This window comes from Pseudomonas sp. TE3-3-F2023, from assembly GCF_036784815.1.
In the GTDB taxonomy this organism is placed as follows: domain Bacteria; phylum Pseudomonadota; class Gammaproteobacteria; order Pseudomonadales; family Pseudomonadaceae; genus Aquipseudomonas; species Aquipseudomonas pudica.
Window position 1 is genome coordinate 4429507 of the sequence record NZ_CP145113.1, and the last position, 57671, is coordinate 4487177.

Annotated in this window: 57 protein-coding genes, 2 tRNA genes and 1 pseudogene (1 of these 60 running past the window's edge); 24 read left to right on the forward strand and 36 right to left on the reverse strand. The window is 54.9% G+C overall.

The window, feature by feature from the left end:
- Positions 1-26 precede the first annotated feature (26 nt).
- Positions 27-605 (forward strand): cysteine hydrolase family protein, encoded by a 579-nt coding sequence (locus tag V3314_RS20485; RefSeq protein WP_108481321.1) that lies wholly within the window; start codon positions 27-29, stop codon positions 603-605.
- Here V3314_RS20485 and V3314_RS20490 read toward each other — a convergent pair.
- On the reverse strand, positions 590-943 hold the full coding sequence (locus V3314_RS20490) for an SH3 domain-containing protein (RefSeq protein WP_046614866.1): 354 nt from the start codon (positions 941-943) through the stop codon (positions 590-592). The two genes, V3314_RS20485 and V3314_RS20490, sit on opposite strands and share 16 nt — an antisense overlap.
- Positions 944-1150: 207 nt before the next feature.
- On the opposite strand from V3314_RS20490, the gene V3314_RS20495 reads away from it, so the two are divergent.
- The 5 genes and pseudogenes from V3314_RS20495 to V3314_RS20515 all read left to right on the forward strand — a co-directional run bounded on the left by V3314_RS20495 (position 1151) and on the right by V3314_RS20515 (position 4597).
- Positions 1151-2194, forward strand: a complete 1044-nt coding sequence (locus V3314_RS20495; RefSeq protein WP_085599345.1) for an alpha/beta hydrolase — start codon at positions 1151-1153, stop codon at positions 2192-2194.
- Between the two features lie 294 nt (positions 2195-2488).
- Positions 2489-2674 (forward strand): hypothetical protein, encoded by a 186-nt coding sequence (locus V3314_RS20500; protein WP_046614864.1) that lies wholly within the window; start codon positions 2489-2491, stop codon positions 2672-2674.
- Positions 2675-2827: 153 nt separating this feature from the next.
- Positions 2828-3043 (forward strand): annotated as a pseudogene (locus V3314_RS20505) (XRE family transcriptional regulator); the annotation flags it as partial.
- Between the two features lie 45 nt (positions 3044-3088).
- Positions 3089-3472, forward strand: a complete 384-nt coding sequence (locus tag V3314_RS20510; protein ID WP_108481323.1) for a hypothetical protein — start codon at positions 3089-3091, stop codon at positions 3470-3472.
- 927 nt (positions 3473-4399) lie between these two features.
- A complete protein-coding gene (locus V3314_RS20515) occupies positions 4400-4597 on the forward strand; it encodes a hypothetical protein (RefSeq protein WP_064491911.1) in 198 nt (65 codons plus the stop codon).
- Between the two features lie 208 nt (positions 4598-4805).
- Here V3314_RS20515 and V3314_RS20520 read toward each other — a convergent pair whose 3' ends face one another.
- A complete protein-coding gene (locus V3314_RS20520; protein ID WP_338459573.1) occupies positions 4806-5609 on the reverse strand; it encodes a hypothetical protein in 804 nt (267 codons plus the stop codon).
- A 122-nt stretch (positions 5610-5731) separates the two neighbouring features.
- Here V3314_RS20520 and V3314_RS20525 point away from each other — a divergent pair, with 122 nt between their 5' ends.
- Complete coding sequence (locus V3314_RS20525) at positions 5732-7426, forward strand: P-loop NTPase fold protein (RefSeq protein WP_064491913.1); 1695 nt, start codon at positions 5732-5734, stop codon at positions 7424-7426.
- A 160-nt stretch (positions 7427-7586) separates the two neighbouring features.
- On the opposite strand, the gene V3314_RS20530 is transcribed toward V3314_RS20525, so the two are convergent.
- The 4 genes from V3314_RS20530 to V3314_RS20545 all read right to left on the reverse strand — a co-directional run bounded on the left by V3314_RS20530 (position 7587) and on the right by V3314_RS20545 (position 10627).
- Positions 7587-8147 carry a 3'-5' exonuclease gene (locus tag V3314_RS20530; RefSeq protein ID WP_028692342.1) on the reverse strand — a complete coding sequence of 187 codons (561 nt, stop codon included), beginning with the start codon at positions 8145-8147 and terminating at the stop codon, positions 7587-7589.
- Between the two features lie 154 nt (positions 8148-8301).
- Positions 8302-9198, reverse strand: a complete 897-nt coding sequence (locus V3314_RS20535; RefSeq protein ID WP_028692343.1) for an ATP-binding protein — start codon at positions 9196-9198, stop codon at positions 8302-8304.
- Entirely contained in the window at positions 9195-9686 is a 492-nt protein-coding gene (locus tag V3314_RS20540) for a hypothetical protein (RefSeq protein WP_028692344.1), read from the reverse strand. Before V3314_RS20540 ends, V3314_RS20535 begins: the two co-directional genes overlap by 4 nt.
- Complete coding sequence (locus V3314_RS20545; protein ID WP_028692345.1) at positions 9683-10627, reverse strand: CBASS oligonucleotide cyclase; 945 nt, start codon at positions 10625-10627, stop codon at positions 9683-9685. The genes V3314_RS20540 and V3314_RS20545 overlap by 4 nt, the downstream gene beginning before the upstream one ends.
- A gap of 340 nt (positions 10628-10967) precedes the next feature.
- On the opposite strand from V3314_RS20545, the gene V3314_RS20550 reads away from it, so the two are divergent.
- Positions 10968-11786, forward strand: a complete 819-nt coding sequence (locus tag V3314_RS20550; protein ID WP_081273215.1) for a WYL domain-containing protein — start codon at positions 10968-10970, stop codon at positions 11784-11786.
- Positions 11787-11837: 51 nt separating this feature from the next.
- Positions 11838-13364 carry a 5'-methylthioadenosine/S-adenosylhomocysteine nucleosidase gene (locus V3314_RS20555; protein ID WP_028692347.1) on the forward strand — a complete coding sequence of 509 codons (1527 nt, stop codon included), beginning with the start codon at positions 11838-11840 and terminating at the stop codon, positions 13362-13364.
- A 132-nt stretch (positions 13365-13496) separates the two neighbouring features.
- Here V3314_RS20555 and V3314_RS20560 read toward each other — a convergent pair whose 3' ends face one another.
- The gene (locus V3314_RS20560; protein ID WP_028692348.1) at positions 13497-13796 is read right to left on the reverse strand and encodes a hypothetical protein; all 300 of its coding nucleotides are present in this window, start codon (positions 13794-13796) and stop codon (positions 13497-13499) included.
- Positions 13797-13826: 30 nt separating this feature from the next.
- Positions 13827-14882 carry a DUF2971 domain-containing protein gene (locus V3314_RS20565; protein WP_338459574.1) on the reverse strand — a complete coding sequence of 352 codons (1056 nt, stop codon included), beginning with the start codon at positions 14880-14882 and terminating at the stop codon, positions 13827-13829.
- Between the two features lie 129 nt (positions 14883-15011).
- Here V3314_RS20565 and V3314_RS20570 point away from each other — a divergent pair, with 129 nt between their 5' ends.
- Positions 15012-15257, forward strand: coding sequence for a hypothetical protein (locus V3314_RS20570; protein ID WP_036986654.1), 246 nt, complete (start codon positions 15012-15014; stop codon positions 15255-15257).
- Between the two features lie 257 nt (positions 15258-15514).
- On the opposite strand, the gene V3314_RS20575 is transcribed toward V3314_RS20570, so the two are convergent.
- Together V3314_RS20575 and V3314_RS20580 are read right to left on the reverse strand one after the other, a co-directional pair.
- Positions 15515-15730, reverse strand: a complete 216-nt coding sequence (locus V3314_RS20575; protein ID WP_028692350.1) for a hypothetical protein — start codon at positions 15728-15730, stop codon at positions 15515-15517.
- Positions 15731-15800: 70 nt separating this feature from the next.
- Positions 15801-16175 carry a hypothetical protein gene (locus tag V3314_RS20580; protein WP_028692351.1) on the reverse strand — a complete coding sequence of 125 codons (375 nt, stop codon included), beginning with the start codon at positions 16173-16175 and terminating at the stop codon, positions 15801-15803.
- 319 nt (positions 16176-16494) lie between these two features.
- Here V3314_RS20580 and V3314_RS20585 point away from each other — a divergent pair, with 319 nt between their 5' ends.
- The 4 genes from V3314_RS20585 (at position 16495) to mauJ (ending at position 20964) form a co-directional block, all read left to right on the forward strand.
- The gene (locus V3314_RS20585) at positions 16495-17241 is read left to right on the forward strand and encodes a metallophosphoesterase (protein WP_338459575.1); all 747 of its coding nucleotides are present in this window, start codon (positions 16495-16497) and stop codon (positions 17239-17241) included.
- A gap of 12 nt (positions 17242-17253) precedes the next feature.
- Positions 17254-17496, forward strand: a complete 243-nt coding sequence (locus V3314_RS20590; protein ID WP_338459576.1) for a hypothetical protein — start codon at positions 17254-17256, stop codon at positions 17494-17496.
- Between the two features lie 302 nt (positions 17497-17798).
- Positions 17799-19523 carry a hypothetical protein gene (locus tag V3314_RS20595; RefSeq protein ID WP_338459577.1) on the forward strand — a complete coding sequence of 575 codons (1725 nt, stop codon included), beginning with the start codon at positions 17799-17801 and terminating at the stop codon, positions 19521-19523.
- 100 nt (positions 19524-19623) lie between these two features.
- On the forward strand, positions 19624-20964 hold the full coding sequence (mauJ, locus tag V3314_RS20600; RefSeq protein WP_028692354.1) for a methylamine utilization protein MauJ: 1341 nt from the start codon (positions 19624-19626) through the stop codon (positions 20962-20964).
- Positions 20965-21057: 93 nt separating this feature from the next.
- On the opposite strand, the gene V3314_RS20605 is transcribed toward mauJ, so the two are convergent.
- The 9 genes from V3314_RS20605 to V3314_RS20645 form a co-directional block, all read right to left on the reverse strand.
- On the reverse strand, positions 21058-21369 hold the full coding sequence (locus tag V3314_RS20605) for an AraC family transcriptional regulator (protein ID WP_028692355.1): 312 nt from the start codon (positions 21367-21369) through the stop codon (positions 21058-21060).
- Between the two features lie 111 nt (positions 21370-21480).
- A complete protein-coding gene (locus V3314_RS20610; RefSeq protein WP_211258422.1) occupies positions 21481-22155 on the reverse strand; it encodes a GMC oxidoreductase in 675 nt (224 codons plus the stop codon).
- Positions 22156-22285: 130 nt separating this feature from the next.
- Positions 22286-23482, reverse strand: coding sequence for a hypothetical protein (locus V3314_RS20615; RefSeq protein ID WP_338459578.1), 1197 nt, complete (start codon positions 23480-23482; stop codon positions 22286-22288).
- 516 nt (positions 23483-23998) lie between these two features.
- Positions 23999-24673: a hypothetical protein gene (locus V3314_RS20620; RefSeq protein ID WP_028692356.1), complete on the reverse strand. Its 675-nt coding sequence runs from the start codon at positions 24671-24673 to the stop codon at positions 23999-24001.
- On the reverse strand, positions 24666-25625 hold the full coding sequence (locus tag V3314_RS20625) for an MvdC/MvdD family ATP grasp protein (RefSeq protein ID WP_028692357.1): 960 nt from the start codon (positions 25623-25625) through the stop codon (positions 24666-24668). The genes V3314_RS20620 and V3314_RS20625 overlap by 8 nt, the downstream gene beginning before the upstream one ends.
- Positions 25626-25639: 14 nt before the next feature.
- Positions 25640-25963: a hypothetical protein gene (locus V3314_RS20630; protein WP_081273221.1), complete on the reverse strand. Its 324-nt coding sequence runs from the start codon at positions 25961-25963 to the stop codon at positions 25640-25642.
- 517 nt (positions 25964-26480) lie between these two features.
- Positions 26481-27674: a restriction endonuclease gene (locus V3314_RS20635; RefSeq protein WP_064491918.1), complete on the reverse strand. Its 1194-nt coding sequence runs from the start codon at positions 27672-27674 to the stop codon at positions 26481-26483.
- A gap of 17 nt (positions 27675-27691) precedes the next feature.
- A complete protein-coding gene (locus tag V3314_RS20640; RefSeq protein WP_028692360.1) occupies positions 27692-29950 on the reverse strand; it encodes a hypothetical protein in 2259 nt (752 codons plus the stop codon).
- Between the two features lie 337 nt (positions 29951-30287).
- Positions 30288-30650, reverse strand: coding sequence for a histone-like nucleoid-structuring protein, MvaT/MvaU family (locus V3314_RS20645; RefSeq protein ID WP_028692361.1), 363 nt, complete (start codon positions 30648-30650; stop codon positions 30288-30290).
- A 310-nt stretch (positions 30651-30960) separates the two neighbouring features.
- On the opposite strand from V3314_RS20645, the gene V3314_RS20650 reads away from it, so the two are divergent.
- Entirely contained in the window at positions 30961-31716 is a 756-nt protein-coding gene (locus V3314_RS20650; protein WP_155741796.1) for a hypothetical protein, read from the forward strand.
- A 308-nt stretch (positions 31717-32024) separates the two neighbouring features.
- Here V3314_RS20650 and V3314_RS20655 read toward each other — a convergent pair whose 3' ends face one another.
- The 4 genes from V3314_RS20655 to V3314_RS20670 all read right to left on the reverse strand — a co-directional run bounded on the left by V3314_RS20655 (position 32025) and on the right by V3314_RS20670 (position 33987).
- Complete coding sequence (locus V3314_RS20655; RefSeq protein ID WP_028692363.1) at positions 32025-32576, reverse strand: hypothetical protein; 552 nt, start codon at positions 32574-32576, stop codon at positions 32025-32027.
- Positions 32577-32678: 102 nt separating this feature from the next.
- Positions 32679-33071 carry a hypothetical protein gene (locus V3314_RS20660; RefSeq protein ID WP_081273217.1) on the reverse strand — a complete coding sequence of 131 codons (393 nt, stop codon included), beginning with the start codon at positions 33069-33071 and terminating at the stop codon, positions 32679-32681.
- A gap of 49 nt (positions 33072-33120) precedes the next feature.
- Entirely contained in the window at positions 33121-33555 is a 435-nt protein-coding gene (locus V3314_RS20665; protein WP_028692364.1) for a hypothetical protein, read from the reverse strand.
- 39 nt (positions 33556-33594) lie between these two features.
- Positions 33595-33987: a hypothetical protein gene (locus V3314_RS20670; protein ID WP_036986723.1), complete on the reverse strand. Its 393-nt coding sequence runs from the start codon at positions 33985-33987 to the stop codon at positions 33595-33597.
- A gap of 166 nt (positions 33988-34153) precedes the next feature.
- Here V3314_RS20670 and V3314_RS20675 point away from each other — a divergent pair, with 166 nt between their 5' ends.
- Positions 34154-34627 carry a helix-turn-helix transcriptional regulator gene (locus V3314_RS20675; protein ID WP_028692366.1) on the forward strand — a complete coding sequence of 158 codons (474 nt, stop codon included), beginning with the start codon at positions 34154-34156 and terminating at the stop codon, positions 34625-34627.
- Between the two features lie 136 nt (positions 34628-34763).
- On the opposite strand, the gene V3314_RS20680 is transcribed toward V3314_RS20675, so the two are convergent.
- The 7 genes from V3314_RS20680 to V3314_RS20710 form a co-directional block, all read right to left on the reverse strand.
- A complete protein-coding gene (locus tag V3314_RS20680; protein ID WP_028692367.1) occupies positions 34764-35330 on the reverse strand; it encodes a hypothetical protein in 567 nt (188 codons plus the stop codon).
- Between the two features lie 23 nt (positions 35331-35353).
- Positions 35354-36475 carry a hypothetical protein gene (locus tag V3314_RS20685; RefSeq protein ID WP_338459579.1) on the reverse strand — a complete coding sequence of 374 codons (1122 nt, stop codon included), beginning with the start codon at positions 36473-36475 and terminating at the stop codon, positions 35354-35356.
- A 923-nt stretch (positions 36476-37398) separates the two neighbouring features.
- Positions 37399-38064: a hypothetical protein gene (locus tag V3314_RS20690; RefSeq protein ID WP_288375410.1), complete on the reverse strand. Its 666-nt coding sequence runs from the start codon at positions 38062-38064 to the stop codon at positions 37399-37401.
- A 150-nt stretch (positions 38065-38214) separates the two neighbouring features.
- Positions 38215-41622, reverse strand: coding sequence for a hypothetical protein (locus tag V3314_RS20695; protein WP_338459580.1), 3408 nt, complete (start codon positions 41620-41622; stop codon positions 38215-38217).
- A complete protein-coding gene (locus V3314_RS20700; RefSeq protein WP_064491921.1) occupies positions 41622-43037 on the reverse strand; it encodes a site-specific integrase in 1416 nt (471 codons plus the stop codon). The genes V3314_RS20695 and V3314_RS20700 overlap by 1 nt, the downstream gene beginning before the upstream one ends.
- 1071 nt (positions 43038-44108) lie before the next feature.
- Positions 44109-44196 (reverse strand) — tRNA-Ser (locus tag V3314_RS20705).
- A gap of 35 nt (positions 44197-44231) precedes the next feature.
- Positions 44232-44318: transfer RNA gene (locus V3314_RS20710), tRNA-Ser, on the reverse strand.
- Positions 44319-44451: 133 nt separating this feature from the next.
- Here V3314_RS20710 and V3314_RS20715 point away from each other — a divergent pair.
- From V3314_RS20715 to V3314_RS20750, 8 genes are all read left to right on the forward strand, one after another.
- Positions 44452-45123, forward strand: a complete 672-nt coding sequence (locus V3314_RS20715; RefSeq protein WP_046614862.1) for a Bax inhibitor-1/YccA family protein — start codon at positions 44452-44454, stop codon at positions 45121-45123.
- Positions 45124-45408: 285 nt separating this feature from the next.
- Entirely contained in the window at positions 45409-46788 is a 1380-nt protein-coding gene (locus tag V3314_RS20720; protein WP_013973275.1) for a uracil-xanthine permease family protein, read from the forward strand.
- Positions 46789-46971: 183 nt separating this feature from the next.
- Positions 46972-47364, forward strand: a complete 393-nt coding sequence (gene tusD, locus V3314_RS20725; RefSeq protein ID WP_338459581.1) for a sulfurtransferase complex subunit TusD — start codon at positions 46972-46974, stop codon at positions 47362-47364.
- Between the two features lies 1 nt (position 47365).
- Positions 47366-47725, forward strand: coding sequence for a sulfurtransferase complex subunit TusC (gene tusC, locus V3314_RS20730; protein WP_085599353.1), 360 nt, complete (start codon positions 47366-47368; stop codon positions 47723-47725).
- Positions 47725-48021 carry a sulfurtransferase complex subunit TusB gene (gene tusB, locus V3314_RS20735; RefSeq protein ID WP_108481325.1) on the forward strand — a complete coding sequence of 99 codons (297 nt, stop codon included), beginning with the start codon at positions 47725-47727 and terminating at the stop codon, positions 48019-48021. Before tusC ends, tusB begins: the two co-directional genes overlap by 1 nt.
- Positions 48018-48353 carry a TusE/DsrC/DsvC family sulfur relay protein gene (locus V3314_RS20740; RefSeq protein ID WP_025339766.1) on the forward strand — a complete coding sequence of 112 codons (336 nt, stop codon included), beginning with the start codon at positions 48018-48020 and terminating at the stop codon, positions 48351-48353. The genes tusB and V3314_RS20740 overlap by 4 nt, the downstream gene beginning before the upstream one ends.
- Positions 48350-49354, forward strand: coding sequence for a glycosyl transferase family protein (locus V3314_RS20745; protein ID WP_046614858.1), 1005 nt, complete (start codon positions 48350-48352; stop codon positions 49352-49354). Before V3314_RS20740 ends, V3314_RS20745 begins: the two co-directional genes overlap by 4 nt.
- Before the next feature lie 92 nt (positions 49355-49446).
- Entirely contained in the window at positions 49447-50406 is a 960-nt protein-coding gene (locus tag V3314_RS20750) for a glutathione S-transferase family protein (protein ID WP_338459582.1), read from the forward strand.
- 117 nt (positions 50407-50523) lie between these two features.
- Here the strand turns inward: V3314_RS20750 and cysG are convergent, their stop codons facing one another.
- The 6 genes from cysG to V3314_RS20780 form a co-directional block, all read right to left on the reverse strand.
- Positions 50524-51915, reverse strand: a complete 1392-nt coding sequence (cysG, locus tag V3314_RS20755) for a siroheme synthase CysG (protein WP_085599361.1) — start codon at positions 51913-51915, stop codon at positions 50524-50526.
- Positions 51916-53196 (reverse strand): serine--tRNA ligase, encoded by a 1281-nt coding sequence (gene serS / locus V3314_RS20760; RefSeq protein WP_196182740.1) that lies wholly within the window; start codon positions 53194-53196, stop codon positions 51916-51918.
- Positions 53197-53226: 30 nt separating this feature from the next.
- A complete protein-coding gene (crcB, locus tag V3314_RS20765) occupies positions 53227-53601 on the reverse strand; it encodes a fluoride efflux transporter CrcB (protein ID WP_046614855.1) in 375 nt (124 codons plus the stop codon).
- Positions 53598-54923, reverse strand: a complete 1326-nt coding sequence (locus V3314_RS20770; protein ID WP_013973284.1) for a replication-associated recombination protein A — start codon at positions 54921-54923, stop codon at positions 53598-53600. The genes crcB and V3314_RS20770 overlap by 4 nt, the downstream gene beginning before the upstream one ends.
- Positions 54924-54935: 12 nt before the next feature.
- On the reverse strand, positions 54936-55571 hold the full coding sequence (gene lolA / locus V3314_RS20775; RefSeq protein ID WP_003258873.1) for an outer membrane lipoprotein chaperone LolA: 636 nt from the start codon (positions 55569-55571) through the stop codon (positions 54936-54938).
- Positions 55572-55633: 62 nt separating this feature from the next.
- Positions 55634-57671, reverse strand: partial view of a DNA translocase FtsK gene (locus V3314_RS20780; protein ID WP_178081761.1) — the 3' portion only. Its footprint extends 455 nt past the window's final position; 2038 of the gene's 2493 nt are visible here — the last part of the coding sequence; its start codon lies beyond the right edge, outside the window; the stop codon is at positions 55634-55636.

A 57671-nucleotide genomic window follows, 5' to 3' on the forward strand; every position in this document is an offset into this window, starting at 1 on the left:
AACCTGCCAAGGAGTGCTATCTCGTCGTGACCGCTTTAACCACCAACGCAGCGCTGTTGCTGATCGACCTTCAGGTTGGCATCCATCACCCGCGCCTGGGCCGGCGCAACAACCCCGAGGCAGAACTGCGCATGGGCGAACTGCTGGCGGCATGGCGTCAGTCAGGACGCCCGGTGGTCCATGTGCGCCACCTCTCCCGGTCGGTGGACTCAGTGTTCTGGCCGGGCCAGTCCGGCTGCGAATTCCAGCCCGCATTTACCCCGCTGGCCAACGAGACAGTGTTCGACAAACATGTACCCGATGCCTTCGCCAACTCCGGCCTGGAGCGATGGCTGCACGCGCGCAGCATCAAAGCACTGGTCATCGCCGGGGTGATTACCAACAACTCCGTGGAAGCCAGCGCACGCTCGGCGGGCAATCTCGGTTTCGATGTGGTGGTGGTTGAAGATGCCTGCTTTACCTTTGACCAGCACGACCTGCAAGGACGGCTTTGGCCCGCGGAGGATGTACATGCGTTGTCGTTGAGCAACCTGGCTATGGATTACGCGCGCATCCTGTGCACGGAGCAGGTGCTGACCGATGGGGCACTTCAGGTCAGCCGCTGAAGCTTTTGCTCTGGCAACCAGCCAAGCTCGTCATCGCCATGGCGCCGACACCAGACCCAGCCATTGAGCTGGCGCACCATCTGCACCAACTGCCCCGGGTCGACATCCAGCTCATGCGCCGAATAGTGGTCCAGCGCCCTGCCCTGGCAGACGCTGAGCCGCTCGATCAATTGGGCTGGAACCCAGCCGGGTTCCTGGCCGGTGCAGGTACAGAGGTACCAGTCCTGCCACCCTGCCTCGCCCTCGTAACGCGGGCCAATGTCCAGCAAGGTACCCTTGGCGAAGCGGATGGGCCGCGGGTATTCACTGCGGTGAGATTCAATCACGACGTAATGCATGGGCCTCTCCATGGCCGGGAAAGCTGGCGATCGTAGCAGAAGCAGCAAAACTCTCTGCCGTACGGCATTTGTATCTTCATGTATGTAAAGTGAGATGTGATACACAAGAACGTTTCATGCAGGTGCAACGGACACATCTGCGATACAGCCGTCACCTTTACTGGTACCCATCGATCTGCCCCGATGGTTTCGCCAAGGAGATGCCCGATGCCTGTCCGCCACTCGACCACCGCCCTGCCACACCGCTTCAGCCGTACGCTGCTCGCCTGTGCCCTGCTGCCGCTTGGCCTGATGGCGGCAAACATGGCCACGGCTGCACCACAGCAGCCCCAGCCAGCCGCCACAACGGCGGATGCTTTTGGCCCGCTGAAACACGTCAACGCTGGCGTGCTCGATGTGGCCTACGTAGAGCAAGGCCCGGCCGACGGCCCGGTGGTGATCCTGCTGCATGGCTGGCCGTATGACATTCACAGCTTCGAACAAGTTGCACCCGCCCTGGCGGCAAAAGGCTACCGGGTGCTGGTGCCTTATGTACGTGGTTACGGGCAGACCCGCTTCCTGTCTGCGGCAACCCCACGCAATGCCCAGCCCTCGGCGTTGGCCAGCGACGTGATCGCCTTCATGGACGCGCTGCATGTCCAGCGTGCCGTGCTTGCCGGCTTCGACTGGGGCGCACGCACCGCCGACATTGTCTCGGCGCTATGGCCAGAGCGGGTAAAGGCGCTGGTATCCGTCAGCGGCTACCTGATCAGCAGCCAGGAAGCCGCCAAGGCCCCCCTGCCCCCTGGTGCCGAGTTGCAGTGGTGGTACCAGTACTACTTCGCCACCGCGCGCGGCCAGGCCGGTTATGAAAAGAACCGCCATGCCTTCGCCAAACTGATCTGGCAAACCGCCTCGCCCAAGTGGTCCTTCGACGACGCCACCTTCGAGCGCAGCGCCAAGGCCCTGGACAATCCCGACCAGGTGGCGATCACCGTGCACAACTACCGTTGGCGGCTGGGGCTGGCCCAGGGCGAAACGCGCTACGACCCGCTCGAAGCCAAACTGGCCAACTTCCCCAGTATCGGAGTACCGACCATCACCCTGGAAGGCGACGCCAACGGCGCCCCGCATCCGCCGGCCGAAGCCTATGCGCAGCGCTTTACCGGCAAGTACGAGTACCGGCTGATCAGCGGCGGTATCGGCCACAACCTGCCGCAGGAAGCGCCGCAGGCGTTCACCCAGGCGGTGGTGGATGCGGACCACCTGTAGCTTGCTGGCGGCAATTGCTACATAAGGTTTCGAAAAGAACGGCAGGCCCTGGGTTGAGCCGCGTCGAGGGCCTGCATAGGCGAAAACCGATTGCGGCCAGGTACCACGTGGTGTTGAGGCGGATTTGAAATACACGATTTGAAATGCGACCTGTAGGATCTTTTTACCTCGCAATGTAGGAAGAATCGAAGCAGTGAGCTTTGCCTGTATGAAACATCAGTTTCTCCAGCAAATTCGAGCTGCTACGGTCCAGTTTTCCTACAACGGCACGGAAGCCTACAGCATGAGAAAAGCATGGATCCGTTCAATACCTCGGCTCTGAAGCTGCAGAAGAATTTGCTTAACCTGCGCATTGAGCGCGATCGCCTGAGAAGGGAGGGCAAGGACACGGAAGCGGACAAACTCGCAGCACCGATCGAGCGGATAGAGGCAGCTATTCGTCAATTACCGGATGACATGAAGCCAGTGACCCTGCAATAAAACCTGCGGGAGCGGGCATGCCCGCGAAGAATGCAAAGCGGTGTATGGCTCCGGCCGCGCTGGTGTTCGCGGCTGGATGCCGCTCCCACAGATACAGTGCAGAGTTCAAGCTTTACGCAATCTCTGCAGAATATTACCCACCTGCGCGCTGCGCCACGGATCGTGAACATCAACGTCCGCGCTTTTGTAGGTGACGGGATCTACCTCTTCTACTAGGATGACCACTCCTGCATCAAACGCCTGCAGGCCACTGATGTGGAGCATTTCGAAATCTCGTAGAACACCGGGCACAAGGATCGGCTCATCCGCCTGGACGTAACCTGTATCCAGTTCTGGATGCTGCTGGCGTGGAACGCCTGTCTAGTCTGATTTGCCCCGCATTTCGTAGCCACATTACATCTATCGGGATCACCCGTGTCACGTATCAAAAAGCTTGGTGTTTTTATCATTCTGCTCGTGGGTTCCGGCTATGCAGCTGTGGAATGGAAGAGGCACGCAGACTTTGAAAAGACTGGGGAGGACCTGGTCCGCCAGCTGGGCTCACAAATCGTCACCAATCTTGGGCAGATGAATGCCACTTGCAGGTCCGTGGCCAGAATCGACTCGGTCGCCCTTGATACTGACGGACTGCTTGGCATGAAGGGATCCGCCGTTCTTTACATTACCGGGAGGAACGACAGCGTTATTTCCATTAACTACCGTATGGAAACGGTGGGAGACAAGGTTTGGGTCCAGCCTACGGATCAGATTTCCGCGCAGTTGTCAGTAATGCAATTTGGCTTGAGAGGCTGCGGCTAGCGCTCAGTAGCAAGCGAGGAGCCCGCCTTGGCGGGCTTTTTCGTGCCTGTAAGAATGGGATGAAGCCAGGTAAGTTGGAGCCTTGGCGAAACCGACCAAGCAGGAAGTATCGGAAGCGCCGAAACAAACCATTCCCACGGATGTTCCCATGGATGGTTTTCCTATGCCCCAAAAACGCAAAAAGCCCTGAATAATCAGGGCTTTGAATGTGGCGGAAGCGTAGAGATTCGAACGGTTATATCTGGTTCAACCTATTACCCTTTCCTTGGCCGACATGATGACCTCACCCACCTCAGCTGTCAACACCAAATAATTCGCGGCCTCCAACGAAACCCCATTTCTGAAGCCTTGCCGTCTCACAAGATGCAATTCGTTGCACCTTAGCAGTTGCGCCTTATTTCAAGGCCCGCAGCGCTTGAAGCCCTGTCATGACGCTTGCCTATTGACCCTTGTGGACGTCCCTACCACAGGCTCAATTTCCATTGTCGCCCAATCATTTTCACCACTGTAGAAATGACTCAGCCGGCTCCGCCGGCCGCGCCATGCCCAACGATGACTCTCGAAGGGAGCACCAACGTGTAGTGCCAACCTTTTGGAAAGCCAGGTGTCAATTTTCACCAATTTCCAGCTGCCTATCCACGTGGCACCTTTCTTCTTCGCCCCTATACCAAGCACCTAACGTGAAGCTAGATCAAGCCGGGAATAGGAAGTCCCGCTATTTCTTGAAGAATTGACGGCAGCGCAAATGTCACCAATGCGCCGAGCATCCCAAGGGAAATGTCAAACCAAAAACTCAACATCACGATTATTAAGAGTACATTTATAGCGTACTCTTAATATATATGACCGATCACGAAAAATTCCTAAACCTCTTGACGCGCCCACCATGAAGCCATTTTAATGGAGCCCTCACCTTGGAGGCATTTAATGAAATACGACAATACAGAAACCTCATATTTTCACCACCTCCATCAGCTGACCGACCACAAATCGAGACAGGCCGTGGCAAAAGCATATGCACTCGAACTCTCTAGCCTTTCGGCAGAAGAGATTAAAAAAATCATGAGACACCAAAGCTATGAAATCCCCAAAATTTATCTAAAGGGTTTTGCCACCAAAAAATAAGAAAAACCACCTCTACCGTACTCCCCTAACGGTAGTTCTGAGCGAATTTTTATCGCCAAAATACGGTTAGTAACTTTCCAGACAGACACGACCCCAGTGTTGAAGCACGAAAAGCTTTGAGTGTCTCGGTCTCAGAAGAATTGCCATCACGAGAAACCTGTGTGGCGCAAACTTATATGCCGGATAGTTTTTCTCATACCACTCACTCCTACAGACTCCACCGCTCGCATCGACGATTTCTACCATTACCCCTGTCCTCGTAAATCTGAAAGCAATCAAAGTCTGCAGATAGCGTTACCACTGCTTCGATTGCACTGCGCAAATCAGACCCTACCAGTTGATCTTCATGTCTAAATACGATGGTAGGAGGCAAGTTCCCACCCGACCTTGCAACCACGTAACCCCAGTCTGTCCAGCGATGCTGAAACCAGGCAGGATTGGAACTGTCCGAGTCAATCTTCCGAGCGAAATCGCGTATCTGCTCGACCAGCCCTACTAGGCTCTCAAAGTTTGGCTGTCGATTGTTGAATCGGGTGACTTGGTTGGTCTGTTCGAAAAAGTCTGTACCCAGTGAAGGTGTGATTGGGTATCGCGCGTCGTTAACGACACTTCTAGACAGATCTTTCAATTGCTTTAACTGATCAGGCTCAAGGTTTATATCCAGCCGCTCGGCCATGCACTCGTAGTCATGTCCGAGTTTGCGAACTACACGCTCAACCAGGTCTTCTGGACAGTGTGAATAAAGTTTGACCACCCCGCCCTTCAAGAACATTTCAACCGCATAGCCAAGCAGCAACATTGATGACCGAGCCAGAGCGGAGTCCTTGATAAATACCTCAGAAGACCTAGGGCTCTGATCAGCAATAATCTTAATAACTTCTTCTTTATTCAATAACCACTGTTGCCTCAGTGCCTTTGCCGCCACCAAAAGACCGTCACCTTCTTTTTTCCAGTTTGCAGCCTTAAAAATCCCCTTGCTTTTCGAGCTCACAACCGCTTCTCGGTTACTCATAAAATCCTCCTGACATTCAACGCTCCACATCATTGCAAAAAATTTCGCCTTGAGACACTTGAAATTCTTGAGCCCGCCACCACCTCACTACACAAGGACGCATTATATTATTCGGAGTTTAGATGACCATCGAACGCTGCAAGCACAATTTGTTGCTGACCCTTGCTTCTCAGGATAATCGAGTCATTGCTCTGACAGGCAAATGGGGCACAGGCAAGACGCACCTTTGGCAGCAGGTTCGTGACACCTCGGTAGACGAGACGATAAAAAAAGCAGCTGCCATCTCACTTTTTGGGGTGAGTTCAGTTAATGACCTGAAGACGAAGGTTGCTTACGCCCTAATGCCGAGACTTGTTGACAAGGGTGTCGCTACTCAAATTACTGAAGCTTTCGAAGGGCTCACTAAGCTAGCTAAGGGACTACATCGTAGCTTTAACGCGATGGACAACCTCCCCCTTGTCATTCTACCCACTCTCCTTAAGAACAAATTCCTTGTTATCGATGACATTGAGCGCAAGCACGACAAGCTGCACATTGACGAAATTCTCGGTTTCATTGATGAGTGCGTCCAAGTTCACAAATGTCGGGTACTGCTCGTGCTCAACGATGATAAGCTGACGGATAAGAAAATCTGGGAGCAGTTCCGAGAAAAGGTAATCGATCAGGAGCTACGGCTCGACACATCTCCGGCAGAAGCGTTCGGCATAGCCAAAGGCATCATCAAAACCGAATGGGAGGAAGCACTGGAGAAGGCCACAGTCACCTGCGGCGTCACCAACATTCGAATCCTTTGCAAAATCATCCGCGTCGCCAATCGACTGCTCGAGGGGCACGGCCCCCTTCCAGCCGAGGTTATCGAGAAAGTTATCCCCTCAGTAGTCCTACTGAGCACTATTCATTTTAAATCGCTTCCGGATGGCCCTACATTCGAGTACCTACTTGATTATAACGGTACGGTATCGGCAACCCTCAGAGCCATCCGAGCGCGGCAAGGCGATCAAGATGAAAGCGAAGATGATGCTCAGCATGCACAGTGGGACTCACTGCTGAGCGACTTGGGTATCTACAGCTGTGGTGAGTTCGAAAAACTGGTCGTTGAGGTTCTTCGTACTGGGCTATTGGATACACAGGCAGTCCAAGATCTGGTCGAGCGCTACCGACACGACAGCAGGCTGCTGATTTCAGGCAAGGGCGTCGCGCAGTTCATTCAGCATTACAACTGGTATCCCGAGCTCACTACAGAGCAACTGGTAGCTGAGCTACGCAGCTTGGTTCCAGGCGCAGAATTTATCGAGCCACCGACTCTCAGCTACCTCATGGATCTGTCAGAGGAGCTTACAGGCGGCCCGGAATTGAGCGAAGAATTTTTATCTTCCTGGTCGACAGCTCTAGACGCCGCCCATCCCGACGGGCTAGTACCTCCACAGTGGCCATCCACTCGGCCGATTCGCCCTGAGGTGGAAGCTGTGTTGAACGCCGCATATGCGCGCCTGTCCTCCACAACAACCCTTGCCGAGGCATGCTCTCACATCCGCAAGACCCAAGGGTGGGGCGACGCTGAGGAGCATCTGCTCAAGCACATCAAGGCAACTGAGTACCAAGCTGAGATTTCTAAGGCCAACGGTCGTAACCTTGAAATGATCTTCAATCAAAGCATGCAGTTCGTGCTTCACAAGGCTGCATACCAGGACTTTGGCGATGTGGGTGATCGCTTTGTTAAGGCATGCCGAAGCATTTTGAGAGCCGAACCCAGCTCCCGGCTTTCTGGAATCATTCGAAAATTTTTCGAGTATCACAACCAGGCCGGGCTTCTTTAAAAGCCACTGAAAGCCCTCGCACCCGAGGCTACCTAATCCGTGGTAACACTCGGGTGCGCCCGGTCACCACACTTGCTTTTTGGCTCTGCAAGCCTGGAAAGTGGTTGAGCTTTGCCAGTAAACGTAACCATAGGGTACCGAGCAGCGCTTCCAGAAAAGCCTATGACCGCTTACTAGCTACCAGCTTCTCTCGAATCAAATTGAACAGCTCCGCCTGGTACACGGCATCGTCCAACGCATCGTGATTGCCAGAGCTTTCAGGACTCACAATTTTTTCGATCTCACTCGACCGAGTCGATTTCCAGGTGCACTGAGCGGTACCGAAGAACATCGACTTGATGTCCAACGCGGCGATGCCAAATGGGTTCTCACCGAGGTACAGGTGGAAGTAGTAATTCACGAAGCTCCAGTCGAAGGATGCATTGAACCCCACGAACACTACGGACTGGTCTGCGCCCTCAAGAGACTCAACCCAAGCCTTGAACTGTGACATCGCCTCAGCGGGTTCCATCCCCTCCTCGCGCAGCTTATCCAAGGACAAACCCGTAACCTCCAGAGCCGCAGGAACGAACTCCTCAGAAATCGGCTTCAGGTAGCAAGAAAACTGCTCCTCAGGGTTGGAGGTGAGGCACGCGCCGATCGACAGCATGCTGTACTTGCCCGGGATGGGGCCTGATGCCTCGATATCTACGGAGACGAAAATTTCTTTGTCGGCTTTCATAACTACTCCGTTTGAGCAGCTGCCTGGCTGGCAACCACAGCGTCCATTAGCAGACACCAAAACGCCTGGAATGATCGGAAACGAGGCTCGATGAGGGCAAGAGCAGTTCGCCCCTCCCCCACCGAATCATTGAACCGTGCACACGCCTGGTCGATTACTTATCTTCCATCACTGGAGAAGGACGCATCGAAAGAATGGACTCGGTCAGATCCTTGAAGTCCAGTGGGCGATTCGGAAACGCTTTCGCCATTGCCATTGGATACAGGCGAGTCCGGATATCAGAGTAAGTCCAAGCAGGCTGACCGTTGCGCTCACCGGTGACAGTTGCCAGGTCGGTCAGTTGTTTGTCCGAAAGCCCCATGCCAGCCAAATCCATGCTGAACAGCTCCTTCCGCTCCGCAGCATCCGGGCGAGTGAACTCTTCAACGATGGCAGCACGACGGCGAAGGGCCGCATCCAGCACGGAAAGCCGGTTGGTGCACAGGATCACCACAATGCGACCGCCATACTTACGCAACTCATCGACACCCTGAATCAAGGTGTTCACTGCCACCTTGTCTTCGTGGTGACTCTGGCTCTGCGATCGGGAGGCCGCAATCGAGTCACCTTCGTCGATGATCAGAATTGCCCGGCGCTTCTTACCTGCAGCCTCAGCAACCTCTGCGAAGGCCTGGGTCAACAACGTGCCCATCTCGCCGACCTTACCGGAACCACGAACGCGGTTGCTCAGCTTGAACAGCACCGAGTCCTCAGCACGCGAATCCCGGACGATACGGTTAGCAATGCACTCCGCTGTTGCGGTTTTGCCGGTACCGACGTCGCCATGGAAGATCACTAGGGGGTACTGATCGGCTACGAGGTTGCAGATCGGCAGCACACTTTTATGATGCTGCTTGCTCCACTCGGACAGCTGACCTTGGTTCAGCAGCAGTTGGAGTTGGTTCTGCACACGCTCATAGCGGCCGGCAAACCCGAGCAACACTTTCTCGCGATCAGTCAGCTGGATATCCGGCAGCTCAATGGCCGAGTCAAAAACGGAGGTAGTGCTCATCGGGTGTAGTCCTTACGTTCCATGCCGTAGCCATTGCTGGAGTATTCACGCCCACCACTCTGGGTCAGCTGAGAGTGAGAAATGTCCGCGTAACTGGTCGACCAACTGCACTTCATTTTGCTGGCCATCTTTTCCTGAGCATTCGCATCGTAGGCGTCAACGGTGCCGAGAACGATCCGCAGTTCCGGGCTCGAGAGTCTTGGCCAGAGGGCATTTCCTGGCCGCTGGTTCGCAAGCGAGCCAGACTCATTGACGTAGAATCGCGCAGCCTTGTACTCGACTCCGTAACTCAACAAGGTGATATCGACGTACTCGAGGTAGCCGTACTTGGCCAGAACCTCAATGTCGTGCCCCCACTGACGAGCCTCGGCTTCGGTGATCGCGCCGCTGCTGGAAGCGATCATCACGAGGTCAGCCGTGATACGCCGCATGACCGCTTCAATATCAGTCGTGGTGAAGGTGCTGGTTTGGGTAGAGGTAGAACTCATGCTGCGTCCTCCACCTTGAAGCCTTTACCGAACAGCTCTTTCCACACCTCGAAATCATCCTCCATCGAGGCGAAGTGCGCGGTTTCCCACGATTCCTCGGCCAGTTGAACGATTTCCTTGCGCTCATCCTCGGTGATGCGGCTCGCGACGTTGTTGGTGTCGGATACCGGGTCGATGATCACTACTGCGTCCTGGAATTGAGACACCCAGCCGTTCTCAGGAAACTTGATGACCTCCTTGAGCCCGGATTGAACGATGTACAGCAGGAAGTCCCGGAAGCGCTTCTCCAGCGAGCCAGCCTTGCCGTTCACTTCAAGCACGTGGGCCATGATCAGCTCGATGTGGAAGGATTTGAGCGGCACCTCCTTCCAAGTACGCCAGCGCTTAGCCAGGCGAACCAAGGTGCGGAAGTCCGGATCCTCATCCTTCCGAACCTTCACGAAATTCACCTGACACGGTGCGCAGGTTTCAGTCTTCGAGCCGTCAATCCGGTCGAACTGCCAGCCATAGTTTTCCTTGTTCGGGTTCTCGATAACCGGAACGATATCCACCTCGAGCCCGGTACCCACGAAGGTCACTTTCGCAGCCTTACGCTGGATTTCGAAGTCTTCAACAGACTTGTTGGGGTACAGGTTGACCAGCGCGTCGTAGATTTTTTGGCTCAGGGTCGCGAAGGTCTCTTCATCCACCTTCTGCCCACTGATGTAGAAAACCACGTCCACGTCGGCGGGATTCTGAGCGTTAGGCCGCAGGATGGTGTGCTTGGCAAAGGAGCCTGCCTTCACCACCTTCTTGATGGTGATTTTGTCCTGCTTCTTCAGGCTGTCCTTCAGCGCTGCGATCAGGCGATCGACCTGGGCGTTGTAGGTCTCCCGCTTCTCTTTTGGCAGGCGCAGCACGTTACTGTCGTAATACTTGATCTGAGTGTTGGTGAGTGGCATGTGCCATCCCCTCCTAAGAATGTTGTGTTAGTCGCAAAGCATCCCTACCAGCAGCTACACCACATGCCGACGGATGAGATGGCGCGGCCACTCGAGCACCAGGCCCGAATCGCCCTTACGGCTCACTGCAGTTCAACCATCCCGCACCATCCGAAGAATCCGGCCAGGAAAATTGCGAACCTCAGCTCGCTAGCGTATGATTACTATACGCATAGTTTTTAGATGTAGTCTAGTTTTTATACGCTATCGAGGTTCGAGCATGACAAACGAGTCCAAACCCACGGACAACCAACCCATCAGCAAGGGACGGCAAGGAGCACGTTGGGGCCAGGAACGTCGGTTGGAATTCATCGACTATCGACTGCGGTGGGATGGCCAAATCAACCGCAGCAGTCTTACTGACTTCTTCGGAATCTCGGTACCCCAGGCGTCACTGGACATCACTGAGTACGCGAAACTCGCTGAGAGCAACCTCGAGTACGACACCCGAGCCAGGGTCTACAGGGCTACTGATTCATTCAAAGCAGTCTTCCCGTCCAGCGCAGTTGAGCGCTACCTGGATGATCTGCTGCGCGTCGCCGTTCAGCCAGAGATCCCCTACGGCAGCTTTCTGGGCTGGCAATCCCCTGTCGCTGCCGTGCCCAAGCTGGGTCGGCGCCTGAACGCAGACATCGTTGGGGTAATTCTCCGCGCGATTCGCGAGAAAGAACTTGTCGAGGTCTTCTACCAATCCCTGACAGACCCTGAAGGCGGTGAGCGGATGCTGTCTCCTCATGCCTTGGTGCATGACGGTAACCGCTGGCACGTCCGGGCGTACTGCCACAAGCGTAAGGCTTTCCGGGATTTCTCTCTGACGCGCATCAAACACTGCAAATATGTGGGGCAAGATCGGGATCGGGATGACGAAGACTACGCCTGGAACACCATCGTGAATGTGATTCTCATCCCGCACCCCGGTCTCACCCCAGCCCAGCGCAAATTGATCGAGTCCGACTTCCTGATGGAGAACGGCGAGATGCACGTGAAGTGTCGCCGAGCCCTTCTCTTGTACCTCCTGTTCCAGCTCAACCTGAATGAAGACCAAGCCGATCAGAGGCCCGAGGTCATCCAGCTGGCCCTGAAGAATAGGGATGAGATCAAAGACCTCATCCAGTATTAACACCTAGAAAATCAGCCAACACTTAACACCTTAGCTACCGGAATTGTCACGATGGCAAACCTTGAAAATGATTTCATTTTGATTGCGGGCAGCATCTCTCCCAAAACGGAGAAGCGATTCGTCGATCGGGCCCACGCCTTCACCCGGGCGCTCACCAAAAGCATCTTGGACGCTAACGGCGGACTTGTTGTGTACCTTGCCGGTGAACCCAAAAATGATGATGGTGACCTGCTGACCTTCGATTGGACGGTAGCTAACGAGGCAAGCGCACTTGCCTCGAATTACACGCCGGCACGCCAGCTGAAGATCGTCACATCTCTCAAAGCGATGTCGGACAAGATGTCCGAAGAACAGCGGATGTTCATTCGGCGACTGCAGGCTAAGAAGTTCGCTGAGATCATCTATATCGATGATGACCTTGTGACCGGCGGCAACATCGGGGATGAGCAAGTCGATGTGGCCACTGCCATGATTGCCATGGGTGGAGGCCGTGGAGTATCCGACCGAGCGCACAAAATGCGCAAGAAGCGCCTACCCGTTCTGCCCTTCGATCTGCAGCTCGGAGGCTTCAGCGATGATGGTGTCGGGGCGATCGGCTTGCATAAGGCATTCTTCAGTGACCCACTCTCGATGTTCCCGATCACTGGAGAGCAGGTGAAAGGGGAACTGGGGACACTGTCTTTGCAGGAACCTATTTTCCCGCTGGAAGAGCTGGCAGATATGACCGTGGAGCTGTTCCAGGCAGAAAGGGAAGCTGAACAAGCCTCTCGGACTCCAGATGTTCTGATTCTGACTGCTCTGTCAGTGGAGCTGGCCGCAGCCAAGCTTGCCTGTGGGATTCAGGATGAGACGCCGCATCGGCGCTCTGCGAACCATATCCACTATTGGACGACGATCCTGGACAGACACGATGGCCCGGTTTCGTGTGCGATCGCGTCGCTTGGCTCGGCAGGTAATGTGAACGCCGGCAACATCACTACCCAGCTTTTGTCCGAGCTGAAACCGAAAAAAGTGCTGATGATGGGCATCGCTGGCGGCCTGCGTGGAAAGATGACCTTGGGTGAAGCCATCGTATCGGAGCGTGTTGTGTACTACGAAAGCGCTGCCGCGTTGGCAGATGGAGTCCTGGCCGCGCGCCCTGAAATGCAACGGCCTGGCATGGCAACATTGCAGGATCTCAGCACTTACTTCTCCTCTCCATCACTCTCTGATCGCTTGCAGGAGCGCGCAAAAGCGCTCGGTGTAAGCTTGCCGAAAGAGTCCACAGCCGGCGAGGTTGCACCGAAATTCAAAGCTTCAACTGCAACGATCGTGTCCGGGGAAAAGCTCATCAGAGACTCCGAATTCTTCGCACGGCTGCGACAGATCCACGACAAAGCCTGCGTCGCAGAGATGGAGGCATATGGTGTAGTGGATGCCTGCGAGAAACAAAACGTGCCAGTCTTGGTCGTCCGGGGTATCAGCGATTTCGGCGACGATAGAAAGGATGATCTTTTCCATCGAGTCGCCTCCGATGCTGCTGCCATCGTGGTCGTTGACTACATCATTCACGGCTGGAGCCGGGCCCAAGCTCACTGAATAGCTAAGCCCAGAATGTCGAGCGCCCCTGTATGGGGCGTCCGTTGCGAAAGAACGTCGATGACGTACCTCCCGTCACCATCAATAGTTAAGTGTTGATGGTGGCTCGGAGCGGGTAGTATCTGACTTTGGTCAGGCGCCCTTACTCCTAAGCGTGAAAATGAAGGACGGAGGGGTAAATGCATCTGCGTTTTTGTTGTCCCGGCCTTCATACAGCCACTCCCCCGCAAACCCCTGCGGGCCAGCAACGATAAGGGCATTATCGGGATTTTTCAGATGCTCACCCACTGGGCGCTCCCCGCCTGGCATGAATCCTACGAGCTTGGCCTCCGAGGTGTTCTCTACAAGCAGCTTCCCTTCTTCTGTCAGGTAGCCTCGAAGCACGCCCAGCCCAGTGTTGTGAACCACCAGTGGCTCCCATTTCACATCCATGGATCTCTCCTTAATTTTCGTGGGTTTTGACTACCAAGGCATGTTGCCCTGCTGCCGTCCATCCATGGAACACCAATCGTCCAGGCTGGTAGGCAACGAGACCATCTTGTACTCATTGCGTTCAAGCGTTACCTTGAAGACTGGTATATCGATGTCTCTGCAGATCTTCAAGATCTTGAGCGCATCAGCCTCCGAGATCTTGGCCCCGAGATGAACTGCCTTGAGGGGTGCAGCGACATTGATACCTTTGACCTCTCTGTCGTCTTCAGGAACCACCCAGCGCCACTCCCGCTCATACCGCCAATCGACAGCCTTACACAATGATGCCGCAATGCCAAAAAGGGCGTTGTAGTCCTTGCCCAAGCGTTGAGCTCTTTGGATGTGGGTGGCGTCGAACAGTTTATTTGTGTAGGCCACCGGCCAAAGAGTGAGAGTCGAAAGGTGATTTCGATGAAGGCCTGTGAAGTCGTACTCCATGGCAAAGCCGGTATGGTTGTGGCCATAGTGACTCCACATCAGCACTGAATCCACGCGCTCACTCAGGCTGCAGATTTTGTAGCTGCTTTTGACCTGATCAATAAGGGTCGAGAGCTGCCCAGCCTGGTGATTCGACGTCAACACCTCTACTTCGTGTCGCCATTGCTCAACGTCTAGGAGACACGGCTCTTGTGCCGAAGCAAGCGCCACCGCCGATGAAATGGGATCTTCGCACGCCAGTGCGGTGACGACCTGATCATCGCTGAAACCAAGCTCAACGAGTTTCTCCCACGCAGCGAGCTTCTTGTAGTCAATCCAGAACGCCGTGTCGTAAGGGTCATTGAACTCACTGGCTAAGCTCAACCAGAGAGTTTTCTTAGCTAGGTTCTCCAGCGCCAGGTCACTGCAGGCTCTGATCTTGAACAGTTGATTGGGCGTGTGAAGGTATTTCTCGCTGATGAGCGACGGGATGTCCATATCACCGATAGTGGCTGACGAAAAATTCTCAATGAAATCTCTTATCCAATCCCTATCCACACGAATTCCTTTGTCTACCTGACTCGCTTGAACCAGAGAAATTACCACATCTGGAGCCACGCTCTCCCTCACTGCTGGCCTCCCTAACGGCCTGTCCTCCTAGACTGGGTGTGACCCAACGCCCTGGCAGAAACCGAGCTTGGCCATCCTAGCTTGGCCGCTATACCATCAGCTCCTTCCCGGTAAGTGGTTGATACAAACATGCTGAAATTTCTCGAGCAAATCTGGGACTGGGCCTTCCCGGACAAGAGGTCAGAAGCTGAGAAAGAGAAGGAGCGGGAGTTCATTCAGGCTGTCAATCAGCTCAAGACGCTCAGGGTCACTTCCCACGGACGCATGTCGATCGACCCAGAAGAAATTCGCGACCAGGTACTGCAGAGTCGCGAGTCCTATAAGGATCTCATCTCACCGCTGCATCGCAAACAAAATCCAGATTTCGACGTCTAGACCAGCCATATTTGACCGGCTGGCTTTGGGAGTCGACGGCGGTAAGGTGTTCCGCAGGCACGTACTCGACGTACCGGCCCGATGAACCGGGAATCGTACCCTGTCAAGCCGTAGGTGCGATTGGTGTGAAATCACGTCGTTCCTCTGGCGTGAAATGCCCGGCCAACTGCCTTTGTAACGTACTTTCAGGAATGTAACGTTCGCGATGTTACATTCCAAAATTTGAGTTACAGGTTCATGAGCAAGCCGCATGGCACTCAATGTCGGTGTTGGTCAACACTGCCGCCAGTCAGCATCTCCTCAACAAACTCGATCGACATTTCGAGCTCGCCTTGTATCTCCTCAAACACAGATTCGAGGTCTGGATGCGTCCCCGAAGCTCGTAGCTCTGTTACAAGTCGCACGAGATCTCGCCCTTTAGCCAAAGGCATCTGGATGTTGCAGTACACGGTGTCTCTGCCGTCTCGGCCCATAACTCCTCCAACTCACTTTGATACGACGAATTGAGAATGCCATCTACGGGAATAGCTGCCGTAAGCCCATTTAGACAGATCTCATGGCGTGCCGGTGCGCACGAATATGAATGACTTCCCGCTCCCACTCCTCCACGAATTTTTCTAGGTCACTCCGGTAGGGCCCAGCAGCGAGCCGTGTAGAGCCGATGCTCGCTTGTGCAAATCGCTCGCGCCATGGCGTGGGAATACTCTGCACGTCGACAATCTCGCGTCCTGAGATACGAGTCGACGTCTTCACGCGGGAGAGGATATGCCTACATGACTCAGCGACCGCTCCCAGATCTCGCTCAACCAAATCCAACTCTTGGAGCAAGGGGATCGCCTTTGGATCGCCAGGTTGAATTGCGAAGAGCGCCCAAAGCAGCCGCCGTAATAGACGCTCGCCATCCATTAAATCATCCATGGATTAGTCCTCCTCACTCTGGGGAGCCTTGGATTCGGAGGCATTTTCAACTGTCCTCCCCTCCCGGTTGAGCACAGCGTTGGGGGTAGCGCCGAGATCATTGAACACGGAGAGTGAGCAAATGCAGCCAGTACAACGCTTCCCATAATGATCCCGTTTGGGATCATTAATCCCTATAAACGCCGTTAATGTGCCATTTTGGGATCATTACGGAGGACGTTAATCACGGCGCATTTTTTGTAGACCCCAACCTTGCTTAGGCGGAAAATAGCCTTATCAAGAATTTACCGCAAGCGAAGACTGGAGCCGGCCCTCCCTTATGAGTTCGAAGATCCTACGCCTTCCAATCAACCCCTCTGGCCGGGATTTTGTGGTCGGCGACATTCACTTTAAAACGATGGATCTGCACCGTGGCTTGCATGCGTTAGGCTTCGATAAAACGAAGGATCGGGTGATCGCAGTAGGTGACCTTATTGATCGCGGGCCCGGCGTGCTGGACGGCCTGAAGCTTCTGGGTGAGCCCTGGTTCTACACTGTCCAAGGCAATCACGAACGGATGCTGATCGACGCTTACCGTGAAAACCCGTTAGCCCGCTATGCAGCTCATGGCGCCGGCTGGTGGCCAACAATCGCTGATGAATCAAAAGGCATGATCATCGATAAGCTGAGTAGCCTTCCTCTCGCGATCGAAATTGAAAGCAGTAACGGGATCGTTGGGATCGTACACGCGGACGTGCCAGCAGGAGTCACATGGCCCAAATTCTTGGCAGAACTGGATAACCAAGCCTTTGAGGATGTGGCGCTTTGGGGGCGAGAGCGGGTGAAAAAGCACTTTCGGGATGGCGTCTCGGAAGTCTGGAGAGTGTGCACAGGCCATACGTGGGTGCCACGTCCGTTGAGGCTCGGTAACGTCCTCGCCCTGGACATCACAGGGGGCGGGGATGGTTCGCTGGCGATCTACTGCGTTCAGGACGACATGACTTACATTGACGGGTTGCCTGCATCACTCGATCAAGCAGAGCGTCTGACTGAAAAGCTACAGATGCTTGAGAAGAAAGCTCAGTAGCTGAAGACAGCTTTGAACGGAAACAAGCTAATTGAATCCCAGATCCATGCCGTAACGGTCGACGTGACCTTGAAGCAGGTGACTTCAATGTGGCTGCAGGTTCAAGAGGGCGTGGTTGAGCAGCAGAAGCTGGTAAATGCTCTTCACGGCCTAAGCCTAGTGAATGGTGAGCGGCGCAGCGCCATGCTCGATGAGCTTTGCAGCAAGCATGCCGGAAGCCAGACTGAAAGCCTGCTACGCCGGCTCCTTGGGTAAGGTGGTTACATGGAACAGATGATTAGCCTTAGCCAGGCCCGGCGCCGATGGCGTCGTATCCTACGGCTGGTTGAGCTGGGCTGGACGGTGGTGATCACCAAACAAGGCAAACCGGTGTGCAAAATAGAGCCGCCACTGTGAGCTCAATACCTCAAGTGCCTTCCAACCCGGCTTCTACGGTACCAGCCAGGCTGATCAAACACTTCGCTAGGCTTAGAACGGCCTAAATGGCGGCTTAACCTCGTCTGACACCCTCCAGTTTGATAGGCTCGATGCTTGGGTCATACACTAATGGAGTAGTTATGCTTCAGGTTGCAAGCGGCAAGCTTTTCACCCACCCCGCGCGCTCAAATTTGCTTAGGGGCGTGCTCTACACAAATGTTCATTTACCCCATGATACGAGCGTGGAAACTGCTATAGGCACGTTCACCCCTCTGGCTCACTCTCGCCATGGCAACGCCATTAGCTGGAATTTTACAGAACAGGTGGAGGGGACTGAAAATGGCCCGGGAATTTTAATCTCAAACGGCATAGATACATATATCGACGATTGCGCCGACATAATCTCTTTCTCTTTGGACTGCATTTGCACGCCGAGCTCAACAGTCGCGGAAAGGCTGTTAAACAAAGGCGGCCGCCGCAGCCGCGACTCAGCAAAGAAACTTTTACCAAAATTCTTTGAAGAAGATATCTATGTACACCAGGGGCTAATCCCACAATTTCAAGCATTGACCAAAGATCTAATAGGTCTGCCCCGCGCAAAATTTACAGGCGTAATGAAATCCATCCGGACATATGTAGCAGCACTCCACCGCCTGGAAGAAGATGTAAACCTGGCTTACACGCTTCTGGTAATGTCACTTGAAACACTGGTTCAAGACTTTGATGGGTATGAAAGCAACTGGTCTGACATCGAAGAGCGTAAACGCCGCCCACTGGAAAAGGCACTCGAAGGGGTTGACACCGTTCAAGCCGACATCATCAAAAATACTCTAGTAAAAGTAGAGCATGTCGCAGCAAGCAAAAGATTCAAAGCATTCATAAAAAAGCACATTACTGATGATCACTTCTCCCCTCAGGCATCTGGCGAAACCGCACCTGTGGGCAAGCGCGACTTTGAAACTGCATTGAGCAATGTGTATGACATTCGCTCTAAATATGTACACACTCTAAGACCTCTGCCTAACGAATTTTTGGCATTCTCGGATTCTAGAGAGGCCGTCCACATAGGTGACGATCTTATATTTACAATCAGGGGCTTGCGAAGAATAGCGAAAACAGTAATCCAATCCTTCATACTTAATCAAGAGAAAATCATCAAAGAACCGTACAACTATTCCCTAGAAAGCCCAAACATTATCAGGGCAAGAATGTGCCCAAGCACGTGGATATCCAGGACTGACGGTCTGTCAGCAAATAGCTACAGATTCTATTTTGATGGATACATTTCCCTCCTAGATCAGTTTTTTGAAGATTTCCCAAACAAAAAACCTTATGATGTGAAGCGCCTACTTGAAACGGGTTTAAAGCAACGCGCCCAGCTGAAGCCGGAGCAACACAGATCGCTCATCGGCCTATACTTAATATTCACAATGATCACCCACGCTTCCAACCACCCAAAAACCAAATTAAAGAAGACAGATTTCGACAAAATAAATACACCATCGATCGAATCCCTCATAACGCACATAGCTACCGGAGAAGCCATCGACTGGCCTATCACTGAGCAAATAAAGTACCATGAGGGCTATTTCAAAAAACGATACAAAGCATATGAAATAAAAATACCACGCAAATTAGAAGCCTGCCTAGAACTAGCTCTTGCCGAGCGCTACAGGGAATCCGGCGAACTTCCCAAAGCTGTCGAGAAACTAAAATCTGCCACGCTCGACTACCCGGAAATCCTGGAAATTCAAGAATTCGCTAGATCATTCCCTCCAGACAAACCGATCGACTGGCTTCTAATCGTATACCCTGCCCTCGCAGAAGAACGGCCAATGAGCACTCTTGATTTGAGTGGGCTTTAGCTTCAAATTTTGAAAATGGCCTAAGTTTAAGTGTTTGTTACCCAATTCGATACTGTAGTCCACCCACGGGTTATTCCCCTTACCAACAAGGAGTTCCTCAATGCTGGCAACCGACGATCCTTTCGAACTGGCCGAGCGGTACCAGAACCAGCGAGGGCAATGGGTGGTAGGTGGACTAGAGACCCAAGTCTTCTGGCCAAATCGTCCTCAAATCGTCAGGTTCGAGGGCCTTGATTTCCTTCTGCAGCCGGCAGTGGTCGATGACCAGCACCGCAGTCTTCCTGCGATCGCGATTCGAGCAAATGGCTTTGGGCTAACGGTTAACGAGGGCCGTGCAGCTGTCATGCGCTTGGCGACGGCTATCGCTTGGCGTGAAAGCAAGAAAGTAGACATCGTGATGTGGGGTGGAGGGAGTCACCCCCACCGTGTGGGTAGGATGCTCAATAACGCTTATACCGAGTATTTCTCGGGCGAAAACCTTCATGTCCCACAGAGCGAGGAGGCTCGGAAAGCGCTGGCCTACTACCGTGAAGGGCTATCACTGGGTAATCCGTTTTACTCCTTCCTAGGCTTCTACAAGGCCTTTGCACGCTCTCTTCCCAATGGCCGGGAGCGAGGGCCATGGATTCAGCAGGCCCTGCTTCGCATGACGGACAGAGAGGCAATCTCGCGACGTGAAGAGCTGCAAGCGCAGGGTGACAACATCTCTGAGTACCTGGCCACACAAGGACGTCATGCGATCGCCCACGCCGAGCGTGAGGATATCGTCGATCCAGACGATCCGGACGACCACCAGCGAATTCATCTCGACAAGCCACTGATGCGCCATCTCGCGGAGCTGGCAATGGAAGAGCGGCTCGGTGTAACACCTCCGTCGGCATACGAACGAGATCACCTCTACGAGCTAGAGGGGTTCCGCGCTTTGTTTGATGACGAGCAGCTAGCAGGGCTTCGTGGAGGGGCCTTCACCGAAGGCCGAGACTACGAGTTCCCTGACGAACTCTATGTGGTAGCGCGTAAGGGGCAGACTGCTGTTCACCTCGGTCTCATGCGCATGACAGCCAGTCGCATGGACGAGGGAAAGTTAGGCATACAGCTTGATTCCGCCAATGGTCGAGTGTTCTTTGTGTTCTGGATGGATTTCGCAAATGAGCGGCTTATCTTTGACCCTATTCGGGGCTGTGGCTTACTCAATGCGAGAAGGGAGAGCCGAAGCGACATTCAGTCCGAGATCTTACTCCAGGAGTTCAGATTCCTCATGTACTGCAACGGTTCGGTTGAGATTTGGTCTTCCGACCGAGAACGCAGGATGGGCAAATCAGAGGCCTACATACTGCCCGTCAATTGGAGTCCGAACTTCGCAGACCATCAGCAGACCCTCATTGAGCTGAACGAACGATTGCAGGCCATGCCAGAGATTGAAGTCGAGGCGGGAGGTTGACGAGGTGGTCTGATGAGTGCTGAAGACACCGGCCGCGTCCCGATAACAGGACTCATCCTGCCAGTGAGGTTTAGAGATTGGTACGCCCTGCGGTCACTTGAAATGGTGACCATGGAGCTTGCGAAACTCTGTGGGAGTCATGCCTTTCAGTGCCTTGAATTGCCGGTTGAAGAAGGCCACCGAGGTGTAGCCGACCTCTTCAGAAACCTGGGCAATCACTGAACCGCCCTCCATCAACAAAGCGCACGCGCGTCCAACCCTGAGCCTGGCGATGTAATCGAGAGCACTGCTTCGGGTATGCCGCTTGAACATCCGGTGGAATGCCGAAACGCTAACGCACGCCATGTCGGCGAGCGCCGGGATAGAAAGCTGTTGAGCGAAGTTCGCATGGATGTGATCCAGCACCCGGTGAAGCCTGGAACTGGTCAATCACCAACTGCAATGCAGAATCAAAAAAGCCCGAAACCAACAACTTGGCTTCGGGCGTTTTTACGACCAGACGCTAGAAAACACTGCTTACACGTGCTTCAGATCTCGCAGAATGGCATCCCCTGCCCGGAGAGACAGAGCAGCCATTGTGAGAGTCGAGTTCACAGTGCCCGCCGCCGCCATCGCAGCACCAGTTGCGAGGAACAGGTTGGGATGGTCGTGAGTCCGCAACCAGCCATCTACCACGGAGTCCTTGGGATCAAGCCCCATGATCGTGCCGCCAGTAATGTGGTTGTTCGGGGTGAAGAATGATGTCATCTCGATCTCGGTACCGCCGAGCGCCTCGGCAATTCGTTTCAAATGCTCGCGAGACAGCGTCGCGGATTTGCGAACGTACTCACCCACGTCGTAGGTCACTTCAGGGTGCGGGATGCCAAGCGCATCACGGTGAGTCTTCGACAGCACCAGACGGTTATCAGGATGAGCGAGCCTCTCATGGTTGACGTACATGTCGACACCATGAGCAGTCCTACGGCGAATCTCTTCGTCCAGTTTCCGACCGACCAGGCCCATCGACAGAGCCTTCATGCCCGCGCGCGAGTTCTGAGCCGTGTTGTTGTACCCGATTTGGATGGCGGAGTAATCCGCTCGGAACGGGCCATCGCCGAAGTTCGTGATAGAGTTCATCTGCACCGAACCACCGCCCGACCAAATCGGCTCAGCCGACTGGAAGCTCATCCCGATGCCAGGGTGATCCATCATGTTGCGGCTATGAATAGCCTTACCTAGAAGAACTGATGATGATTTCTCATCATCAGCTGTGCCCCGCCCCTTGCCACTGGTGGCTAACCGCTTCCGACACGCACTGCTCGCTCGTTGAGCAGTGACAAGGCTAATCGGATGCCAAGGCTCGGCGTCTCCTCGTCTCCTCCCAGATAACTGCATCAAGCACGCCGAGATTTTCGACTGGGTAACCTCCTCTACCGTTCTGCGCGTCGAGTAGAGCTGCACGCAGTAGAAGCGCAGTTTGAAGATATTTGTATCCAGCTGAGGCACCATAAGGACTTTCACATCCGGTTAACGTCATCCAGGCCCGAATCGGCTCATTATCAAGGTAATAAGCATTAGGAAAAAACTGGCACAGCATTTCAGTGAAGACCGACCTCCGCGTTTCAACCCCCAACACTGTCAAACGATCAATTTCAGTCATGACTACATCGTCCCGATGGCGCGGATCGGCTCCGATGACGCGCATAAGCGAAACAGATAGCTCGCGGAAATTACTGCTTTTACCTTGACGCTCCCATCCATTGGCCTGGAATCGGCTTCCGTCGCCAAAATCCCAGAGCCTACGTAATTCGTGATAGAACGCTTCATTTTTCTTAGGTGTCCAGTACCGCGCCTGTACCTCAGCCGCACTATTAAAATGCGCTCGCAACTCTTTCTTCAGATTTCTAAACGTAAGCATCTGCGTTCTGCGAAAATCCAAAATTGAACCCATAGCAGTTATAGATTTCTTTGTCGGCAGACGAAGGTTAAACACGCGTCCCGCTGGGTCAGAAGTGTTTCGAGCCGAACCAGGCTTTCTAGTCTGAACTGCCTCCACATAACCATCCAGCCAACTCTTATTAAGGATCACGCAAGATTTTTTTGCTTCGAAAACCCATGTCTTAGCAGCTTCAAACACAGAGCTCGATATCTCAGAATATCCATTAATTTCATGATTAGTGGCAAATGCTGCTTTCGAGAGGTTCGAAGAACCTACGAGCGCATGACAACTTCCACCAGGTTCGCGCCAGAACATAGCCTTGGGGTGAAAACCATCAATCAATTCTGCAACCAGAAAGTGCGCCTGTCGCGATCGAGGCAGCCAGCCTATAACCTTCTCACAGGCCGCTCTCCTAGTAATGCCAAAATCTTTCCCTACGATAAACGCGAAGGATTTACACTGAGCCCCCAGCTTAACACTGGTGTCCCACTCAGTAAGATACGCACTAAGGATGTAGAGCTCTTCTGATTCCTGCAGCGCTCGGTGATAGAGACTCTGGAGATCGGAGCCACTGTTATAAGGCAAAAGCACAAGATCCATGACGTCAAAAATTCCTTAATTGTAGACCTAAGCAACAAACCCCTGAGAGCAAACAAGGCGTCATACCTACGCCGACAAGCCCAAGTCTCGCCACTCCTCTGCTCAGCGTTGACTATGCCCCCGAAACACCCACTTAAATAACCAACTCGACTCTATCCAAGGATAGGTTCACCTCTCCACCCGCTGGTCGAGCCTTCCCGTGCCAACATGCCCTGCTATAACATCCGGAAGCTATGAAACCTTGATACGCAAACTCTTCCCTGAAGCACCTTGTGATGCATGACAGCAGATCCCATTGCGCGGTCGCCTGTCGAGCATCACTCCGAGTCCAGGCCGAGGTGGGCCAGTTCTACCTTGGCAGATGGTCGGCTCAAAATTGCGGCTGCTAGCCGCACTTCCCTGCTGACCGGGCTGGCACTGTTCTGACGGAGTTCAGTGCCATGTGGCCATCACCCCCACGCGGGTGGTGGCCATTTTTTTGCTTTGCTCAGACTCGGAATCAGCCGCTTCGCAGTATCACGAGAAGCACATGATCAGGGGGGCTATCACTTCCGGATTGACCAGCTTCGTAGCCTCTCCGACAACCCATGTTCCTACCGGCCACGCCACCTGCAAAACCATCAGAATCGTGAAAGTCAGAAACGCCCGGAGCAGAAACTCATGGGTCATTTTGATGCCTGTTACCTTCCGATTCACCTTGGGGTAGTTGTTAAGCACAGCGTGAGACAGCTCCTTGGCTAACGCTGCCTTCGGTGATCCTTTTTTCCAGCTACGAGCTAGATCCGATGGACTCACCACATCAAAGCCATCGACTTTAAGCGTTTTGAACGCCCAGCCCCCTGCCCTCAACAGATATGCAACAGCCCAGGCGAATACAAACAGACCAAGACAGCTCAGCCACTTGCTTGATTTGTCGTTCCACAAGCTGGGTATCAGTGACACCAAAACCGGTATCAGTGCCGTGATCGCAGCGAGGTAGATACCTGCTTTAGCATCAGCACCTTTACGTCGATCAACCTCCGCATCAAACAGTCGTCGGGCCTCTTCTAAAACCACATCACTGTCTCGAGACCAATCACCATCGCGCACGGACAACGCCATGCTACGACGCCACTCATCGTCTCCCTGCTGCTCATCGGATGACAGAGGAATGATGGTTGGCCAGAGCCACTGGAGTCGCTGCTTAAGCATGAACAACTGCTTTCCCCGTCAGCTCATCACAGATTGCAGAAGCGATTGGATACCCCGTGAGGTTCTCAATCCAGGCCCACTGGCCGTTAGGGTTTATCTCCAGGAACCAGAGCTTGCCGGAGCGATCACAGATCAAGTCAATGGCCCCATAGCGCAGACCAAGGCGAGCCACTAACTCGATGCACTGCCGTTGCACCTGTACAGGGAGAACAATTTTTTCGTGCCGTAGATCAGGACGACTGCCTTGGCGCCAATCAGTTTCAGTTTCGGGGTTTTCTTGAGACCAGATCGCCGTTGCAAAAACTCGCTCACCAACCACCGTAACCCGCACATCGTATTGCTTCAGGACTTCGGTCTGGACAATGAAGGGGGTCAACGCAATGGCTTCGGCCTGGTCGTCGTCAATCTGCCCGAGTCGAGAGGTGAAGATGACACGCTCAGTTTCCCCCGTGAGCACAGCTTGGCGAAGCGGCTTGCCAATGGCCTGGCCGCCCTCAGTAATAACCCGAGCCGATGAGATGTCGTTTGTAATCAAAGCTTGGGGGACATGGAAGCCAATTTCATGAGCCAACAGCAACTGCATCGGCTTGTCTTCAGCCATGAAGATCTTGGCGGGAGAATTCAGCCAGCGCCCCTCCAAACGCGAATACAAGCTTTTGAGAAAGCTGCTCCACTCTGCCTCGATATAGGCGCGCTCCCCTGCATCCTCTACCTGGTCAGATACTGATGGTGCGCCTGGCCGACGGAAATAGGCGGCTGAAATCTGAGAACCCCGGACAGCCTCCCCGCCCAGTGAAATTGACCAAGCATCACGCGGATGCCCCGCCATCGTACACAGCGCCTGCGGGAGCATCTCGGTGTTCAGTCGCATGTGAGGTTCACCGCGCCGACGGAGCTCTGCCACGACATAGTCCATCGTGATGTCACGACGATTAGTAACCAGCAGCAACATGGTGCGCGTCCAGATCAGTCTGAGTAGTAGCGAGTGTCGAGCCCGAATGTTGGATCGCCATTGTCGTCACGCTCCAACTCGACATTGGTCTTGGTGATCAGCTCGAGAATATGATTGGCCTCGCACCGATCATCGCGCTCGGTGTTTGCATCTGTCTTGGTCACCAACTGCAGCAGCTGATTGCTGGAATCAAAGTCACGCAGCTCAACGGAGGACTGACCACGATAGGGAGAAGGGTCGTCATCGTCGCTCTCGACCTTTTGGTAGGTCTTGGTCAGGAGTTCAACCTGCCAGCACGCCTCGTCATCTTGTTCTGCGTTGACCTTGGTCTTGGTCATGAGCTCATTCAGAGCCCCATCTGCAATGATCGGCACTACTCCTGCCGGCGAGTCGACCGCCCACATGTTGAGCTCAGAGGAGTAGTAGCCGGGAATCTTATCTTCCCCTGTCCTTGGTGTGGCGAACCTCGAAAGGAATGGCGATGTTCCGGGCACATTTGCTGATGCTCCCAAGCTGGCTTCTCCTATGCCGGCGAGTCGCGAAAGGCGACAACAGACTGACAGTACCATTTGGCCACCATGGCGGTAAATGAAGATCAAGCCTCAATAGAAATCCACCGGAACAGCGCGGACTCAACTCGCATACGAAGAGGTGCTCAAGCTAAAGTCTTTCACAGACCAAAAGATCAACCGCTTCAAAAAGGCTGCTAGCGCCACCAACGCCATGGAGACCTTCTTGAACTACTTCTACGATTTCATCATCGGCGTCTTTGGTTCACTCCTGGCCACAATCATCACTGACCAATGGAAAGCCAGGCGGGCTTTGAACTGCTCCTAGGAAGCCGATCATTCGTAGTCAATCCAAGTGACTGAAGCGGCAAGGCTGTTGATCCCAAGCGGAATACAGATTCTTGCCGTCCCAATAGCTCACCCTCCCCTGATCATCCACAGAGCGTTTGGCACGGAATACAGTTTCTATCCGCCTCATCGCCAGTATCTGATGATCAAGCACAGGTATCTCATGCCCTTCCAAGCCATGAGCGTCTTGGAACAGGTTCCGCCTAGGTAAGCACATGAGCAATGCGGCCTGCTTGGTTTCCTTGAGAACCAGTGCGAACGAATTGGTGATGGTGCTGTAGCCAGTATGGGCATGGGTTACCAATGCCTTCTCTCCGGCCTGGACGCGTCGCAACAAAGACAGCACATGCGAGTCGGAAACCAACGTCGACTTATCCTGGACGATTCCTTGCTGGGCCTGATTACACCACTCGGCAACGTCACCTGAATCCTTGAGTTCAAGCACGCCATTTGAAGCCCGCGCGAACTTATGAGCACTAGGGAGGTACCTGGATGTCGTCACGAAAATGCCGTGACTGACTCCGTCGTTCGCGACCACGCCACGCAATGCCTGAACAGCATCGAGCCGGATAGGATGCCTGGGTGAATACCGCTTCGCCTGCACGTATGTCAGCGTGTCGCCGAGAGGGCCCCGCTGAAGCAACCGAACGTCGACACCGCCGTCTCCTACTCCAGGCCCTACCTGTGATTCATAGCCCTGGGCTTGGAACACACGGTAGAGCAGAATCTCGAACTCCCGGGGGGTGAGGTTGTACAAGCGCTCGGGACGAGCTTGGAAATACTGGTAGAGCTCAGCATAGATATCGCTGAAATCTTCGACGATCAGGCTACAGACCCATTTCCAATGGAAGTATTGATCGTATGCGGCCTGCATTTCTTCCGTCGTTGCGAAGAAGTAGTAGGAGCAACCGTCATTGTTATCGAACCAGAAACCATGCGATTCGCATATCTGGTCAAGCTCTGCCCGCAACCGGGGATCGAGATCCTCATCCAGCAACCGGGCGAGATCTCCGCTGCTGTATAGGATGAAGACCACAGCCTCTTCTCCGGGCTCACCATCTACGCGTTCGGCATAGGATGTGAATCCACTGTCGTACCAGAGGTCATTTCTCTCCGCCCATGACTTGATGTCGATCTGTGCATTCTCTACTCGCTTCTCCAGCTCGCGATCAGACAATTCTGGCAACGCCATAGCCCCGTTCCCTTCGCCTATAAATCTACATCGTCAAAGATATTCCTTCCGCCATTCTGTGCAGATGGGCGCATGAAATCGCTTCGGCCGACCGCAGGCTCGTCTCCCCTTTCCTGGGATACCTCACTCACCCAATCGTCAACTCGACGCCTTTGGGTATCGACCACATCTTCCACACCAGGCCACTCAGGGAAAGCCGCTTGGATCCCCTCTAGCTCCTCGATGAATTCAGAGAGGTGGTAGTCAGGATCGTTCTCATAACTGTATGACTCCTGCTGAGACTTGCGAATCCTGTCTAAATCAGTCAACACATACTTCTGTACATCGTTGTAGAAATTCTCCCGCTCCTCGTCATTAAGGAACTCGTGCATCTCTTGGTCGTGGATGTACCCTAGCTCATCATCATCAAATACAAAATCGTGGATCTTGATCGAGATTGCATCCCTGGCTGACTTCGGCAAAAGACCTTGCCGAAGCAGACGAAGAGCCAGGTCAGACGAATTCGTGAACAGGTTTCTCGCGAAGTCACGAACCAAACCGGAGTGAAGCTTTCCGTCAAGCTTCGAATAGGTGCGTAGAAAAACGTCGTCAGCCCTACGCAGCAGGAACGAGTACAGCCTTCCCCGCCTCGCACGCTCCACATCAGCCTCACATGTGACGTATTCACAGCATCGTTTCGCGATCACTGCAAACATGCTTGAGGGCAAAATCGTAGCGTTCTGAACGCCTGTGTCGCCGCACGTCACCAGTTCCATCAATCGCTCAATGGGTGTGCCATTCACAAAAATTTGCAGATGATCTGGACTCTGGGCAAGTATCAACGCAAACGCATCTCCAATCGTAGGATGCTTGTACTTCCAGAAGCGTCCCTCGGCTGTATCTGCTAGCTGTACAAAGCTTCCCCGGAGGCTTTCTAGAGCCCGTATGCAACCGGCTTGGCTACTACCTAGCCTCCCAACTGCATGGTTCTCATCCACAGAGAGATTGACCGGGCTTTCAAGAGCGCCGTGCTTCATGTAAAGCACAGCTAATGCAGCTTGGCTTTCGTCATCCATACCCTGCATCGTTTCGACGAGCCATCGTTCCTGCTTAGCGACAAACTCGTCGATACCTTTCTGGCCGATCTTGAGGCTCTTGGTGAACTCAACACTGCCCAAGCGCCGAGCTGTCTCGGGAGCGAACCGGCTGTGCGCCGCCACCGCAGGAAGGAACTCCTTCAAGGCTGTCCGAACTCGCTGAGATTGGTTCCCTAGCTTTATGTGGTTGTAGAGGATCTCTGACTTTTCCCGGGAGGTCAGCTCCTTGACGTCAATGACCACCTGGCTCTCCTCTATCAAAGGAAACGCCGTTCTCTTGAGGTCGCGTCGTGCGTTTTTGTAGATGTAATCACGGCTAGTCAGGACTACTCGATGGCCAGCTCGAATCATCGTCGAGAGCGCCGGGAGTATTCGGTTCCACTCCATCACCAGGTCAGCTTCGTACTGCATCGCCCCGAAGGCGTCATCAACCCATATGAGCTGGGATGTTTCCTCGGTATTCCAGTGATCTCGTATTTGCTCAGGCCTCTCCAGCTTCAAAACAAGACTTTCCCACTTGTCCATCGCACACATGGCCATAAGCGAGGCGATCGTCGTTTTGCCAGCAGCGGGCTCCCCAACCAAGAGCACAAAGCCATGCTGCTGCAGAGCCTGAAGGGCTTTTCGATAGGTACCGGTCACTACCAGCTTTGCCAGATCGGGCAGCTCAGTCAGCAGCGCCTTTGTCTGCTTGTATCGTCTCTCATCCAGGATCTGACTGAGGTCGCCCAGACCATAGAGCCGAGGCACATTCATGCGGAGGCTACTGTTCAGTTGGATTTTTTCGCATATCCACGTCGAGCCCAGCAAGAGAACGTGCTTTGCACCCTCGCTTTCAAATGCCTGCTTGATTTTGAGATGACTTTCCCCAGTCCAATCAGCATTGGTCATGAGGACATAGACGTCACACACTCCCTGAGCGACAAGGCGGCGCACCTTGGTGAGCTCTGCTGCCACATCGGACAGCGAAAGATTGTGCTCACGGCGTGATGTGAACTTGCACTGGATGACGTATTCACCTTCATAGAACTCATTTGGCTGAGGCGACCACCTACCTTTGAATCCTCCGTCGCGCCCCCCGTCGTTCCCCTCAAGAAACGTCTCCACCGTCTGCCCCAACACGGTGGAAGCCACTGCCATGCACAACTGCTGAAAGCTGTGCCAACCCAAGAGGTGGAGGTCGTATTTTGGAGTAGTCATACGGCATTCGATCCTTGCAGCCAAACCACAGGCCAGATAATTGCCATCATAGCGAAGTCAACTTGATCCCGAGCTGGATCACAGTCAGAGCGTTGTCAAAAAGCTTGGTGACATCAAGCTTTGGTGGGAAGTGGTGAGCCATGGCGATGATGCCAAGAGGCTGACGGCTAGAGAACAGCTAGCAGCCATGCCCAGGACAACCGCAAGCCACCACCGAGAGGAGCCGTCATCATCAGTAGTCGATGCAGGCTAGCAGCCCGTATCACGCTTAGAGCCTGCCTCAGCGAAGGATTCGCCGACAAATGAAAAGGCCTCCCGAAGGAGGCCTCTGAGGAGCTTATTGACGCCAGGTCTCTACAGTTTCTGCGCCGTACTCATTCTTCCACGACTTGAGAACGGTGTGGTTACCGCCCTTAGTCTGAATCACTTCACCCGTATGTGGGTTCTTGTACGTCTTAACTTCGCGAGGCTTGCGAGTGCTAACAGGCTCCACTACCGCGCCCAGACGGCTGCTGGCTTGCGGGTCGAGAATGTTGATGACATCTCGCAGACTGAAACCGTATTCGCCCAGGAGAGTACGCAGCTTGCTTTCAAACTCCATCTCCTCTTTGAGGCCGTTGTCTTCCTTTAAGGCTTCCAGCTCTGCGAGCTGAGCTGCGAGCTGCTGTTCCAGGCGACGGTACTCGGCAAGGCGCGACATTTTGTGAATCCTGTTGGTTGTTGGCTGGCTGCAAGAGTACAGCGATACCGTACCGCTTATCCAGAAAAACGCTGGATTCACTAGCAAGACGGAGCTGCGCGTGAACTTGACTCCTGTTTGCGAAGGGCTATGTCAGGGCAGGCGCTACGGAATGTGGCGACTTGGCTAGAGCTTCCAGTGGCGCCTCATGATGATGGCGATTTGGGTCTATCGTTCTCTCGAATGCAGCGTTTCTATACAGCTGGTTTCAAGCCAGTTGCTCAAGGCCCGCCGCATTCCGAAATGCCAACTCTAACGACAGGTGCATACCATGGAACTTCCTGAGCCACTTCTTTCTGCAGTCAAAAAACTATTTGACGGGCACCATCCATACTGGCACCTCGCACGGGTGCGAGAAAGTGAAATGCCAAACGCTTCCGCCAGAGCTGCCTGGAAAGCTGCTAGGCAAATGTTTCCGACATTAAAATTTCGCGATGAACCAGGAGCAGGTGCAGAATTCCTCACTTTCCACCGGGATATGATGCGTGAATATAAGTGGCTCCTCGAACAGTTTCCTGACGTGAAAATCAGTTACCAGCCATGGACTTCAATACCCGATGATGTAGCGAATTTCATAGAGAAAAACTTTAATGTATCTGCAGGACACGTCAACGCGGGAAGTAAAGAAATTGATAAATTGATAAAATCAGGCTCCCTTGACGAACTCGGGGCTTTCATGGAGCCGTGCCCAGATGACAATCAAGAATTTGGGGCTGGATTGCATGATTTGGCACATGGTGCGGTTAGCTATATAGAGGAAGGGAATGGTTTGGCTAGGGACTTCAGCATGGGTAGCCCGTCTACAGCCCATCGAAATAAGGTCTTCTACCAGCTGCATGGTTGGATTGATGAATGTTATGCGGCTTGGCAGACCGCCCACAACCAGAGTCCAGATACAACTCCAAAAGCGCCTGGCGAGCATGGAGGTCATGTAATGGGACATGCACCGACCGATGAGAAAATGCTAAAAGATGCCATAGAGACCGTTGATACAATACTAAGATTTGAGCGAGCCTGGAAACGTTAATTTATTCTTCTAACACCAAATTTAAGCCCGCAAAATTGCGGGCTTTTTTATTTTCCCGGCTAGTTGAGGCAAGCTTAGAAAATGGCTACACCAACAACTCGGAAAAAGGCCACCTACAAAACTGAGGTTCATACCTCCTACCCAGGCCTGCAACCAGCTCACTTACGCAAGCGGAGCGCGCAGGCCAGGAAGGCCGAAGACGTGAAAGGATGGAAGCCCGACAGGGTCGAGACCGTAATGCGGGCTCGATTCACGACAGCCTGGCCGCGCAGCGGCACGCCCAAGCTGTAGCTCTCAGGCAAGATCGCTTACTTGTGGAGCTTACTGAAACGCTCGATCACGACGCTTGGTGCGACGCTAGGCCATGCCTCAAGATTCCCAGACTTGCGCCAGAAATTGATAATGCTCCAGACAAAGTACAATGCGGGCACTGCACCACCAAGCATTGAATAGCTGTGCAATACAGGCATAGCTCCCGTCCTAGGGTGATCTGCGAGAACTGGTAGAAGAGCAAGAATAAACACTGCTACGTATGCCGCCGCGAACCAGATAGCTCCGTAAAACAGCATATAAATCGGTGTCGCCAAGCGGAGCTTCGTCAAAGTGCGAATCCGTCCACCCTCCTCCCTGAAGCCATACATCGCACCCGTGTTCTTGAGTTTGTTCCTTGACTTTTTGTAGACACAATAAAAATCATAGTGCTTACCAGCTTCGATTTCTTCGTACAGCTGAATTGGAATGACGGTATTCGGCACCAGAACACCATCAATCTTCATTATTACTTGAACACTACCCTCCCTGTGCTCAAAGACTCGAATATCTTCAAGCTTTCCAGAGACCTTGATGTAATCAGCAATCACTATGACTAACTCCTGTCATAAAATCTTCCATCACCCGTTTTCAGGCAAAGGGAGAGCGTCAGCAGCTTCACCAGGAAGCCGCTTATTTCAAAAAACTATTTTTTAGTGCAAGCGGCCAGGGCTAATAAAGAACCCCTTCGACCCCAACTTCAAAAAATCGCGCAATCCAGCACGGCCGCCATCCCTGCGAAACGACGCTAGGACATACCGTGAATTCAGCGTAGTAACGACCCAAAAGCGGCCTTCTTTCTGAACGCTCTGGATGTCGGATGTGCGTAGGTAGTGCCCATCAGCAAATCGTCCGATCGGATTTGCTGCACGGACATGCCCGAAGACCACACCCACAGCGCTGCAGGCGATGATCTGGACATTTACCAGAAACGCGGTCACAGGTTGTGCATAGCCCTGGCCAGCGGCACGACCTATGCGCAAGAGATCGAAATCTGTGTACCGCCGGCTGTGAAGGTCAACGGCGTAGACATTTGAGACTGCCAAAGAAAAACTCCTCGCTCAGGCTATGTATTTGGTAGGAGTCAGAGACAAACTAAGCCGACGCTCGGTACAGCTCCCTGACTTTACTCAGGTTGGCTGGATCGAAGTCGGTATCACATGAGTCGTTGTAAACGCTCCCGCTCTCTACTTCGAGCAAGCACACAGGGCAGTCATTCTTGTCATACCCGAGTGCGAGAGAGGCTAACCGTTCCATCCGCCAATGCTCACCGCCGTTAAGCCGCGCCGGTGTAACGACCTGGACATCTTCAACGATGAACTGATCATCCTGGGCCTGGAGCATCTCGTGCAGCCGTGGCTCGTCGTTGAGCATCTCTTCGCCTCGCACGAACCTACCCTCAATCCAACGCTTCACGCTTACGTGATACCAATGCGTCGAAAGCGCTCTCGACACGCCATGCCAATGAGCAAGTCCGTCACCGAACATACCTGGAACACCTGCAAGGTCAGTGGTGCTGGTTCTAAACATCAGTAGGATAACTCAACCGCGAGCCTAGGCTCGTCAACGTCAATAAAATGAAAAAATCGTCTTGAGCGAGGCCTTCTGCTCAGCCCCTTTCCCGACGAGCACATACACGGTGTTTCGAGTCTCAAAAAAATACCCGTCCACGAGCGCAACCCCGATGCTCGACCGCACCCAACTGCCAGGCTGAAAGCGGCCAGCGCTATCCGCCCGCACATTGTGAGCAAGGAGAAACAAGGGGATGTTGCCAGCAGCCGCCACCTTCGCTAGCTCAGCTTCAGTGAGCTCCGCACGGAACAACGTCCAATCCCGGACGAGACAGTACGCTTTCCCTGGATAGCGATGGGCGACCAGCTCGATCAACTGTCCCTCCTCAGCATGGGCGCCCTCGCGGGGCTCTGAAGGCTCGCTGAAGAGCTCGATATCTGCGTTGTCCAATTCCTCACCTCGCAGGGGGAGCTTGAGAGAACTCTTGTGGCATCCGACCACTTGCCTCTCTCCACGATGTGCCGTCCAAGGCCATCCACACAAAACGGATAATACAGTGATTTACCGTTTATCCGCAAAGCGAAGCTGTGGCTATATCCTGATTTTTGGATGGACTATGCAGCTCAGGATCGCATTCGCGGGGGTACTACGTGCTTTTCGTCTCGTCCGGGGCGCTCGGTACGCCGACCTTTCAGAGGCTACAGATCGCACGAAAATCAGCGCACTCGAGAACGCCAAGACAAGCATCACCATTGAGCAGCTCGAGCAGATTGCGGACAGCCTGGGCGTCGACCCGATCGCCATGCTCGCGATGTCGATAGCCCAAAAACAGGGTGAGCCAGCTCTCACAGTAGTGGGCCGGGCACTGACTCACGTCGCTGCGTTTGAAGCAGAGGGAGGGATGAAGGCCCTCGCCGAACAATTCGACGATGGCGGGAATCTCATCAAGCGGAAGCGCGGCAAGCCACTCAACGCTGACAACGAAGCAGCTGTCTTGGCCCTCAAAGCCGCTGGCATGAAGCAGCAGCAGGTGGCTGAACAGCTTGGCCTGGCGTTGACGAGTGTCAGGGATTACTGGAAGAAGTCTTGACGATTTGGGGTGCAAGGAAAGCTGGAGCAAAGCACTTGTCATGGCCGTCGCTACCGAGGCATGTTATCCGATTGCTGCTAGGTGGGTGATTGAATGGCCGGAACACTCCGGCCATATGTGATGATCTTTAATGGTGTCAGATATAGATAAACAAAGCGCCGATCACAATCGCAAAAAATGCTCCTAGGAGCATACATGCACTGCGATTACCTACAATTGTGATGTTCGTTTCCCACCCCATCTTCTTGTCCACCCAATTTGCCAGGCGCACAGTAGAGCCCGACCCACCATGCACCAGCAACAACACATGATTAAACAGAACAAATATAAGCAGGTAGGCGGGAAACCAAAACGCCAGAGATATCCAGTAACCCGGATCCCCGAACTCGACCACCATGATAAAGCCAACTGCAAAAAACCCTAGCTCGAAGCTAAACTTAATGTACTCAACGAGGACTTTGCGCGCCCCCTGCAGGAGGGCACTATCATCATAAGGATGCACGGAAGTAAAAAAGTATATAACCAGCAGTACAGAGGTCATCATTATGGCCATTGCAACATTAGGCCATGACGCATTACTCGCCAGAAACTCACTCCCCACCCCAATGACTCTAAAAAATAGAGCTGCAGCAAACGCCAACCCTAGCGTCTTCAATGGCAGATAGCCGAAATTCGTATCACCTTGATCCACAAGCGTAGTCATACGCAACTCCTTTTGAAATAGCCTTAATTTAAGTCAAAATTATTTTTTATCCGATGAAGACGCGATGAAATCTCACCTATAAGCTTGAAATGCTCGCCACCACTCATCTTGTCAAACTTCGACCTGACATCAGTAATACATTCCTCAACGAGTCTCTTGAGAACAGACTTATCCCTCAACCGCTCCACGCTTTGAATCGTAGAAAAGACCTTATCTAGCCGCCGCTTAGCACTGACAAACGCTTCATCAACCTCTAGAACCTCCGAAAGAGAGCGCCTTATCCATACTAAATCGGGAAGGAGAGAATTACTACTGAAGACAGTTAACTCAGCTTGCCTCCGTGGAGTGTAAAATTCACTCACAATCCAGGCCTTCAGATCCAAGGAACAGCCGAGGAATCCCGCCTCATCGACCATAGGGCTTTTGGTGAATGTGAAAATTATATTGGCCAGCTTTACCGCATCTCGAACAAAGCTATCGAGCATGAAGACATTGATACCCTGAGCCCTACCGTGGAATATAATATCCCCTTCACGCGAGTCGCGACACTGTTCGATCATGAGCAAATCCTGCCGCAGGCTAATAAGATCAAGAACAAACGCTAGATGCTCCGATTCGCTGGCAGTTGAATTAGCCAAGGCTTTCTTTACTCGCTCTAGCTTAGCTGAAACCTTTCCTAGGTGATTAGTACCGTCGCCATTTTCATCAAACTCTGGATTAATAATAAGATCACAGTTATGTAGCGAATTACTTGGGAACACAGCATTGTACAGGAGCGTAGGGTCGCGGAATCTAAAGCTCCTCTGCAGGCTCTCCTCTTGCTCATTAAGCAACTCAATGAAGAGCTTTCGATGACTGATATATCGGTCGAACGTCATCGCCTCGAGCTGGGCCTGAGTAACCTTCTGCATCCCCTTGTTCTGACGGGCCAGGAACAAGAGAGTGGCGACAGTGGCAAGGGTACTCGTGAGTGTGAAAAAGCCAGCGAGCAAGGAACCAAAACTCGCCCACGCAGAATGGTTGTTTGATACGTAAGGCAGCTTTTCAGCGTAGGTAGAAAACAGGACGTAGCCCAACACCACAATGAGCAAGATCATAGCGATCCATACCCAGCGCTCTTTCCACCAGCCTAAATCAAGCTTCACGCGAGAAATCCCTTCCAACCCAAGATTGGTGGCATTTTAACACCACGTCGTGGGCAGTGACCAAATCCGACGGTGATCCAGGTGAGCAATTCCAGCTTGCAGGCGGTATCCATGCCCTCAATGCCCGCTCCAAAATTCGAGCTGTGCTGCCAGGGAGGAGCTGGAGTGGGCAGGAGAGGCTGAGGAAAAAATTAGGGCCCTGCTCGTGTGCTGTGGGCCGACGGCTACCGCGTTACTGGCCAAGGACAGAAAAATGTGACCCACTTCACATAATGGCATTTTGAAGCCATAACTCAAATACACAACTCTCTAAATTTATCCATATAAATCAGTAGGATACTTTACTGTACATTTAAACAGCCTGCTAAGCTTTTGACTCTATAAGGTTTTTTGTGATCATTTTGTCAGTGTACATCTCACAATGCGTTTCCTATGCTCAGACACATTAGAGAAACCGAACAGGAGACGTTTCCATGGCTATCGCGAAAAAAGATCAGGTCTACTGGGCTGAATGCCTGGATCCCAAAAAGCCCGTCTGTGGCAACAAATGGAAGAGCCGCGCAGGCTTCGGCACACCTAACTACTGCCCTAAGTGCCGTTCCACTCGAATCGCTGTGCGTCCTCTGTAGGGAAGCATTATGAGCACAAAGTCGAAGGGTATCTGTCCTTTCTGCGCTGAGATGGTCACCCCTTCCGTCACGGAGGAGAACCTGGTCAGACGTGACAAATGTGCCTGTACGGCTTGCGGTGAAGGCGTCTACGTCTGCCGCAGCCCAGGGTGCAACAATTACGCTAAGGGTGGGGAATACTACGACGATGAGCTGTGCCCGCAGTGCACCAGCGGCATTGCGGACGCTGGCAAGATGACGGTTGCAATGGCGGTGTTTGGCGCCATCGTTGGAAAGTTTATTAAACCCTAATTTTTATACATCGAACTTCCGCCGCAGCACTTCAAGACGTATAAGATCATCGTAAGTTGCGACCATATTCATAACCCCATGATACCCAGCCTCACTATACTCAAAATTTTCCTCACCCGGCTTAATAATTACAAATACATCCATAGCTTCGCTCTGCATACCATCGATAAATGCCATCAAAAATCTTATGTCGTCGTTAAGTTTGACAATCTCTTCCTTAAACTGCTCCGAATCACCAGACACCATTAATCCACCAGAGTCTAGATTTATTATAGTATGCTTCAGCTGAGCGATCTGCCCTTCAAGCCCTGCATTCCGTATCTTCAACGCCTCATAATCAGAAGAGCTAATCGATGTCGGTAGAGCTGAAACCTCCTCCGACTCAAGAGTCTTCTCCAGTATTTTTCGATAGTCAGAGTTCCTAAGCAGCGTAACGTGACTTACTGGCCTTAACTCACTATCTCTATCATGCTCCGGCAAGCTAAGATTTTGGCTAAGCTCATATTCCGTAACAATCTCAGCCACCCCCCTAGCAAGGCTGGTAATGTTCTTGTAATTAGCTCTAGATAGTACCTTTAGAGCACTATTAATATGGGCAATACGTGCTGCCCTATGCGAATTCCTGTGTTCCTGAAAAGTGTCTTTACGCTGCATAAAATCGAGCCCCATGCGATAGCTCTGTGACAATTACAGCCCCATCAACATTTGTTGCGGGCAACCAAAATAATGCTGATATAGCGAGCCCCGTTACAGAAATATATAGTAGTGGGGCGAGCGTGTTACCAGGTCAGTCCAGTCTTGCGTTCAAAGCCACAGCCATCAGTCTTCAACTTCAGCAACACCCAGAGTTGAAGCGATCAAACGAACAGGCTTAGCTTCCACTGACGGCTTAGCAACTGTATGGCCGATCTTAATCACATCCCGCACATCAAGCACCCCGGCAGTCATCATACTGGAGATTTGAGAGGTTAGTTGATGGCACGGCGGCCTTGGATCAACGCGGAGAAGCTCATCAAACTTACCCTGCTGCACCAGCATAGCCATACGCATATAGGCAAATTTTTTGTTCAGGCTCTCACTTGTCGCATCTGGGAAGTTTTGGACATCAACTAAACGCTTCAGAATGTGTTCAGCCCCCGAAACATTAACCCTCTCAAGGTGCGCAACGACCCCCTCCTTCTCAGGAATAAAATAACTTTTGTATTCACCGCGTTTGGCCATGAGATAAAGCTGCTGTTCAATCGCCTCGAGAGCATACGCCTCTCTAGCATGATGATCATATTCCATGTTCAGGTTTTCAAGAGCCTGAGGATTGCGTGCGGAAGCTTTCAGCGCCCGGTACTCGCGTAATTTATCCAGGATTTCCTTCATAATCTCCTTAGATTTATCTTTCTCTGCGCAGATAGCTGGCAGATGGTCTACCCCACGGATGGCGTATGGACAAAGCGCGCAAGGTCGACCTACTCCGAGTTGTTTTACCACTTCTTCAGGGCAATGGTTATCGAACGGGCAGATATGGCACAAGTTATAGGCTAGCTTGGTGTACCGCTTGGCACGCAATACCTCTAAGCCGCTCTGACCTTCCCTGACCCCCGTCAAGCTAATCAGGCCATGCATATCAATAGCTTTCACAGGGTCTTTATGAATGCTTGCTCCCAGCCTTGCATTCAGCCGCAATGCAGCCTCTGCTAGCTCTGGAGCCTCGCCGCCGCTCAGCTTATCCATATTCTTCAACATGTAATCAGCCAGCAGCTTTTGATGATCTGGCATGTTCTCGCCGTCAAACAAGGTGTAGTACCAAACCAGCTCTTCAGTCTGGCCTGTCATGAACTGCCCGATCAACGATGGCGGCAGAAAACGCATAGCTTCGGACACAAACCCAGCCCTCAATCCGTGCGGGGTATGAGGACTGGTGAAGCTATCGGCAGAAAGTGTGCTCAGATAGGCATGATCATAGCCCTTAACCGGGTCACGCTTACCGTCTTCCCCCTTCAGAAACACGATGTCATCACCAGTATCGTCTTGCATGACCTCTCTGATGAAATGTTGGAGCATCAGTAGGTAAACAGGATAATGTCGATAATTAGCCCACTGGCTATCACCAACTCCCATTTCTCTGAAGAGCGGCTTGAACTGACCAAATTTTGAGCCTTTGGTGAGTCCATACCAGAGATCCTCGTTGTAAGACTCAGAGCTGCAGGAGTCATACCAGGCCCTTTGTCGATCCAAAACATCGATCACATGGCGCGAAACAATCGCCGTCCACTCCCCATGCGATTTATCCGAGCTAACAAAAAGAGGCGCCAGCGGACTTTTCCAGTACCTATCCAACACGCAGTCATACTTTTCTTTATTAAGCCAGATCAGGTGTTGTTGGCGAAGCCCTGTTTCACACATTAGGATGGTCAAGCGAACTGAGTTTGGCGAAATGCGTTGAACCACATTACCCATAAACTCAAAATCAACAATTTTATAAAATCTAGGAAGCACCTCAAACCGATGAATTTTCCCCTCATGGTAGAAAATTGGCGTGTAGTTAAGCAGTGATTGGTTCACCTCCCCAAACCCCCGCACTTCCTTTGAAAAAAGCCCAGCCCAGGCGTGGCTGTTCAACAAGTCTGTCAGACTGGGCTGGCAAAGCTGACCATTCAGGACACCGTAGTTTACATCTTCTTCAAGCTGACCTTCATAGAATGGCATTTTATTGATGTGATCCATCAGGTACTCTAGACTGTATAACATACTCAAGAATGTTGCAAAATAAGGCCTTGGGATCGGCCTTTTTTTCGTACCCGACTTCTTTTCAATAGCTGGATAGCAAGCATTAGTAAAATTGCATTTGAACTTATCCGCATCCGGCAGCACAAGCTTATTACTTTCAATGTACTGACAAAAATGATCAACCACCAACACTCGCGCATAATGCGTTTCGTTAACCCAACCGTGCGCACTGGCGAACTCTTCCATGTACCCCAAAAAAGTCCTCGGTGGCTCCCTTTCAAACTTGATCACACCATCCAAAAAAACCGACTCATGAGTAAAGTACAAGCTACAGTTAAACTCATTGAGAGTTCCCGGATAGTTCTCAAGCGAGCCATCCCGTCGCATGTAAAAGTTCGGCAAATAAGCCGTGAGATAGCTCATAAATAGGTTTCTCAAGAACCCATAACCACTTGAGCGCTGCAGGCGCTTTGACTTCATAAATGAGCCAAACACCTGATTTATATAAATGGCAAAATTCTTCACTTTAGGATGCGACTCCTCGATGAAAGGCAGTCGATCATTTTCCTCACCCAAGCTGAATAGCCCCTTGATACGGTGCGTAGGAAAATGTGTCTTGAACATCACTTCGAAATTGAATTCAAGCTCACCATTGGCCAGAGAGCGAGCCATTCCAAGCGCCGCCTCATGAGCCTGTTGCGCAGGGCTTTTAATGTGCTTTTTCTTCGTCCCGATTCTGCGCCCTTTGTACACCCTCTCAGACCGACTCTCTCGCTTAACGACCTGATACCCGCTAATGATATCTTCTACCATTTTTTTACTAGATGGGCGGGGGTGGGTGATAGTCAACAAAAAATCATTTACATAATATCTTCGAAGCGGCAACGTACCCGAACCATTAGCGCCATCAAAGAGCACCTTACAACCTTCCTCAGTAATGTCATCAACGGTATAGAAGTCGGTACTCAGCAAAAGTCTCAACCAAAAGCTTACTCGACTGCTTCCGTCGTTAAACTCACCACGTTTGAAAATGCTCTCGATTTCCGAATCAGGATGAACACCACGAATGATAGTAAGGCACTCGACATCAAGATTACGGCATAGGTCGTCGAAAATTTCTACCTGATGATTAATCGTCTGCATAGACAATGGAGCAATGAAAACCTTGCGCGCCCACAAGGTGACGAAGACCATACGAATGAATTGAGACAATGACGCATCATAACTCTCCGGCAACGCATGATATGAGCGATCAATATCCCCAATCCGGGTAGTTGACCCACGATATGTCGACTCAAGCAACCGTTCAACATGAGCCAACTCCCAATGACTAAAATCAAGACCATGACTATTGAATAGACTATCAATTTTCTCTGTTGAACCACCCCTACTTCCCAAAGATCTCCGATATATCTGTCGAACAAAAGAGACTGCCTTCTTGAACGCTGCGATCACTTCGCCTTCAGGCACCAACCAGACTGCCTTATTCTTACTGAGGTTGATCATCACTGGGCGCCCCCTTCAAGATGCTTTTTGATTTGCTCAACCTCATTTTCAAAGTGCTGAAGCTGTACTTTTACAACACTGAAATTTGAAGCCGACATACGAATCATGTTCATAGCAGCAAAAGTCGCCTCAAGCATCTTTGCATCCTTCCGGGCGTAACGCTCTGTGGACTTGATCGACTTATGGCCCATCAAAAGCTGTACCATTTTCAAGTCAAGTCCAAACCGATTTGGATCTCTCGGGTTTGGGCAGTGATTTACCAAGTAGTAAGCATACATATGACGAAGTGAGTGAAACCCGTAGCTAGTACCCGTCAAATTGAATGCTGCTTTATTAAAACGCTCCCACACTGCCTGGTAGGATGACGGCATTGCTCCGCCGTCGCGCATATTGCGGAACAAAAAGGGATGGACGACAGGTCTATGCCTCGCCTTTTCCTTTGCAATCTCTTCTTCATGATAAAGGCCAAGATTTGCCCAAAAAATGGATGCAAACGGTTCAATCAGGAAAGTATCTGGTTTGTCTCGCCCTTTGTGCTCAAGCTTGTTCAGCTTTGCCTCAGGGATGTACTTGATCAGAATTTCTCGCCGAGTGTCGGGATCGACAATGTGAACCCGATTGTTCTGTGGGCTTTCTGGGTTCACCACAATATCATCCATGATGATGGTCAGCGCTTCAGAAATTCGACACCCTGCTGCAGCTAGGAAAGACCAAAGCACTTTATCCCGCAAGCACTCTGCGCTTTCGATCAACTCGACACATTTGTCGATAGGGAACGCAGTCTGGTCACCTCCGAATTCGTCAGTGCGCGCCATCAATTGTGGCTTTGATGTTGCCGCAAGCCTTTGTCTTTTTATCTTTTTAGCACCTCCGGCCAAACAGCCTGCAAACCAGCTATTCGCCTTAATAGCGGCGCTAATATTTCTAGGCGCATCGGCATACTTCGCTACAGTAAGCGGCACCATAGAAAGTGCCACACCTGTAATGTATCCACTCTCCTGCATTTGCAACAATCCATCTCGCATCGCCTCGCTTGATGCAATGAAGTTATTACAGCCGGCCAAACTCACAGCAACCGAAGACCCGCTCAAATTACGAGACCCGAGAACCCTTGCTGCATCCCGTGCAATTTCAGAATCGCTATCACCCCCAAACACCAAGTAGCTTTCGTAGCAATCCAGTGCCTCATTAAGCAACAACGGCGTCAGGCCACCATTATTTAAACCAACTTGATGGATGTAATTAAGTTTTTCCGCAACCGCATAGCAGTACGCCTTAACGGTCAACCATTTTTTCGCTTTTGCCAGCTGATATGCCCAGCTATCAAAAAACTCACACAACATTGAGTCCGGCGAGAGAATCCTAAACGTAGGAGTTCCATTGCGCACGGTCTCATATAGCTCAACGTGTTTCATAAACTGATTATCACCTATGGAGATAATTCGGCACCGTATCGCTCCGAATTTCGGCGCATCCTTCCACAGGAATTTTCACAAATCAACAAGATGCAATTATTTAATTGCAACTTAGGGTATGCCAAAAGTATATCGTTTTTAATACGCGTTCTTTACCGCTTTTTAATCACGAGAAAGGACGGATACTGGAGGGATACGCATTTTCCAGAAACCGCATAAAAACGTTGTCTACGGGACTGAGAGCAGATAGCCGTGCAGGCAACAGGATTCTGCTGCCTAAAAATATAATGATAATTATTAATCTTTAGCTGTGAGGTGATGGAGATTGACCGGTTATTGGGACAACGCATCCCCCTAGCATCGCTTGCCAACAAAGGAAGCCTGACGCAATTCATTTGATTGGGACTGATGGATTAACCACGCCAGCCACCAGTACGAGTACCAGTCACGCAGGTAAGGTGGCCTTTGGGGTGGATTAGACGGCTGGGAGGGTTTTGCGAACGGACACAAGCCTTTCAATAGACCACTGCAGGCCAGCTGGGCGAGTGTGAGCCACTTGCAGCGGATTCGAGGGAAGGCTGGACTTCTCCAGGATTTCGCCTGGGATCTTTCAGCCAAAACTGGATCAACCCTTTGGCCTCTCCTCCTAGGAGCGACATAACCCACAGCGAGGTAAAGCTGAAAGCATCCTGCCGGACTGCAACAGCTCCGACCGCCTCAGGCTGGTGCAATCTCAAGGTTGAGGGGTAGACCTTAACTCACGCCCCTCCCTCACCAAGGCAACGCATAGGGCCGAATCACGCTTGCTTTTTGTTGGGGACGTCGACCAGCGCTGAGCGTTTTAGTCACTCAACATAACCGACCAATACCCTGGCTCCATGGCATCCGAGAGGTCAAAGGACATGCGCAAGATGCAATAGAACGCAACAACGTGCAACTGGATGATTGCACCTTTAAGCGGAGGGTGATCAGGCACGGATTTGATAGAAAAATGGGCGTTTTTCAAAAGCAAAACGCACAAAAAAAGGGTCTAGATTTTCATCTAAACCCTTGATTTTACTGAATTCGCGGCGGGGAACCAGGGATTCGAACCCTGGAAACGCGATTAACGTTCGCCGGTTTTCAAGACCGGTGCATTCAACCACTCTGCCAATTCCCCGTTTGTTCCGATGACGCGATACAACAAGCTGCAACTGGAAGGAACCTTAGATAAGAACTCTAGGATAGTTGCCCATCGACGGTTTTCAAGACCGTTGCCTTAAACCACTCGGCCACGCTTCCAGCTCGTTTTGCGGCCGCCATAATACCGTAATGAAACAAGCTGTCAAACTCTCTGTGTCGCGGGTTGCGGGAGCTCTGATAGACTCCTAGCATCTGAACGTTTGAAACCACAGGTTTACCAAGGAGTGTCGCCATGCGCGAACAGGATTACGCCGTACACCACGGCCAGCAGGTCGAGCAGCAGGAGATCAGCAAGGTCCTGCGCAACACGTACAGCCTGCTGGCGCTCACCCTCGCCTTCAGCGGTGTCATGGCCTTCGTGGCCCAGCAGATGCGCGTCGGCTACCCGAACGTGTTCGTGGTATTGATCGGCTTCTACGGGCTGTTCTTCCTTACCAACAAACTGCGTGATTCGGTCTGGGGCCTGGTATCCACCTTCGCTCTCACCGGCTTCATGGGCTTTATCCTCGGCCCTATCCTGAACCGCTACCTGGGCATGGCCGGTGGCGCCGAGGTGGTCAGCTCGGCATTTGCCATGACTGCCCTAGTGTTCGGCGGCCTGTCGGCTTATGTGCTGATTACCCGCAAGGACATGAGCTTCCTCAGCGGCTTCATCACTGCGGGCTTCTTTGTCCTGCTGGGTGCTGTCGTGGCCAGCTTCTTCTTCCAGATCAGCGGCCTGCAACTGGCGATCAGCGCTGGCTTCGTACTGTTCTCGTCGGTCTGCATCCTGTTCCAGACCAGCGCGATCATTCATGGCGGCGAGCGTAACTACATCATGGCGACCATCAGCCTGTATGTGTCGATCTACAATCTGTTTGTCAGCCTGCTGCAGCTGTTTGGCATCATGGGTCGTGATGACTGACTGATTGATTGCTGCGTGAGAAAGCCCGCTTCGGCGGGCTTTTTTGTGGGAGCGGGCAAGCCCGCGAACACCGGCGAAGCCGGTGCCATGCACCGCGTCGCATTCTTCGCGGGCATGCCCGCTCCCACAGATGGTTTATTGGCAGATAGCACCCAATAACTGACCATAAGGTCAAATAATAAGGCGAATGGTCGTCGATCATGCCGCCATCGTGCTTTTCTCTACCCCAATCCGCCATCACCCCGTAGAATGCGCTCCTTTTTTAGTCCGGGGCAGCTTTTCGCAATGAGCTCACACGAACACAGCCCAGGCGCGGCGGCGCCTGCCAATGAACTGGTGCTTGGTCTGGAGGACAAGCCACGGCTGTTGATCGGCCTGCTGGCAGCACTGCAACATCTGCTGGCAATCATCGTCCCGATCGTCACCCCTGGCCTGCTGATTTGCCAGGCACTGGGTGTTTCCGCACGGGATACCAATCTGATCGTCTCCATGTCGCTGGTCATTTCGGGTATCGCCACCTTCGTCCAGTGCAAACGCTTCGGGCCGTTCGGTGCCGGGCTGCTGATCGTCCAGGGCACCAGCTTCAACTTCGTCGGCCCGCTGATTGCCGGCGGAGCGCTGATGGTCAAGCAAGGTACGCCGGTGGAAGGCGTCATGGCAGCCATATTTGGCGTGGTAATCGCCGGCTCGTTCGTCGAGATGGGCGTGTCGCGCATCCTGCCCTTCGTCAAACGCCTGATCACCCCGCTGGTAACCGGCATCGTGGTGTTGATGATCGGCCTGACTCTGATCAAGGTCGGCCTGATCAGTATGGGGGGTGGCTTCGGCGCCATGGCCAATGGCACCTTCGCCAATGGCGAGAACCTGCTGCTGTCGGGCGTGGTGCTGGCGATCATCGTCATCCTAAACCGCATCCCGGTGGTGTGGATGCGCAGCTGCGCCATCGTTATCGCCCTGGCGGTCGGCTATGCGCTGGCCGGCTACCTGGGCCGTCTGGATTTCACCGGCATGCACGAAGCCGCGCTGTTCCAGGTGCCGACGCCGCTGCACTTCGGCCTGGGCTTCTCCTGGGCATTGTTTATCCCGATGCTCGTGATCTATCTGGTAACTTCGCTTGAAGCCATCGGCGATGTCACCGCTACCAGCAAGGTGTCGCGCCAGCCGGTCGAAGGGCCGGTGTGGATGCAGCGGATCAAGGGCGGTGTGCTGGTCAACGGAGCCAACTCGCTGCTGGCCGGTTTGTTCAATACCTTCCCGAGCTCGATCTTTGCCCAGAATAATGGCGTGATTCAGCTGACAGGTATCGCCAGCCGCCATATCGGTATGTGGATTGCCGTGATGCTGGTGCTGCTGGGGCTGTTCCCGAGCGTTGCCGGGGTGATCCAGGCGGTGCCAGAACCGGTGCTGGGTGGTGCGGCCATGGTCATGTTCGGTGCGGTTGCGGCTTCGGGGATCAATATCCTGGCCAGCACTCGCCTGGACCGTCGTGCCCTGCTGATCATCGCTGTATCCCTGGCCCTCGGCCTGGGTGTGGCACAGGTGCCGGAGTTCCTGGCGCACATGCCGGCGGCGATTCGCAATGTGCTGGAGTCGGGCGTGGCTACCGGGGGTATCTGTGCCCTGGTGTTGAACTGGTTCTTGCCGGAGAGCAAAGAACAGGCTTGAGCCTAGCGTCCTTCTGTTAGGGCCATGGGGCTGCTTTGCAGCCCGCGCGACGCAAGGCCGCTCCTACACGGGGTCGCGCAGATCTGGATATTGGTTCAGGACAGAAAGCCCGCCCCGCCATGCACAAGCGGGCGCGGGCTTTTTTGCTTTATCATGGCACCATTCCTTTTGCATGAGTTATCCATGAAATTCGCTATCGCGGTGTTCTCCCCGGCCCATGCGCCCTCCTCGCGCCGCGCCCTGCGCTACGCCGAGGCGGTACTGGCCTGCGGGCATGAGATTGCCCGGCTGTTCTTCTACCAGGACGGGGTACACAGTGCCTCTGCCAACGTGGTCTCCCCCCAGGATGAGCTGGACGTCGCCGGCCAATGGCACGCCTTCATTGCAGCCAACCAGCTGGACGCAGTGGTGTGCATCGCCGCCGCCCTGCGCCGTGGCGTGCTCGACGAGGCCGAGGCCAACCGCTACCAGCGCCAGGCCGTGAACCTGCCCAAGCCTTGGGAACTGTCGGGGCTTGGCCAACTGCACGAGGCGGCGCAACTTGCCGATCGCCTTGTCTGCTTCGGAGGCGACTGAAATGGCCAAATCCTTGTTGATCATCAGCCGCCAGGCGCCGTGGAACGGCCCATCGGCCCGTGAGGCACTGGACATCGCCCTGGCTGGCGGCGCGTTCGATCTGCCGCTGGGCATGCTGTTCCTCGATGACGGCGTATTCCAGCTCGCTGCGGACCAGCAGCCCACCGCCGTGCAACAGAAGAACCTGGCCGCCAACTTGCAGGCGCTGCCAATGTTCGGTGTCGAGGAACTGTTCGCCTGCAGTCACAGCCTCACTCGCCGCGGCCTGGCAGCCGACAACCTGACGCTGCCGGTGCAAGTGCTGGACGACGCGGCACTGACCGCGCTGATCTCCCGTTTCGACCAGGTGGTAACGCTCTGATGACGACCCTGCATGTTATTGCCCACTCCCCGTTTGGCGACGAGCGCCTGGTCAGCTGCCTGCGCCTGCTCGGCACCGACGACGCCCTGCTGCTGTGTGGCGATGCGGTATATGCCTTGCGTAGCGGCAGCGAACCGCACCGCCAGCTGCAAGCCGCCGGCCTGGCCCAGCGCCTGTTCGCCCTGGAAGAGGACGTGCAGGCCCGGGCGGTCGGCAACGAGCTGGCCAAGGCCGTGGATTACGCCGGGTTCGTCGAACTGTCGCTGCATTACGACAAGGTCAACAGCTGGCTATGAATACCCTCAACGTTGGCGATCAGGCGATCGCCCTGGACAAGGACGGCTTCCTGGTCGACCTGCAAGACTGGTCCCATGCCGCCGCCGAGGCCCTGGCCGCACGCGAGGGCATCCCGCTGACGGCAGACCACTGGGAAATCCTCGAACTGCTGCGCCAGTTCTACCAGGAATACCAGCTGTCCCCGGCCACGCGCCCACTGATCAAGTACACGGCCCTCAAACTGGGCCCGGACAAGGGCAACAGCCCGCACCTCAACCGCCTGTTCAACGGCACTCCCGCCAAACTGGCCGCCAAGCTGGCGGGCCTGCCCAAGCCGACCAATTGCATATGACAGCACCTCGCCCGCTTACCCTTGAAACACCAGCCGAACATCCGTTCGCCGAATTCGTGCGTATTCTTGGCAAAGGAAAGCGCGGCGCGCGCGGCCTGACCCGTGACGAAGCCCGCGTGGCCATGACGCTGCTGCTGGAAGACAAGGTCGAAGACACCCAGCTCGGTGCGTTCCTCATGCTGCTGCGGCACAAGGAAGAAAGCGCCGAAGAACTGGCCGGCTTCACCGAAGCCCTGCGCGCGCAACTGCAGGCACCGCGTATCGCCGTGGACTTGGACTGGCCCACTTACGCCGGCAAGAAACGCCATCTGCCCTGGTATCTGCTGGCTGCCAAATGCCTGGCCAACAATGGCGTGCGCATCCTGATGCACGGTGGCGGTGCGCACACCGCCGGGCGCCTGTACACCGAGCAGTTGCTGTCCTTGCTGGACATCCCGCTGTGCCGTGACTGGGCTGCCGTCAGCCAGGCCCTGGACCAGCAGCGCCTGGCCTTTTTCCCGCTGCAGGACTGGGCGCCGCAGTTGCAGCGCATGATCGACCTGCGCAACACCCTGGGCCTGCGGTCGCCCATCCATTCGCTGGCCCGGGTCCTCAACCCGCTGGCTGCGCGTTGCGGCCTGCAGAGCATCTTCCACCCCGGTTACCAGGCGGTGCATCGCGAGGCCAGCCGCCTGCTAGGCGATCATGCCGTGGTGATCAAGGGTGATGGCGGCGAGATCGAAGTCAACCCCGATGTCATCAGCCACCTGTACGGCACCACTGCCGGCGAAGCCTGGGACGAGGAATGGCCAGCGCTTAGCGAACGCCGCCACGTGAAGCCGCCAAGCCTGCAGCCCGAGCAATTGCTGGTGGTCTGGCGCGGCGAGGCCGAGGACAGCTACGGTGAAATGGCCGTGGTCGCGACCATGGCCTTGGCCCTGCGCGGCCTTGGCCAGGACCGTGAGCAGGCTTTCGCCACCGCACGTGGTTACTGGAGCGCACGGAACCAATCGAATAACTAGATACTAAGGGGGCATTCTTTGCGCTAGTTATTCGAACGATTTCCCCTAGACTGGGCTCCAACGACAAACAACTTTGTTCCGAGGAGCTCACCATGGGCCTTTTGATCGACGGCCGCTGGCATGATCAGTGGTATGAAAACGGCAAGGACGGCACGTTCAAACGCGAAAACGCCCAACGCCGCAATCAGCTACCCGCTCCCGAAGCTGGCCGCTACCACCTGTACGTCTCGCTGGCCTGCCCATGGGCACATCGCACCCTGATCTTCCGTGCCCTCAAGGGCCTGGAGCCACTGATCGACGTGTCGGTGGTCAGCTGGCTGATGCAGGACCATGGCTGGACTTTCGACCAGCAGCAAGGCTCCAGCGGTGACCACCTCGACGGGCTGCAGTACCTGCACCAGCGCTACACCCAGGATGACCCGCACTACACCGGCCGCGTAACTGTACCGGTACTGTGGGACAAGAAAGAGAAACGCATCGTCAACAACGAGTCGTCGGAGATCATCCGCATCTTCAACAGCGCGTTCAACGAGCTGACCGGCAATACGCTCGACCTGTACCCACAGCCGCTGCGCCCGACCATCGAAGCGCTGAACGAGCGCATCTACCCTGCGGTGAACAACGGCGTGTATCGCGCAGGTTTTGCCACTACGCAGGAAGCCTACGAGGCTGCATTTGACGAAGTGTTCAACGAACTGGACTACCTGGAAGACTTGCTCGGCCGCAATCGCTACCTGGCCGGGGAATACCTGACCGAGGCCGATGTGCGCCTGTTCACTACCTTGGTGCGCTTCGATGCGGTGTACCACGGGCACTTCAAGTGCAACCTGCGGCGCCTGAGCGATTACCACAACCTGTCGAACTGGCTGCGCGAGCTGTATCAGTGGCCAGGGGTGGCGGGTACAGTGGACATGGAGCATATCCAGAAGCACTACTACATGAGCCACAAGACCATCAACCCGAACGGAATCGTGCCCAAGGGGCCACTGCAGGACTTCAACCTGGCGCATGATCGGGAGCGGTTGGCAGGCAAGGGGATCTGGCAGGCTTGAGATTGTCGGGGCCGCTTTGCAGCCCATTCGCAGCACAAGGCTGCTCCTACAGCGGATAGCTTTTTCTGTAGGAGCAGCCTTGTGCTGCGAATGGGCCGCAAAGCGGCCCCCACGATTTCAGCTGTTCTGCGAGCCTTCGAACCACGCCAGCTTGTCACGCAACTGCACCACTTCCCCGACAATCACCAGGGTCGGCGCGTGCACTTCATGCTGGGCCACCAGGTCCGGCAAGTCCGCCAGTGTGCCAGTGAACACCCGTTGATTTCGCGTAGTCCCCTGCTGCACCAGTGCTGCCGGGGTACTGGCCGCGCGGCCATGGCGAATCAGCTCGGCGCAGATGGTCGGCAAGCCTACCAAGCCCATGTAGAACACCAGAGTCTGCGCCGGCGCCACCAGGTCATGCCAAGGCAGGTTGCTGGTGCCGTCCTTCAGGTGCCCGGTCACGAAACGCACCGACTGGGCATGGTCGCGGTGAGTCAGCGGAATCCCACCATAGGCGGAACACCCACTGGCCGCAGTAATGCCCGGCACCACCTGGAATGGGATGCCATGCTCGGCCAGTTCTTCGATCTCTTCGCCGCCCCGGCCGAAGATGAACGGGTCGCCGCCCTTCAGGCGCAGCACACGCTTGCCCTGCTGGGCCAGATCGACCAGCAGTCGGTTGATCTGGTCCTGAGGCACGGCATGATCGGCGCGACGCTTGCCCACGTAGATACGCTCGGCATCGCGGCGGCACATCTCGATGATCGCCGGTGCTACCAGGCGATCGTACAGCACCACGTCGGCCTGCTGCATCAGGCGCAAGGCACGGAAGGTCAGCAAGTCCGGATCGCCCGGGCCCGCCCCCACCAGGTACACTTCACCGCCTTGCTGCACCGGCGCACCGTCGACCATCGCCTGCAACAGGCGCTCGGCCTCGGCGCCCTGCCCGGCCAGCTGGCGCTCGGCAATCGGCCCCTGGAACACGGTTTCCCAGAAGCCTCGGCGTTGGTTGACGTCCGGGTACAAGGCCTTGACCTTGTCGCGGAAGCGCGCGGCCAGGCCGGCCAGCTCGCCATAGGCGGACGGGATCCAGGCTTCCAGCTTGGCGCGAATCAAACGCGCCAGTACCGGGGCATCACCGCCACTGGACACCGCAACCACCAACGGCGAACGATCGACGATCGCCGGGAAGATCACCGTGCACAGGGCCGGCGCATCCACCACGTTGACGGGCAGGCTCAGGGCCTGCGCATCCGCCGACACCTGGGCATTGAGCCCAGGGTCGTCGGTGGCCGCGATCACCAGCCGGCAACCGACCAGATCGGCTGCCTGATAGCCGCGCACCAGCACCTCGCCGCCACCTTCCCGGGCCAACGCGGCCAACTGGCCGTCGACGTCCGGTGCAACCACGCGCAGCGCGGCGCCGGCATCGGCCAGCAGGCGCGCCTTGCGCAAGGCGATCTCACCGCCGCCGACGACCAGCACGCGGCCGCCCTGCAGCTTGTGGAACAGCGGCAGGTAATCCATTTAGCGGATAACCTCGACGCCACCCATGTAAGGCTTCAGCACTTCCGGCACACGGATCGAACCGTCGGCCTGCTGGTAGTTTTCCAGCACGGCAACCAGGGTACGGCCTACGGCAAGGCCGGAGCCATTGAGGGTGTGCACCAACTCTGGCTTGCCGGTTTCCGGATTGCGCCAGCGGGCCTGCATGCGGCGCGCCTGGAAGTCGCCGCAGTTGGAGCACGAGCTGATTTCGCGGTACTTGTCCTGGCTTGGTACCCACACTTCCAGGTCGTAGGTCTTCACAGCACCAAAGCCCATGTCGCCGGTGCACAGGGCCAGCACGCGATATGGCAGTTCCAGCAGCTGCAGCACGCGCTCGGCGTTGGCAGTCAGGCCTTCCAGGGCTTCCATCGACTTGGACGGCTCGACCACCTGCACCATCTCGACCTTGTCGAACTGGTGCTGGCGGATCATGCCGCGGGTGTCACGACCGGAAGCACCGGCTTCGCTGCGGAAGCAGGGGGTGTGGGCAACCAGCTTCAGTGGCAGCTGCTTGGCGTCGAGGATTTCACCGGCCACCAGGTTGGTCAGCGAAACTTCGGCGGTCGGGATCAGGTAGAAGTCGGCCTCGCCTTCACGGCTGATCTTGAACAGGTCTTCCTCGAACTTCGGCAGTTGGCCGGTGCCCTGCAAGGCCGGGGCCTGGACCAGGTACGGGGTGTAGTGCTCCTCGTAACCGTGCTCGCCGGTGTGCAGGTTGATCATGAACTGCGCCAGGGCACGGTGCAGGCGGGCAACCGGGCCACGCAGCACGGCAAAGCGCGCGCCAGAAAGCTTGGCGGCGGCTTCGAAGTCCAGGCCGCCACTGACTTCGCCGAGGGCGACGTGGTCCTTGATTTCGAAGTCGAAAGCCTTTGGCGTGCCCCAACGGCGCACTTCGACGTTGTCGTCTTCGCTGGCACCGACCGGCACGCTGGCGTCCGGCAGGTTGGGAATGTTCAGCAGGATACCGTCCAGTTCAGCCTGGATGCCGTCCAGTTCAGTCTTGCCGGCAGCCAGTTCGTTGGCCATGCGCTCGACGTCGGCCATCAGCGGCGCAATGTCTTCGCCCTTGGCCTTGGCCTGGCCGATGGACTTGGAACGGGCGTTACGCTCGGCCTGCAGCTGCTCGGTGCGGGTCTGCACCGCCTTGCGGCGCTCTTCCAGTGATTCGATGCGCGCGACATCCAGGCTGAAGCCACGGGAGGCCAGGCGATCCGCCACTTCCTGAAGTTGGCCGCGTAACAGTTTGGAATCGAGCATATCGTTCTCTCGTTATGTGTAGGTGTTGGTTCAGAATCGGGTCAGGGACAGGCCGACCCAGGTCGCGAGCAGCCCGCCCACCACGCTGATACCGGTATAGCCCAGAGCCAGCGGCACTTGCCCGCTCTCCAGCAGGCGTACGGTATCCAGCGAAAAGGAGGAAAAAGTCGTCAGGCCACCGAGGAAGCCGACGATCAGCCCGGCGCGCAGCTCGACCGGCACGATCGGCTTGTGCAGGAACAGGCCATAGAGCAGGCCGATCAGCAGGCAGCCAACCAGGTTGACCGCCAGCGTACCGAGATAGAAGTGTCGTGACCAGTGGGCAGCCACCCAGTTGGTGGTAGCAAAGCGCAACAAAGTACCGGCAATACCACCAGCGCTGACAGCGGCAATCAGTGCAATCACGGTTTTCTCCGCTGACGGGGGCTGTTGCGGTCAAGGTCGGCGAGGTGGCGCAGCTTCTCGCCAATCTTCAGTTCCAGGCCACGGGGCACCGGCTGATAGTACTGGCGCGGCTCGAGCTCCTCGGGGAAGTAGTCTTCGCCGGCGGCATAGGCGTCGGGTTCATCGTGGGCATAGCGGTACTCGTCGCCATAGCCCAGTTGCTTCATCAATTTGGTCGGGGCGTTGCGCAGGTGCAGCGGCACTTCCAGCGAGCCATGCTCGGCGGCCTCGCGCAGGGCGGTCTTGAAGCCCATGTACACCGCGTTGCTTTTCGGCGCACAAGCAAGGTAGGTGATGGCCTGGGCCACCGCCAGTTCACCCTCGGGGCTGCCCAGGCGCTCTTGTACATCCCACGCCGCCAGGCACAGGCTGAGTGCGCGCGGGTCGGCATTGCCGATGTCTTCGCTGGCCATGCGCACCACGCGGCGGGCAATGTACAGCGGGTCGCAACCGCCATCGAGCATGCGCGCGAACCAGTAAAGGGCTCCATCGGGGTTGGAGCCGCGCACCGACTTGTGCAACGCGGAAATCTGGTCGTAGAACGCCTCGCCACCCTTGTCGAAGCGGCGGCGGCTGTCGCCGAGCAGGCTCTGCAGCATCTCGACGTCGATCTCGCTGCCGTCTTCAGCCAGGTCCGAGGCGTTTTCCAGGAAGTTGAGCATGCGCCGGCCATCGCCGTCGGCGGCGGCCATCAGCATCTTGAAGGCGTCGTCGCCAACCCGCAGGTTGCGCTTGCCCAGGCCGCGTTCTTCTGTCAGAGCGCGGTTGACCAGCTTGCGCAGCGCTGCCTCATCCAGGCTCTTGAGCACATAAACCCGCGCCCGCGACAGCAATGCGTTGTTCAGTTCGAACGACGGGTTTTCGGTAGTGGCGCCAATGAACAGCAGCGTGCCGTCTTCCACATAGGGCAGGAAGGCATCCTGCTGCGACTTGTTGAAACGGTGCACTTCGTCGACGAACAGGATGGTGCGGCGGCCGTACTGACCAGCCTGCTGCTTGGCCACCTCGACCGCCTGGCGGATCTCCTTCACCCCGGCCAGTACTGCCGATACCGTTTCGAAGTGCGCATCGCAGAACTGCGCCAGCAGCCGCGCGAGGGTGGTCTTGCCCACCCCCGGCGGCCCCCAGAAGATCATCGAGTGCAGCGCACCCTGCTCCAGCGCCTCGCGCAGCGGTTTGCCGCGCGCCAGCAGGTGCTCCTGGCCGACATACTCGTCCAGGTTGGACGGGCGCAGGCGAGCGGCCAGGGGCTGGGCGACGGGTTCGCTTCGAAACAGGTCCATGGCGAGCTCTGGTTACTCCTTGATGACGTCCGCACCTTTGGGGATGTCGAACTTGAACTTGCTGTCCGGCACCGCCTGGTTGGCTTTCACGCCATTGAACAGGATGTTGGTGCGCTGGCCGACGCTGTCGATCAGCTGCATGTCGTTGATCAGGCCCTTGCGGAACGACACGCGCAGCGAGTCGAACAGGGTGTCCTTGGTCTTCGGCTTGAGGGTGAAGTCCATCACTTCGCCCTGCTCCTTCGAGCTGATGTCGAAGCTCTGGCTGATCTTCGACACGTCACCGGACAGCAGCAGCGCCGGGGTCTGGTTCAGGCGCTGGTCGAGCTTCTTGATGGTGGCCTGTTCCAGGTCCGGATCCCACAGGGTGACGTTCTTGCCGTCGGATACCACCACCTGCTCCTGCGGCGCATCGGTGTGCCAGTAGAACAGGCCTGGGCGCTTGACGGTCATCTTGCCGGAGGTTTCCTGCAGGCTGGTGCCGCCGGCATCCAGCGTCAGCTGGGAAAAGTTGGCCTCGATGGTCTGCGACTTTTCCAGCAATTGGGTCAGGCGTTGTACGTCTTGCTCACCGGCAAAAGCCGATACGGTGGCCGACACAGAAGCCGCGGCCAGGGCAGAAACCAACAGCATGCGAATCGCGCGCATGGGAGTCCTCATCGAGCATTGAAAAGACCGGGCGCCACCGTTGGCACCCGGCAAGGTGTACGTCAGTCGCGCGGGCCGCCCGGGGCAATCACTTCCCGCGAGCCGTTGCTGTTCATGGGGGTGACCACGCCGGCCATTTCCATGGCTTCGATCATGCGGGCGGCGCGGTTGTAGCCGATCTTCAGTTTGCGCTGCACGGCCGAGATGGATGCGCGACGGCTTTCCAGCACGAACTGCACAGCCTCATCATACAGGGCGTCGCTTTCCGAATCTTCGCCATCGCCACCACCACCACCGCCTTCGAAGCCGCTGCCGGCCTCCTCGACGCCGTTGAGGATGTCGTCGTTGTAGTCCGGAGCGCCGCGCAGCTTCCACGCCTCCACCACGCGGTGCACCTCGTCGTCGGAGACGAACGCGCCGTGGACACGGATCGGCAAGCTGGTGCCTGGTGGCATGTACAGCATGTCACCGTGGCCCAGCAACTGCTCGGCACCACCCTGGTCGATGATGGTCCGCGAGTCGATCTTGCTCGACACCTGGAACGCCATGCGGGTCGGGATGTTGGCCTTGATCAGGCCGGTAATCACGTCTACCGACGGGCGCTGGGTAGCGAGGATCAGGTGGATACCGGCTGCACGTGCCTTCTGGGCGATACGGGCGATCAATTCTTCGACCTTCTTGCCGACGATCATCATCATGTCGGCGAATTCGTCGACCACCACCACGATGGTCGGCAGGGTTTTCAACGCAGGCGGCTCGTCGTCCATGCTCTCGCGGCGGTACAGCGGGTCATGGATAATCTCGCCAGCTTCCTGGGCGTCCTTGATCTTGCGGTTGAAGCCGGCCAGGTTACGCACGCCCATGGCCGCCATCAGTTTGTAGCGACGCTCCATCTCGGCCACGCTCCAGCGCAAGGCGTTGGCAGCGTCCTTCATGTCGGTGACCACCGGGCACAGCAGGTGCGGGATGCCTTCGTAGATCGACAGTTCGAGCATTTTAGGGTCGATCATGATCAGCCGCGCATCTTCCGGGCTGGACTTGAACAGGATCGACAGGATCATCGCGTTCACACCCACCGACTTACCGGAACCGGTGGTACCGGCCACCAGCAGGTGCGGCATCTTGGCAAGGTCGGTGATCACCGGCTTGCCGCCGATGTCGTGGCCCAGGGCCAGGGTGACCGGCGATTTCTGCTCGTCGTACTGCGGCGTGGCCAGCACTTCGGAGAAGCGCACCATCTGCCGGTTTTCGTTGGGGATCTCGATACCCACGGTGGTCTTGCCGGGGATGACCTCGACCACACGCACACTGGTCACCGCCAGCGAACGCGCCAGGTCCTTGGCCAGGTTGGCGATACGGCTGACCTTCACGCCCGCGGCCGGCTGGATTTCGTAACGGGTAATTACCGGGCCCGGGTGGATCGAGTCCACCGCCACTTCCACGCCGAATTCCTTGAGCTTGATTTCCAGCAGCTGACCGACACCGGCCAGGGATTCCGGCGAGTACTCGATCTTCTTCTGTTCGGCCGGGTCGAGGATGGAAATCGACGGCAAGGTGCCTTCCACCGCGCTGTCGACGAACAGCGGCGCCTGCTTCTCCTTCATCACCCGCTTGCTCGGCTCCGGCGCCCTGGCGGGTGTCGGCGGCACGATCATCGGGGCCGCGGCAGGTTGTTCGCGGGAGATTATCGGCTCACGCGGTGCCGGCGACTCGCGCGGCACCACGGGCTCGCGTGACAGGGTTGGCTCACGTGGCTCGGCTGGCTGTGCAGATGCTTCTTCACGTTTGAAGATACGCTCGCGCAGCCCCGGCTTGGCCGGCTCGTGCCTGTCAGCGGCCATCGGCGCGGGCTTGACCGCCACCGGCTCGTCCTCGCGCAACTGCGCCTCCAGGCGTTTGCGCTCGTTGCGCGCTTCCCACCAACGGTTGGCGGCGCCCTGCACCAGCTCGAACAGGTCGAGAGTGATCTTGCCGGTCAGGTCCATCACCTTGAACCACGACAGGTCGGTGAAAACGGTCAAGCCGAACAGGAACAGGGCAATGAACATCAGCGTGCTGCCTTGCACGTTCAGCAGGTTGCGCGCCAGGTCGCCCAGGCTC

Bases quoted from the DNA above. Each gene is read 5' to 3' on its own strand.
- V3314_RS20490 (WP_046614866.1), bottom strand. From the start codon at position 943: ATGCATTACGTCGTGATTGAATCTCACCGCAGTGAATACCCGCGGCCC.
- V3314_RS20495 (WP_085599345.1), top strand. From the start codon at position 1,151: ATGCCTGTCCGCCACTCGACCACCGCCCTGCCACACCGCTTCAGCCGT.
- V3314_RS20500 (WP_046614864.1), top strand. From the start codon at position 2,489: ATGGATCCGTTCAATACCTCGGCTCTGAAGCTGCAGAAGAATTTGCTT.
- V3314_RS20515 (WP_064491911.1), top strand. From the start codon at position 4,400: ATGAAATACGACAATACAGAAACCTCATATTTTCACCACCTCCATCAG.
- V3314_RS20520 (WP_338459573.1), bottom strand. From the start codon at position 5,609: ATGAGTAACCGAGAAGCGGTTGTGAGCTCGAAAAGCAAGGGGATTTTT.
- V3314_RS20525 (WP_064491913.1), top strand. From the start codon at position 5,732: ATGACCATCGAACGCTGCAAGCACAATTTGTTGCTGACCCTTGCTTCT.
- V3314_RS20530 (WP_028692342.1), bottom strand. From the start codon at position 8,147: ATGAAAGCCGACAAAGAAATTTTCGTCTCCGTAGATATCGAGGCATCA.
- V3314_RS20535 (WP_028692343.1), bottom strand. From the start codon at position 9,198: ATGAGCACTACCTCCGTTTTTGACTCGGCCATTGAGCTGCCGGATATC.
- V3314_RS20540 (WP_028692344.1), bottom strand. From the start codon at position 9,686: ATGAGTTCTACCTCTACCCAAACCAGCACCTTCACCACGACTGATATT.
- V3314_RS20545 (WP_028692345.1), bottom strand. From the start codon at position 10,627: ATGCCACTCACCAACACTCAGATCAAGTATTACGACAGTAACGTGCTG.
- V3314_RS20555 (WP_028692347.1), top strand. From the start codon at position 11,838: ATGGCAAACCTTGAAAATGATTTCATTTTGATTGCGGGCAGCATCTCT.
- V3314_RS20560 (WP_028692348.1), bottom strand. From the start codon at position 13,796: ATGGATGTGAAATGGGAGCCACTGGTGGTTCACAACACTGGGCTGGGC.
- V3314_RS20570 (WP_036986654.1), top strand. From the start codon at position 15,012: ATGCTGAAATTTCTCGAGCAAATCTGGGACTGGGCCTTCCCGGACAAG.
- V3314_RS20575 (WP_028692350.1), bottom strand. From the start codon at position 15,730: ATGGGCCGAGACGGCAGAGACACCGTGTACTGCAACATCCAGATGCCT.
- V3314_RS20580 (WP_028692351.1), bottom strand. From the start codon at position 16,175: ATGGATGATTTAATGGATGGCGAGCGTCTATTACGGCGGCTGCTTTGG.
- V3314_RS20585 (WP_338459575.1), top strand. From the start codon at position 16,495: ATGAGTTCGAAGATCCTACGCCTTCCAATCAACCCCTCTGGCCGGGAT.
- V3314_RS20595 (WP_338459577.1), top strand. From the start codon at position 17,799: ATGCTTCAGGTTGCAAGCGGCAAGCTTTTCACCCACCCCGCGCGCTCA.
- mauJ (WP_028692354.1), top strand. From the start codon at position 19,624: ATGCTGGCAACCGACGATCCTTTCGAACTGGCCGAGCGGTACCAGAAC.
- V3314_RS20610 (WP_211258422.1), bottom strand. From the start codon at position 22,155: ATGATGGATCACCCTGGCATCGGGATGAGCTTCCAGTCGGCTGAGCCG.
- V3314_RS20615 (WP_338459578.1), bottom strand. From the start codon at position 23,482: ATGGATCTTGTGCTTTTGCCTTATAACAGTGGCTCCGATCTCCAGAGT.
- V3314_RS20620 (WP_028692356.1), bottom strand. From the start codon at position 24,673: ATGCTTAAGCAGCGACTCCAGTGGCTCTGGCCAACCATCATTCCTCTG.
- V3314_RS20625 (WP_028692357.1), bottom strand. From the start codon at position 25,625: ATGTTGCTGCTGGTTACTAATCGTCGTGACATCACGATGGACTATGTC.
- V3314_RS20630 (WP_081273221.1), bottom strand. From the start codon at position 25,963: ATGACCAAGACCAAGGTCAACGCAGAACAAGATGACGAGGCGTGCTGG.
- V3314_RS20635 (WP_064491918.1), bottom strand. From the start codon at position 27,674: ATGGCGTTGCCAGAATTGTCTGATCGCGAGCTGGAGAAGCGAGTAGAG.
- V3314_RS20640 (WP_028692360.1), bottom strand. From the start codon at position 29,950: ATGACTACTCCAAAATACGACCTCCACCTCTTGGGTTGGCACAGCTTT.
- V3314_RS20645 (WP_028692361.1), bottom strand. From the start codon at position 30,650: ATGTCGCGCCTTGCCGAGTACCGTCGCCTGGAACAGCAGCTCGCAGCT.
- V3314_RS20650 (WP_155741796.1), top strand. From the start codon at position 30,961: ATGGAACTTCCTGAGCCACTTCTTTCTGCAGTCAAAAAACTATTTGAC.
- V3314_RS20665 (WP_028692364.1), bottom strand. From the start codon at position 33,555: ATGTTTAGAACCAGCACCACTGACCTTGCAGGTGTTCCAGGTATGTTC.
- V3314_RS20675 (WP_028692366.1), top strand. From the start codon at position 34,154: ATGCAGCTCAGGATCGCATTCGCGGGGGTACTACGTGCTTTTCGTCTC.
- V3314_RS20680 (WP_028692367.1), bottom strand. From the start codon at position 35,330: ATGACTACGCTTGTGGATCAAGGTGATACGAATTTCGGCTATCTGCCA.
- V3314_RS20690 (WP_288375410.1), bottom strand. From the start codon at position 38,064: ATGGGGCTCGATTTTATGCAGCGTAAAGACACTTTTCAGGAACACAGG.
- V3314_RS20695 (WP_338459580.1), bottom strand. From the start codon at position 41,622: ATGATCAACCTCAGTAAGAATAAGGCAGTCTGGTTGGTGCCTGAAGGC.
- V3314_RS20700 (WP_064491921.1), bottom strand. From the start codon at position 43,037: ATGAAACACGTTGAGCTATATGAGACCGTGCGCAATGGAACTCCTACG.
- V3314_RS20715 (WP_046614862.1), top strand. From the start codon at position 44,452: ATGCGCGAACAGGATTACGCCGTACACCACGGCCAGCAGGTCGAGCAG.
- V3314_RS20720 (WP_013973275.1), top strand. From the start codon at position 45,409: ATGAGCTCACACGAACACAGCCCAGGCGCGGCGGCGCCTGCCAATGAA.
- tusD (WP_338459581.1), top strand. From the start codon at position 46,972: ATGAAATTCGCTATCGCGGTGTTCTCCCCGGCCCATGCGCCCTCCTCG.
- tusC (WP_085599353.1), top strand. From the start codon at position 47,366: ATGGCCAAATCCTTGTTGATCATCAGCCGCCAGGCGCCGTGGAACGGC.
- tusB (WP_108481325.1), top strand. From the start codon at position 47,725: ATGACGACCCTGCATGTTATTGCCCACTCCCCGTTTGGCGACGAGCGC.
- V3314_RS20740 (WP_025339766.1), top strand. From the start codon at position 48,018: ATGAATACCCTCAACGTTGGCGATCAGGCGATCGCCCTGGACAAGGAC.
- V3314_RS20745 (WP_046614858.1), top strand. From the start codon at position 48,350: ATGACAGCACCTCGCCCGCTTACCCTTGAAACACCAGCCGAACATCCG.
- V3314_RS20750 (WP_338459582.1), top strand. From the start codon at position 49,447: ATGGGCCTTTTGATCGACGGCCGCTGGCATGATCAGTGGTATGAAAAC.
- cysG (WP_085599361.1), bottom strand. From the start codon at position 51,915: ATGGATTACCTGCCGCTGTTCCACAAGCTGCAGGGCGGCCGCGTGCTG.
- serS (WP_196182740.1), bottom strand. From the start codon at position 53,196: ATGCTCGATTCCAAACTGTTACGCGGCCAACTTCAGGAAGTGGCGGAT.
- V3314_RS20770 (WP_013973284.1), bottom strand. From the start codon at position 54,923: ATGGACCTGTTTCGAAGCGAACCCGTCGCCCAGCCCCTGGCCGCTCGC.
- lolA (WP_003258873.1), bottom strand. From the start codon at position 55,571: ATGCGCGCGATTCGCATGCTGTTGGTTTCTGCCCTGGCCGCGGCTTCT.